At 72.3% G+C, this 57375-nt stretch carries 45 protein-coding genes (1 of these 45 only partly in view); 32 read left to right on the top strand and 13 right to left on the bottom strand.

Going from position 1 to position 57375, the window contains the following annotated elements; genetic code table 11:
• A protein-coding gene (gene hflX / locus ABZ883_RS33060) for a GTPase HflX (protein WP_360912792.1) crosses the window boundary here: on the top strand, positions 1–1483 show its 3' portion. It extends 23 nt beyond the left edge of the window; the window shows 1483 of its 1506 coding nt (coding positions 24–1506); its start codon lies beyond the left edge, outside the window; its stop codon occupies positions 1481–1483.
• A 77-nt stretch (positions 1484–1560) separates the two neighbouring features.
• Here hflX and ABZ883_RS33055 read toward each other — a convergent pair whose 3' ends face one another.
• Complete coding sequence (locus ABZ883_RS33055; RefSeq protein WP_360912790.1) at positions 1561–2748, bottom strand: hypothetical protein; 1188 nt, start codon at positions 2746–2748, stop codon at positions 1561–1563.
• Between the two features lie 224 nt (positions 2749–2972).
• Between ABZ883_RS33055 and ABZ883_RS33050 the strand changes: the two genes are divergently transcribed.
• The 4 genes from ABZ883_RS33050 (at position 2973) to ABZ883_RS33035 (ending at position 9095) form a co-directional block, all read left to right on the top strand.
• Positions 2973–4370, top strand: coding sequence for a diaminobutyrate--2-oxoglutarate transaminase family protein (locus tag ABZ883_RS33050; protein ID WP_360912892.1), 1398 nt, complete (start codon positions 2973–2975; stop codon positions 4368–4370).
• A 55-nt stretch (positions 4371–4425) separates the two neighbouring features.
• Positions 4426–6207, top strand: coding sequence for an IucA/IucC family protein (locus ABZ883_RS33045; protein ID WP_360912788.1), 1782 nt, complete (start codon positions 4426–4428; stop codon positions 6205–6207).
• 37 nt (positions 6208–6244) lie between these two features.
• Positions 6245–7003 (top strand): GNAT family N-acetyltransferase, encoded by a 759-nt coding sequence (locus tag ABZ883_RS33040; RefSeq protein WP_360912786.1) that lies wholly within the window; start codon positions 6245–6247, stop codon positions 7001–7003.
• A gap of 82 nt (positions 7004–7085) precedes the next feature.
• Positions 7086–9095, top strand: coding sequence for an ATP-dependent DNA helicase (locus ABZ883_RS33035; protein WP_360912784.1), 2010 nt, complete (start codon positions 7086–7088; stop codon positions 9093–9095).
• Positions 9096–9208: 113 nt separating this feature from the next.
• Here ABZ883_RS33035 and lexA read toward each other — a convergent pair whose 3' ends face one another.
• On the bottom strand, positions 9209–9979 hold the full coding sequence (gene lexA / locus ABZ883_RS33030; RefSeq protein ID WP_319659169.1) for a transcriptional repressor LexA: 771 nt from the start codon (positions 9977–9979) through the stop codon (positions 9209–9211).
• 590 nt (positions 9980–10569) lie between these two features.
• Between lexA and nrdR the strand changes: the two genes are divergently transcribed.
• Positions 10570–11082, top strand: a complete 513-nt coding sequence (gene nrdR, locus ABZ883_RS33025) for a transcriptional regulator NrdR (protein ID WP_360912781.1) — start codon at positions 10570–10572, stop codon at positions 11080–11082.
• 127 nt (positions 11083–11209) lie between these two features.
• Positions 11210–14140 (top strand): vitamin B12-dependent ribonucleotide reductase, encoded by a 2931-nt coding sequence (locus ABZ883_RS33020; RefSeq protein WP_360912779.1) that lies wholly within the window; start codon positions 11210–11212, stop codon positions 14138–14140.
• An 88-nt stretch (positions 14141–14228) separates the two neighbouring features.
• Here the strand turns inward: ABZ883_RS33020 and ABZ883_RS33015 are convergent, their stop codons facing one another.
• Both ABZ883_RS33015 and ABZ883_RS33010 read right to left on the bottom strand, forming a co-directional pair.
• Positions 14229–15260 carry a hypothetical protein gene (locus ABZ883_RS33015; RefSeq protein WP_360912777.1) on the bottom strand — a complete coding sequence of 344 codons (1032 nt, stop codon included), beginning with the start codon at positions 15258–15260 and terminating at the stop codon, positions 14229–14231.
• 41 nt (positions 15261–15301) lie between these two features.
• A complete protein-coding gene (locus ABZ883_RS33010) occupies positions 15302–15706 on the bottom strand; it encodes a VOC family protein (RefSeq protein WP_360912775.1) in 405 nt (134 codons plus the stop codon).
• A gap of 84 nt (positions 15707–15790) precedes the next feature.
• Here ABZ883_RS33010 and ABZ883_RS33005 point away from each other — a divergent pair, with 84 nt between their 5' ends.
• Positions 15791–16399, top strand: coding sequence for a YdbC family protein (locus ABZ883_RS33005; protein ID WP_360912773.1), 609 nt, complete (start codon positions 15791–15793; stop codon positions 16397–16399).
• A gap of 39 nt (positions 16400–16438) precedes the next feature.
• Here the strand turns inward: ABZ883_RS33005 and ABZ883_RS33000 are convergent, their stop codons facing one another.
• A complete protein-coding gene (locus ABZ883_RS33000) occupies positions 16439–17224 on the bottom strand; it encodes a VOC family protein (protein WP_360912771.1) in 786 nt (261 codons plus the stop codon).
• 191 nt (positions 17225–17415) lie between these two features.
• On the opposite strand from ABZ883_RS33000, the gene ABZ883_RS32995 reads away from it, so the two are divergent.
• The 3 genes from ABZ883_RS32995 to ABZ883_RS32985 all read left to right on the top strand — a co-directional run bounded on the left by ABZ883_RS32995 (position 17416) and on the right by ABZ883_RS32985 (position 20877).
• Positions 17416–18081 (top strand): histidine phosphatase family protein, encoded by a 666-nt coding sequence (locus ABZ883_RS32995; RefSeq protein ID WP_360912769.1) that lies wholly within the window; start codon positions 17416–17418, stop codon positions 18079–18081.
• A gap of 56 nt (positions 18082–18137) precedes the next feature.
• Entirely contained in the window at positions 18138–19049 is a 912-nt protein-coding gene (locus ABZ883_RS32990; protein ID WP_360912767.1) for an ADP-ribosylglycohydrolase family protein, read from the top strand.
• A gap of 370 nt (positions 19050–19419) precedes the next feature.
• Complete coding sequence (locus ABZ883_RS32985) at positions 19420–20877, top strand: DUF4173 domain-containing protein (protein WP_360912765.1); 1458 nt, start codon at positions 19420–19422, stop codon at positions 20875–20877.
• A 56-nt stretch (positions 20878–20933) separates the two neighbouring features.
• On the opposite strand, the gene ABZ883_RS32980 is transcribed toward ABZ883_RS32985, so the two are convergent.
• Positions 20934–22481, bottom strand: a complete 1548-nt coding sequence (locus ABZ883_RS32980) for an MFS transporter (RefSeq protein ID WP_360912763.1) — start codon at positions 22479–22481, stop codon at positions 20934–20936.
• A 113-nt stretch (positions 22482–22594) separates the two neighbouring features.
• Between ABZ883_RS32980 and ABZ883_RS32975 the strand changes: the two genes are divergently transcribed.
• From ABZ883_RS32975 to ABZ883_RS32965, 3 genes are all read left to right on the top strand, one after another.
• The gene (locus tag ABZ883_RS32975) at positions 22595–23212 is read left to right on the top strand and encodes a TetR/AcrR family transcriptional regulator (RefSeq protein WP_360912761.1); all 618 of its coding nucleotides are present in this window, start codon (positions 22595–22597) and stop codon (positions 23210–23212) included.
• A gap of 70 nt (positions 23213–23282) precedes the next feature.
• Positions 23283–23978 carry a ribonuclease HII gene (locus ABZ883_RS32970; RefSeq protein WP_360912759.1) on the top strand — a complete coding sequence of 232 codons (696 nt, stop codon included), beginning with the start codon at positions 23283–23285 and terminating at the stop codon, positions 23976–23978.
• A 59-nt stretch (positions 23979–24037) separates the two neighbouring features.
• On the top strand, positions 24038–24691 hold the full coding sequence (locus tag ABZ883_RS32965; RefSeq protein ID WP_360912757.1) for a hypothetical protein: 654 nt from the start codon (positions 24038–24040) through the stop codon (positions 24689–24691).
• Here ABZ883_RS32965 and ABZ883_RS32960 read toward each other — a convergent pair whose 3' ends face one another.
• Both ABZ883_RS32960 and ABZ883_RS32955 read right to left on the bottom strand, forming a co-directional pair.
• Entirely contained in the window at positions 24692–25288 is a 597-nt protein-coding gene (locus tag ABZ883_RS32960) for a hypothetical protein (RefSeq protein WP_360912755.1), read from the bottom strand. It abuts the gene before it with no gap.
• A gap of 196 nt (positions 25289–25484) precedes the next feature.
• Positions 25485–27644 (bottom strand): RecQ family ATP-dependent DNA helicase, encoded by a 2160-nt coding sequence (locus tag ABZ883_RS32955; protein WP_360912753.1) that lies wholly within the window; start codon positions 27642–27644, stop codon positions 25485–25487.
• Between the two features lie 154 nt (positions 27645–27798).
• On the opposite strand from ABZ883_RS32955, the gene ABZ883_RS32950 reads away from it, so the two are divergent.
• A complete protein-coding gene (locus ABZ883_RS32950) occupies positions 27799–29040 on the top strand; it encodes a DUF4192 domain-containing protein (RefSeq protein ID WP_360912751.1) in 1242 nt (413 codons plus the stop codon).
• Here ABZ883_RS32950 and ABZ883_RS32945 read toward each other — a convergent pair.
• Entirely contained in the window at positions 28952–30262 is a 1311-nt protein-coding gene (locus tag ABZ883_RS32945) for an alpha/beta fold hydrolase (RefSeq protein ID WP_360912749.1), read from the bottom strand. The two genes, ABZ883_RS32950 and ABZ883_RS32945, sit on opposite strands and share 89 nt — an antisense overlap.
• Before the next feature lie 127 nt (positions 30263–30389).
• Between ABZ883_RS32945 and ABZ883_RS32940 the strand changes: the two genes are divergently transcribed.
• The 6 genes from ABZ883_RS32940 to ABZ883_RS32915 all read left to right on the top strand — a co-directional run bounded on the left by ABZ883_RS32940 (position 30390) and on the right by ABZ883_RS32915 (position 39013).
• Positions 30390–32372, top strand: coding sequence for a glycogen debranching N-terminal domain-containing protein (locus tag ABZ883_RS32940; RefSeq protein ID WP_360912748.1), 1983 nt, complete (start codon positions 30390–30392; stop codon positions 32370–32372).
• Positions 32373–32524: 152 nt separating this feature from the next.
• Entirely contained in the window at positions 32525–33241 is a 717-nt protein-coding gene (locus ABZ883_RS32935) for an NUDIX domain-containing protein (RefSeq protein WP_360912746.1), read from the top strand.
• 32 nt (positions 33242–33273) lie between these two features.
• Positions 33274–34902, top strand: coding sequence for an ABC transporter ATP-binding protein (locus tag ABZ883_RS32930; RefSeq protein ID WP_360912744.1), 1629 nt, complete (start codon positions 33274–33276; stop codon positions 34900–34902).
• 92 nt (positions 34903–34994) lie between these two features.
• Positions 34995–35912 carry a FadR/GntR family transcriptional regulator gene (locus ABZ883_RS32925; protein WP_360912742.1) on the top strand — a complete coding sequence of 306 codons (918 nt, stop codon included), beginning with the start codon at positions 34995–34997 and terminating at the stop codon, positions 35910–35912.
• Between the two features lie 313 nt (positions 35913–36225).
• Positions 36226–37797, top strand: coding sequence for an RNA polymerase sigma factor (locus ABZ883_RS32920; RefSeq protein ID WP_360912740.1), 1572 nt, complete (start codon positions 36226–36228; stop codon positions 37795–37797).
• Between the two features lie 445 nt (positions 37798–38242).
• The gene (locus ABZ883_RS32915) at positions 38243–39013 is read left to right on the top strand and encodes a serine protease (protein ID WP_360912890.1); all 771 of its coding nucleotides are present in this window, start codon (positions 38243–38245) and stop codon (positions 39011–39013) included.
• A gap of 120 nt (positions 39014–39133) precedes the next feature.
• Here ABZ883_RS32915 and ABZ883_RS32910 read toward each other — a convergent pair whose 3' ends face one another.
• Positions 39134–39364, bottom strand: a complete 231-nt coding sequence (locus ABZ883_RS32910) for a hypothetical protein (protein ID WP_360912738.1) — start codon at positions 39362–39364, stop codon at positions 39134–39136.
• Positions 39365–39790: 426 nt separating this feature from the next.
• Here ABZ883_RS32910 and ABZ883_RS32905 point away from each other — a divergent pair, with 426 nt between their 5' ends.
• From ABZ883_RS32905 to ABZ883_RS32895, 3 genes are all read left to right on the top strand, one after another.
• Positions 39791–41920, top strand: a complete 2130-nt coding sequence (locus ABZ883_RS32905; RefSeq protein WP_360912736.1) for a DNA topoisomerase IV subunit B — start codon at positions 39791–39793, stop codon at positions 41918–41920.
• A gap of 183 nt (positions 41921–42103) precedes the next feature.
• Positions 42104–42550, top strand: a complete 447-nt coding sequence (locus ABZ883_RS32900; RefSeq protein WP_360912734.1) for a DUF485 domain-containing protein — start codon at positions 42104–42106, stop codon at positions 42548–42550.
• Positions 42547–44148 (top strand): cation acetate symporter, encoded by a 1602-nt coding sequence (locus ABZ883_RS32895; RefSeq protein WP_360912732.1) that lies wholly within the window; start codon positions 42547–42549, stop codon positions 44146–44148. Before ABZ883_RS32900 ends, ABZ883_RS32895 begins: the two co-directional genes overlap by 4 nt.
• Positions 44149–44336: 188 nt before the next feature.
• Here the strand turns inward: ABZ883_RS32895 and ABZ883_RS32890 are convergent, their stop codons facing one another.
• A complete protein-coding gene (locus ABZ883_RS32890; protein ID WP_360912730.1) occupies positions 44337–45032 on the bottom strand; it encodes a response regulator in 696 nt (231 codons plus the stop codon).
• The gene (locus ABZ883_RS32885; RefSeq protein WP_360912728.1) at positions 45029–46645 is read right to left on the bottom strand and encodes a sensor histidine kinase; all 1617 of its coding nucleotides are present in this window, start codon (positions 46643–46645) and stop codon (positions 45029–45031) included. The genes ABZ883_RS32890 and ABZ883_RS32885 overlap by 4 nt, the downstream gene beginning before the upstream one ends.
• A 229-nt stretch (positions 46646–46874) precedes the next feature.
• Here ABZ883_RS32885 and ABZ883_RS32880 point away from each other — a divergent pair, with 229 nt between their 5' ends.
• From ABZ883_RS32880 to ABZ883_RS32870, 3 genes are read left to right on the top strand one after another with little or no spacing between them, the layout of a single operon-like run.
• Complete coding sequence (locus ABZ883_RS32880) at positions 46875–47690, top strand: ABC transporter ATP-binding protein (RefSeq protein ID WP_360912726.1); 816 nt, start codon at positions 46875–46877, stop codon at positions 47688–47690.
• Positions 47680–48561, top strand: a complete 882-nt coding sequence (locus ABZ883_RS32875; protein WP_360912724.1) for an ABC transporter permease — start codon at positions 47680–47682, stop codon at positions 48559–48561. Before ABZ883_RS32880 ends, ABZ883_RS32875 begins: the two co-directional genes overlap by 11 nt.
• Before the next feature lie 53 nt (positions 48562–48614).
• Entirely contained in the window at positions 48615–49652 is a 1038-nt protein-coding gene (locus ABZ883_RS32870; RefSeq protein ID WP_360912722.1) for an ABC transporter substrate-binding protein, read from the top strand.
• Here the strand turns inward: ABZ883_RS32870 and ABZ883_RS32865 are convergent.
• Positions 49619–50518 (bottom strand): sucrase ferredoxin, encoded by a 900-nt coding sequence (locus tag ABZ883_RS32865; protein ID WP_360912720.1) that lies wholly within the window; start codon positions 50516–50518, stop codon positions 49619–49621. The genes ABZ883_RS32870 and ABZ883_RS32865 overlap by 34 nt on opposite strands.
• Positions 50519–50732: 214 nt before the next feature.
• On the opposite strand from ABZ883_RS32865, the gene ABZ883_RS32860 reads away from it, so the two are divergent.
• The 5 genes from ABZ883_RS32860 to ABZ883_RS32840 all read left to right on the top strand — a co-directional run bounded on the left by ABZ883_RS32860 (position 50733) and on the right by ABZ883_RS32840 (position 57107).
• The gene (locus ABZ883_RS32860; protein WP_360912718.1) at positions 50733–51740 is read left to right on the top strand and encodes a LacI family DNA-binding transcriptional regulator; all 1008 of its coding nucleotides are present in this window, start codon (positions 50733–50735) and stop codon (positions 51738–51740) included.
• A gap of 323 nt (positions 51741–52063) precedes the next feature.
• Positions 52064–53479, top strand: coding sequence for an extracellular solute-binding protein (locus ABZ883_RS32855; protein ID WP_360912716.1), 1416 nt, complete (start codon positions 52064–52066; stop codon positions 53477–53479).
• Positions 53480–53521: 42 nt separating this feature from the next.
• Positions 53522–54496 carry a sugar ABC transporter permease gene (locus ABZ883_RS32850; protein WP_360912714.1) on the top strand — a complete coding sequence of 325 codons (975 nt, stop codon included), beginning with the start codon at positions 53522–53524 and terminating at the stop codon, positions 54494–54496.
• A gap of 15 nt (positions 54497–54511) precedes the next feature.
• Positions 54512–55393 carry a carbohydrate ABC transporter permease gene (locus ABZ883_RS32845; protein ID WP_360912712.1) on the top strand — a complete coding sequence of 294 codons (882 nt, stop codon included), beginning with the start codon at positions 54512–54514 and terminating at the stop codon, positions 55391–55393.
• Positions 55394–55493: 100 nt separating this feature from the next.
• Positions 55494–57107, top strand: coding sequence for a glycoside hydrolase family 13 protein (locus ABZ883_RS32840; RefSeq protein ID WP_360912710.1), 1614 nt, complete (start codon positions 55494–55496; stop codon positions 57105–57107).
• The last annotated feature ends 268 nt before the right edge of the window (positions 57108–57375 follow it).

Raw genomic sequence — 57375 nt, 5'->3', positions numbered from 1 at the left:
TTCGAGCTCTGCAAGCAGCCGCCAGCGCCTCCCCGAGAGCCTTCGGGCCGACGCCCTGATGGAAGAGGACGTCGCCTGGAGTCACGAGATCGACGGGGAGCGTGACGGCGAGCAGTTCGACCGTTCCGAACGTGCCTCCCTGCGCCGTGTGGCGGGTCTGTCCACGGAGCTGGAGGACATCACCGAGGTCGAGTACCGGCAGCTCCGCCTGGAGCGGGTGGTACTCGTCGGTGTCTGGACGGACGGCACCGTCCGCGACGCGGAGAACTCCCTCGCGGAGCTCGCCGCCCTCGCCGAGACCGCGGGCGCACTCGTCCTCGACGGCGTCGTCCAGCGCCGCGACAAGCCGGACCCGGCCACCTACATCGGCTCGGGCAAGGCGCAGGAACTGCGGGACATCGTGATGGAGAGCGGCGCCGACACCGTGGTCTGCGACGGTGAGCTCAGTCCCGGCCAGCTCATCCACCTGGAAGACGTCGTCAAGGTCAAGGTGGTCGACCGGACCGCCCTGATCCTCGACATCTTCGCCCAGCACGCCAAGAGCCGTGAGGGCAAGGCCCAGGTCTCGCTCGCGCAGATGCAGTACATGCTGCCGCGCCTGCGCGGCTGGGGTCAGTCGCTGTCCCGGCAGATGGGTGGCGGTGGCTCCGGCTCCTCGGGCGGCGGCATGGCCACCCGTGGTCCCGGTGAGACCAAGATCGAGACCGACCGGCGCCGTATCCGCGAGAAGATGGCGAAGATGCGCCGGGAGATCGCGGAGATGAAGACCAGCCGTGACCTCAAGCGCCAGGAGCGCAAGCGTCACAAGGTGCCTTCGGTGGCGATCGCCGGCTACACCAACGCCGGCAAGTCCTCGCTCCTCAACCGGCTCACCGGCGCGGGCGTCCTGGTGGAGAACGCGCTGTTCGCCACCCTCGACCCGACCGTGCGCCGGGCGGAGACCCCGAGCGGCCGGCTCTACACCCTGGCCGACACCGTCGGGTTCGTCCGGCACCTGCCGCACCACCTGGTCGAGGCGTTCCGCTCCACCATGGAGGAGGTCGCCGACGCCGACCTCATCGTGCACGTGGTGGACGGCTCGCACCCGAACCCGGACGAGCAGCTCGCCGCGGTCCGCGAGGTCTTCCGCGACGTCGGCGCGCTGGACGTGCCCGAGATCGTGGTGATCAACAAGGCCGACGCGGCCGACCCCGTGGTGCTGCAGTCGCTGCTGCGCCGCGAGAAGCACTCCATCGCGGTGTCCGCCCGCACCGGGCGCGGCATCCAGGAACTGCTGGCGATGATCGACGACGAGCTCCCGCGGCCCGCCGTCGAGATCGAGGCCCTGGTGCCGTACACCCGCGGCGCGCTCGTCGCCCGGGTGCACTCCGACGGCGAGGTGCTCTCCGAGGAGCACACCGGCGACGGCACGCTGCTCAAGGCCCGCGTCCACGACGAGCTGGCGGCGGAACTCGAGCCGTTCGCGCTCGCCGCGCGCCACTAGCGGTACGTACGTACGCCGCAGGGCCCGCCCCATGGAGGGGCGGGCCCTGCGGCGTACTCCGTTCTTGCCGCTTGCCGCTACTCGCGCACCGTGTCGAAGATCGACTCTGCCTCGGACCCCAGGTGCGGTCCGGCCAGCCACCGGGGGCTGTCCTGCGGACCGATCGAGGTGTTGCTGACCAGGGCGACCGTGCCGTCGGGCTCCTTGGCGAACCAGCCGCCGCCCGAGGCACCCGCCGTCATGGTGCAGCCGAGCCAGTGCATGGTCGGCGCGCCCTTGGTGAGCGCCAGCCGGACCGGGTCGCCCGCACAGTGGTACTGCTGGTAGCCGAAGCCGTCGAAGGGCGCCGCCGCGGGGTAGCCGCGGATGTCCATGGAGTCGATGGCCGCCGAGGTGGGCGCGTCGAACCAGACGGGTACGGAGGCGCCGACCGTCTCCTCCAGGGACGTGCTGGAGTCCGGGTTGGTCACCTTCAGCACCGCGAAGTCGTACGGGTAGGCCGAGCTGGTCTCCGAGGACTCCCCGCCCCCGTCGATCCACTGCTGCGAGGTGCCGGCCTTCGTCGCCCACCAGGTGCCGTACGGGGCGAGCTGCTCCTTGGTGGCGCTCTGCAGTGCCGCGCCGCTCAGGCCCCCGTTGTTGAAGGAGGGCACGAAGACGATGTTGCGGTACCAGCCGCCCGCGGCGCCCGCGTGCACGCAGTGGCCGGCCGTCCACACCAGATTGCTCTTCCCCGGGTTCGCCGGGTCGCTCACCACGGTCGCCGAGCAGACCGCCTGCCCGTCCGGCATGTCGAAGAGCAGCTTGCCCGTCGCCGGCGAGGCGTCGTGGAACGGCGTCGCCAGCCGCTGCGCCTTGATCGCGGCCGGCTCGGGGTCGGTGGTGCCGTCGTCCGCCTGCGTGACGTCGGCCCGCTGCTCGTCGTCCGGGGTCCCGTCGGCCTCGCGGAGCCGGTCGGCGTCCCACAGGTCCTTGATGATGGGATTGATGAAGTCGGCGGCGTCCCGCAGCCACTTGTCCTTGTCCCAGTCCTTCCAGCCGCCGTTCTGGAGCGCGTCCGCCCACTTGCTCAGGTCGTCGAGGCTGGTGGGAAGGGTGGTGGGCAGGTCGGTGGGCAACTGGAGCCCGCTGTCCCCGGACGACGCGGACGTCGAAGGGCTGGGCTTGGCATCGGCCTTGTCGTCGGAACCGCCGCAGGCGGTCGCCGTGACGGCGAGCAACGCGGCCGTGGTCGCCGCCACGGCCAACCGGCTTATCGATGACATCGGTTGCGATCCCCCTGTAGTGAACATGGTGGTTGCTCGCTGAAGGGCAATGCCCAACTCTGCCCGCTCATGGGCGACGTATGCCCCGTGGAAGGGGACGGCAAGGCCCGGGCGGGCGGTTCCGCCGTGAGATCTGCGGCACAGGCAGTTGCCGTGCGCGCGTGCGGTCGTTGGTAGCTCCGGGGGCGCTGCACCCGACACCGAGGAGTGAGCACGTGGCCGCCATGCCGAGCGCACCGGACCGACTGGCGGTGCGCCAGGACGACTTCGGGGACACCGAGGGCATCCTGCGACGACAGTCGCTGCGCGAGTCGGCGGCCCGGACCTATGCCCGTACGCTCCCCGTCGTACCCGTGCGCGCCCACGGGATGACCATCGAGGCCGCCGACGGCCGTCGTTACCTCGACTGCCTCTCCGGTGCGGGCACCCTCGCGCTCGGCCACAACCACCCGGTCGTCGTGGAGGCCATCCGGGGCGTCCTGGACTCCGGCGCGCCGCTGCACGTGCTGGACCTGGCCACCCCCGTCAAGGACGCCTTCACCACCGCCCTGTTCGAGACACTGCCCCGCGAACTCGCCGAGCACGGAAAGGTGCAGTTCTGCGGCCCGGCCGGCACCGACGCCGTCGAGGCCGCCCTCAAACTCGTGCGCACCGCCACCGGCCGCGACGGCCTGCTCGCCTTCTCCGGCGGCTACCACGGCATGACGGCCGCCGCGCTGGCCGTCACCGGCGACACCTCCGTGCGGGGCGCCGCGGGCGCCGCCGCGGACGCCGGTGTCACCCGGCTCCCCTACCCGTACGACTACCGCTGCCCGTTCGGCGTGGGCGGGGAGCGGGGCGCGGAACTCTCGGCCCGGCTGACGGAGAGTCTGCTCGACGACCCCAAGGGCGGGGTCCGGCCGCCCGCCGGGATGCTCCTGGAACCGGTCCAGGGCGAGGGCGGCGTCATCCCCGCCCCCGACACCTGGCTGCGCCGCATGCGCGCCGTCACCAGCGAACGCGGCATCCCGCTCATCGCCGACGAGGTGCAGACCGGCGTCGGCAGGACCGGCGCCTTCTGGGCCGTCGAGCACAGTGGTGTCGTGCCGGACGTGATGGTGCTGGCCAAGGCCATCGGCGGCAGCCTGCCGCTGGCCGTCGTCGTCTACCGCGAGGAGCTCGACGTCTGGCGGCCCGGCGCCCACGCGGGCACCTTCCGCGGCAACCAGCTCGCCATGGCCGCCGGTGCCGCCACCCTCACCCACGTCCTGCGCGAAGGCCTCGCCTCCCGCGCCGACGTCCTGGGCGCCCGCATGCTCGCCCGGCTGCGCGACCTCGCCGCCGCCCACCCCCACGTCGGGGACGCCCGCGGACGCGGCCTCATGCTCGGCCTCGAACTGATCGACCCCGAGGGCGCGCCCACCACACACGGCGTCCCGCCGACCGCACCCCGGCTGGCCGCCGCCGTCCGCCGCGCCGCCCTGGACCGCGGCCTCGTCGTCGAACTCGGCGGACGCGACGCGAGCGTCGTCCGCCTGCTGCCTCCGCTCACCATGACCGACGAGCAGTGCGAGGCCGTCCTCGACCGCCTCGCCGACGCCTTGGCGGCGGCCTGCGCGGACCGGACGTGCAGCCCCTCGTGACCCCGGACCCCGCCGGCACCGCGCGCCGCCACGCCGACCCCCCAGGAGCCACCGCATGACCGCACGCCCCGCCCCCGGGACCACGGCCACCGTCCCCCCGCAGGCCCGGCACGAGGAGGCCGACGACCCGTACGCCGTCGCCGACGCGGCCGGCAGCGAGGCCCTGCTGCGGTGCTGGGCACGCGAGACGGGCCTGCCGGCGCCGCAGGGCGACACCTTGTGCGTGCCGCTGCCCGCGACCGGCACCGAACTGCGCGTACCGGTCCGCCACTGGTCGCCCACCGGCCACCACCGCTTCGGGACCCCGCGCCCGGCCGCCGGGGGCCGGGCGGTGGACGCCGTCGCCCTGGCCGCACTGCTCGCCCGGGAGGCCGCCGTCCCCGGAGCGGACGGCGCCGACCTGGTGGCGCGGGTCGCGGACTCCGTCCGCAGGACCGCGGCGATCGTGGCCGAACGCCGGGCACGCCCGGCCGCGCCGCCCGGCACGATCCCGTTCCTCGACGCCGAGCAGGCCCTCGTGCTCGGCCACCCCCTGCACCCCGCGCCCAAGAGCCGCGAAGGACTGACGGAGGCCGAATCGGCCGCCTACGCGCCCGAACACCGCGGGTCCTTCGCCCTGCACTGGGCGGCGGTGGACCGCGCGATCCTGGCCCACGACTCGGCGTGGACCGAGCGCGGACGCACCGTGCCGGCCGCCCGCCTGATCGCCGCCCTCGCGGGCCCCGACGTCGTCCGGCGGCTCCCACCCGGCACCGTCCCGCTGCCGCTGCACCCCTGGCAGGCCCGCGACCTTGCGCACCGCCCCGAGGTGCGCGCCCTGGTGGAGGCCGGCCTGCTGCACGACCTCGGCACGGCCGGCGAGCCCTGGCACCCGACGTCCTCCGTGCGGACGGTCCTGCGGCCCGGCGCGGCCGCGATGCTCAAGCTCTCCCTCGCCGTGCGCATCACCAACTCCCGCCGCGAGAACCTCCGCAAGGAGCTCCACCGGGGCGTCGAGGTGCACCGCCTGCTCCGGGCCGGCCTCGCCGAGCGCTGGCACCTGGCGCACCCGGGGTTCGACATCGTCCGCGATCCCGCGTGGCTCGCCGTCGACTCCCCGGACGGCAGCGCCCCCGTCCGCGGTCTCGACGTCGTCGTACGGCACAACCCCTTCGGGCCCGGCGACGACGTGGCCTGCCTCGCCGGCCTCACCGCTCCCCGGCCCGCGCCCGACGGGGGACCGGGCATGGCCTCGCGCCTCGCCGAACTCGTCGGGGGGCTGGCGGCCCGCAGCGGACGGCCCGCCGCGGCCGTGTCGGCCGAGTGGTTCCTGCGCTACCTGGACGCGGTCGTGCGCCCGGTGCTGTGGCTCGACGGCGAGGCGGGCATCGCCCTGGAGGCCCACCAGCAGAACACCCTCGTCGTGCTGGACGCCCACGGCTGGCCGGCCGGTGGCCGCTACCGCGACAACCAGGGCTACTACTTCCGCGAGAGCGCCCGCATCGCCCTGGAGGCGCGCCTGCCCGGTGCCGGCGCGGCGAGCGACACCTTTGTGCCGGACGCCGTCGCCGACGAGCGCCTCGCCTACTACCTCGGCATCAACAACGTCCTCGGCCTCATCGGCGCCTTCGGCTCCCAGCGCCTGGCCGACGAGCGGGTCCTGCTGGCCGCGTTCCGCCGCTTCCTCGGCAAGGCCGCCGCGGGCGGCCGGTCCCCGCTGCCGGGACAGCTGCTGGAGGCACCGGAGCTGCGCTGCAAGGCCAACCTGCTCACCCGGCTGCACGGCCTGGACGAACTCGTCGGCCCCGTCGACACCCAGTCCGTGTACGTCACCGTCCCCAACCCCCTCCGCGCCTGACCGCGGGAGGCCACGAAGGAAGGAGGCCGCAGCCGCCATGACGGCCGCCGACTCCCACACCCACGCCGGACGCACCGGCGGCACCGGCCGCCCCGCGGCCCCGGAAGCGCCGGGTGCTCCCGCCCAGGACGACACCCTGGACCTGGAGCTGCCCCCCGAGGTGCGCGCCCTGTTCACGGAGGACGTCACCGCCGACGACCGCGCGGGCCGCCCCGCCGCCCTGGACGACCTCCTCGACGGGGTCGCCGACTGGGGCCCGGTGGACACTCCGGCCGGCACCTTCCACCTCGTCCCCGCCCGGCCCGAGCGCGACCTGCCGGTGGTCAGCCGCTGGATGAACGATCCCGCCGTCGCCGCCTTCTGGCAGCTCTCGGGCGCCCCGGCGGTCGCCGAACGGCACCTGCGCGGCCAGCTCGACGGCGACGGACGCAGCGTGCCGTGCATCGGTGTGCTCGACGGCGTCCCCATGAGCTACTGGGAGGTCTACCGGGCCGACCTGGACCCCCTCGCCCGCCACTACCCGGCCCGCCCCCACGACACCGGGCTCCACCTGCTCATCGGCCGCGTCGGCGACCGCGCGCGCGGTCTCGGCGGCATCCTGCTGCGCGCGGTCGCCGACCACGTCCTGGAGCACCGCCCGAGCTGCGCCCGGGTGGTCGCCGAGCCCGACCTTCGCAACACGCCCTCGGTGTCGGCCTTCCTCGCGGCGGGGTTCCGGTTCTCCGCGGAGGTGCAGCTGCCCGGCAAGCGGGCCGCCCTGCTGATCCGCGACCGGGCCCTGCGGCACGTCCTCTGAGGCGGCCGGCGCGGGGTGCCGTGCACCGGAGAATTCCGTGGCCGCCTGCGTTGTCGGTGCCGCCCCGTAGGGTGGTCCTGCTATGACACAGCCCGCGAAGCCCGCCCTCACCGACCTCCTCCACGCCGCCGTCACCGCGGTCGGCGGCGTGGAGCGACCCGGCCAGGTCAGCATGGCCGAAGCCGTTGCCGAAGCCGTCGACGACGGCTCCCACCTGCTGGTCCAGGCCGGCACCGGCACCGGCAAGTCCCTCGGCTACCTGGTGCCCGCCCTCGCGCACGGGGAGCGCGTGGTCGTCGCCACGGCGACCCTGGCGCTGCAGCGCCAGCTCGTCGAACGCGACCTGCCGCGCACCGTCACCGCGCTCCGCCCGCTCCTGCGGCGCGAGCCGCAGTTCGCGATGCTCAAGGGCCGGTCGAACTACCTGTGCCTGCACCGGCTCCACGAGGGCGTGCCGCGGGAGGAGGAGTCGGACGAGCCCGGCCTCTTCGACCAGTTCGAGGCCGCGGCGCCGACCAGCAAGCTGGGCCAGGACCTGCTGCGGCTGCGGGACTGGTCGGACGAGACCGAGACCGGTGACCGCGACGACCTGACCCCGGGAGTGTCCGATCGCGCCTGGCAGCAGGTGGCCGTCACCTCCCGGGAGTGCCTGGGCGCCACCCGCTGCGCGTACGGCGCCGAGTGCTTCGCCGAGGCGGCCCGCGAGCGCGCGAAACTCGCCGACGTCGTCGTCACCAACCACGCGCTGCTGGCGATCGACGCGCTCGAAGGCGCCCCGGTCCTGCCCTCCCACGAGGTGCTGATCGTCGACGAGGCCCATGAACTCGTCTCCCGGGTCACCGGTGTCGCCACCGGCGAGCTCGCTCCCGGCCGGGTCAACCGCACCGTCAGACTCGCCGCCAAACTGGTCAACGAGAAGGCCGCGGACGCGCTGATGAGCGCCTCCGAGGGCTTCGAGCGGCTGATGGAACTGGCCCTGCCCGGGCGGCTGGAGGAGTTGCCGGAGGACCTGCGCTACGCCCTGATGGCGCTGCGCGACGCCTGCCGGCTGGTCATCACCTCGCTCGGCGAGACCCGCGACCGCTCCGTGCAGGACGAGGACGCCGTCCGCAAGATGGCGCTCGCCTCGGCCGAGAACGTCCACGAGGTCGCGGAGCGCATCGTCGAGGGCTCCGAGTGGGACGTGGTCTGGTACGAGCGCCACGACCGCTTCGGCGCCTCGCTGCGGGTGGCACCGCTGAGCGTGTCGGGGCTGCTGCGCGAGAAGTTGTTCACCGAGCGCTCCGTTGTGCTGACCTCGGCCACCCTCCGCCTGGGCGGTGACTTCAACGGCGTCGCGGCCTCGCTCGGGCTCCCGCCGGAGGGCACCGTGGCCGCGGAGGGCGAGGACGAACTCCCGGTCTGGAAGGGCCTCGACGTCGGCTCGCCCTTCGACTACCCCAAGCAGGGCATCCTCTATGTCGCCCGCCATCTGTCCCAGCCCGGACGGGACAGCGGCCGTGAGGACATGCTGGACGAACTGACCGAGCTGATCGAGGCCGCCGGGGGCCGCACCCTCGGGCTGTTCTCCTCGATGCGGGCGGCCCAGGCCGCCGCCGAGGCGCTGCGCGGCCGGATCGACCACCCGGTGCTGCTCCAGGGCGAGGAGACGCTGGGTGAGCTGATCCGCCGTTTCTCCGCCGACCCCGGCACCTGCCTGTTCGGCACGCTCTCGCTCTGGCAGGGCGTGGACGTGCCGGGCGACAGCTGCCAACTGGTGGTGATGGACCGGATTCCGTTCCCCCGTCCGGACGACCCGCTGATGAGCGCGCGTCAGAAGGCGGTGGAGGAGAAGGGCGGCAACGGCTTCATGGCGGTCGCCGCCACCCATGCGGCGCTGCTGATGGCCCAGGGGGCCGGCCGCCTGGTCCGTGCGGCCGGGGACCGGGGCGTGGTCGCCGTCCTCGACCCGCGGCTCGCCACGGCCCGCTACGGCAGCTTCATCAAGGCGTCGATGCCGGACTTCTGGCAGACCACGGACCGCAATCAGGTCCGCAGGTCGCTGGCCGCCATCGACGCGGCCGCGAAGGCCGACGAGGCGCAGGTGGTCTGACCGGGGCGCGGGCCCTCGGTCTCAGGGCCCGCTGACACCCCGCCCGCCCGTGCACAGACGAGCCCCGGAACCGGCGCAGAGGTCCCGGGGCCCGGTCACGGGCGGGTCGTGGGTCAGACCCGGCGCAGCACCGCCACCACCTTGCCGAGGATGGTCGCCTCGTCGCCCGGGATGGGCTGGTACGCGGAGTTGTGCGGAAGCAGCCAGACATGGCCGTCCTCGCGCTTGAAGCGCTTGACCGTGGCCTCGCCCTCGATCATCGCGGCGACGATGTCGCCGTTCTCGGCGACGGGCTGACGGCGCACCGTCACCCAGTCCCCGTCGCAGATGGCGGCCTCGATCATCGAGTCGCCGACGACCTTGAGCACGAACAGTTCGCCGTCACCCACCAGCTGGCGGGGGAGCGGGAAGACGTCCTCGACCGACTCCTCGGCCAGGATCGGGCCACCGGCGGCGATCCGGCCGACCAGCGGCACGTACGACGCGGAGGGCTTGCCCGCGGTGTCGGTCGGCTGCGCCTGCGCGGCGTCGGAGCCGCGCACCTCGTAGGCGCGGGGGCGGTGCGGGTCCCGGCGAAGGAACCCCTTGCGTTCCAGGGCCATCAGCTGATGGGCGACCGACGAGGTGCTCGACAGGCCCACGGCCTGGCCGATCTCCCGCATGGACGGCGGGTACCCGCGGCGCTGCACCGAGTCCCTGATGACCTCGATGACCCGGCGCTGCCGGTCGGTCAGTCCGGAACTGTCCGCGCGGATTCCAGGAGGTCGTCCGGGGAGCGCACGTGCGGGCTTGGTGGTCTCGTCGTTCATCGCATCCATCGGGCGTAGCCGGTCCTGGGGGCGGTCATGGGCGGTCAGTGTGGCGCTGTCGGCGGTGGTGGTCACGGCGGCCCCTCTCGAGATGTTCTCCCTAGTAAGACAACGGTAGTTGCTTTCGAAAGGTTGCGCCAAACACACGTTCGAGTGAATTTCCACAGTTCCACTGACAAGATCAAGCGGTCGATGATATAGATCGAATATGAATTCGATTCTTCCCGGGATTCCGCCGCCCAATCCCCGTCGCGCGGACGGGATCGCGGCCGTGTGACGCCCGCACCCGCCCCCCGCCGTCGCCCCGCCGCTCTCCCGGAGTTCCCCGCCGTTCACCCCCGCGCCCCGGGTTCCATGATGCGCGACCCGTGACGATCCGTACACCCAGTGTGTCACTTCCGCCCCGCCGCTCCCGTGAGGCGTGGTGTCGCGTAGGCTCCCGTCCCGTCGGCGAGCGGCGACACGCGCTCCGCCGGATTGGCGCACATGACCCCCGAGCCACCAGATCTAGTGGTTGGATAGGGGGCAGGCCCCACAAGTAGTGGTCCCCGGGTCTTCGGGCCCTCCCGGATCGCCTATGCTTGTGGCTGCTTCGCGAGGCCCCCGGGGGTTCCCCGCGTCATAACGTCGTGCGCTCACCGTGGGTGAGGGAGGAGAGGGAACCGATGCACTGCCCCTTCTGCCGACACCCCGACAGCCGCGTCGTCGACAGCCGGACCACCGACGACGGCACGTCGATCCGCCGCCGCCGGCAATGTCCCGACTGCGGCCGCCGCTTCACCACCGTGGAAACGGCCTCGCTGATGGTCATCAAACGCAGCGGGGTCACCGAACCCTTCAGCCGGAACAAGGTCATCGCCGGAGTCCGCAAGGCCTGCCAGGGCCGCCCCGTCACCGAGGACGCACTCGCCCAGCTCGGGCAGCGCGTCGAGGAGGCGGTGCGCGCCACGGGCAGCGCCGAGCTGTCGACCCACGACGTCGGCCTGGCCATACTCGGCCCGCTGAAGGACCTGGACCTCGTCGCCTATCTGCGCTTCGCCTCGGTCTACCAGGCCTTCGACACGCTCGAGGACTTCGAGGCCGCGATCGCCGAACTGCGCGACCGGAGGTCACCGACCGACACCGGCGGACGGGACCGGGACGGCGCTGTCCCCTCGCCCGTCGCCGCCGCCGAGTAGCGCCGGCGGACAACTCAGATTTGCCGGGCACCCGCAGGGGTGTTCCGGCCGTGGAACAGCATCGCCGCGGGAAGATCGCGGCGCTTCAAGGCGTTTTAGATGTAATGCCTGTAATGGGAGGCGGCACATGACAGAGACGACGAGCGGCCCGGCACGGGGTTCCCGCGCCAAGTCCGGCAAGGCCGCGGGCGGCGCGGGCACGGCGCCCGCCAAGGGTCTGCGTATCGAGCGCATCCACACCACTCCGGGGACGCACCCCTACGACGAGGTGGTCTGGGAGCGTCGTGACGTCGTCATGACCAACTGGCGCGACGGCTCGATCAACTTCGAGCAGCGCGGCGTGGAGTTCCCCGACTCCTGGTCGGTGAACGCGGTCAACATCGTCACCAGCAAGTACTTCCGCGGCGCGGTCGGCACGCCGCAGCGCGAGAGCAGCCTGCGGCAGCTCATCGACCGTGTCGTGCGGACCTACCGCAAGGCCGGGGAGGACCACGGCTACTTCGCGTCGCCCGCCGACGCCGAGATCTTCGACCACGAGCTGACCTGGGCACTGCTGCACCAGGTGTTCAGCTTCAACTCCCCGGTCTGGTTCAACGTCGGCACCGCCCAGCCGCAGCAGGTCTCCGCCTGCTTCATCCTCTCCGTCGACGACTCCATGGAGTCGATCCTCGACTGGTACAAGGAAGAGGGGATGATCTTCAAGGGCGGCTCGGGCGCCGGCCTGAACCTCTCCCGCATCCGCTCCTCCAAGGAGCTGCTCTCCTCCGGCGGCAACGCCTCCGGCCCGGTCTCCTTCATGCGCGGCGCCGACGCCTCCGCCGGCACCATCAAGTCCGGCGGCGCCACCCGGCGCGCCGCCAAGATGGTCGTGCTCGACGTCGACCACCCCGACGTCGAGGCCTTCATCGAGACCAAGGTGAAGGAGGAGGAGAAGATCCGCGCCCTGCGCGACGCGGGCTTCGACATGGACCTGGGCGGCGACGACATCGCGTCCGTCCAGTACCAGAACGCCAACAACTCCGTCCGTGTGAACGCGGACTTCATGAAGGCGTACGAGAACGGCGAGAACTTCGGCCTGCGCGCCCGCATGACCGGCGAGGTCATCGAGGAGGTCGACGCCAGGGCGCTGTTCCGCAAGCTGGCCGAGGCCGCCTGGGCCTGCGCCGACCCCGGCATCCAGTACGACGACGTCATCAACCACTGGCACACCACGCCGGAGACCGGCCGCATCACCGCGTCCAACCCCTGCAGCGAGTACATGCACCTGGACAACTCGTCCTGCAACCTCGCCTCGCTCAACCTGATGAAGTTCCTCGAGGACGACGGCAAGGGCACCCAGCGCTTCGACGCCGTGCGCTTCGCCAAGGTCGTCGAGCTCGTCATCACCGCGATGGACATCTCCATCTCCTTCGCCGACTTCCCGACCCAAAAGATCGGCGAGACCACCCGAGCCTTCCGCCAGCTGGGCATCGGCTACGCCAACCTCGGCGCCCTGCTGATGGCCACCGGCCACGCCTACGACTCCGAGGGCGGCCGCGCCCTCGCCGGCGCCATCACCTCGCTGATGACCGGCACGTCGTACCGGCGCTCCGCCGAGCTGGCCGCGGTCGTCGGCCCGTACGACGGCTACGCCCGCAACGCCACCGCCCACAACCGCGTCATGAAGCAGCACTCCGACGCGAACGCCGTCGCCATCCGCATGGACGACCTGGACACCCCGGTCTGGGCCGCGGCCACCGAGGCCTGGCAGGATGTCCTGCGCCTCGGTGAGCAGAACGGATTCCGCAACGCCCAGGCCTCCCTGCTGGCCCCCACCGGCACCATCGGCCTGATGATGGACTGCGACACCACCGGCATCGAGCCCGACCTCGCCCTGGTCAAGTTCAAGAAGCTGGTCGGCGGCGGCTCCATGCAGATCGTGAACAACACGGTCCCGCAGGCCCTGCACCGCCTGGGCTACCAGCAGGAGCAGATCGAGGCGATCGTCGCCCACATCTCCGAGCACGGCAGTGTCCTCGACGCCCCCGGCCTGAAGACCGAGCACTACGAGGTCTTCGACTGCGCCATGGGCGAGCGCTCCATCGCGCCGATGGGCCACGTCCGGATGATGGCCGCGACCCAGCCGTTCCTGTCCGGCGCGATCTCCAAGACGGTCAACATGCCCGAGTCGGCGACCGTCGAGGAGATCGAGGAGATCTACTACCAGGGCTGGAAGCTCGACCTGAAGGCGCTCGCGATCTACCGCGACAACTGCAAGGTCGGCCAGCCGCTCTCCGCCAAGAAGAAGGCGGAGGAGAAGAAGGTCGACGCCGTCGAGGCAGCCGCTCCCGCCGCGGTCGAGAAGGTCGTCGAGTACCGCCCGGTCCGCCGCCGGCTCCCCAAGGGCCGTCCGGGGATCACCACTTCCTTCACGGTGGGTGGCGCCGAGGGCTACATGACCGCCAACTCCTACCCGGACGACGGTCTCGGCGAGGTCTTCCTCAAGATGTCCAAGCAGGGCTCGACCCTCGCGGGCATGATGGACGCCTTCTCCATCGCCGTCTCGGTCGGCCTGCAGTACGGCGTGCCGCTGGAGACCTACGTCTCGAAGTTCACCAACATGCGCTTCGAGCCGGCCGGTCTGACCGACGACCCGGACGTGCGGATGGCCCAGTCGATCGTCGACTACATCTTCCGCCGCCTGGCGCTGGACTTCCTGCCCTTCGAGACCCGCTCCGCGCTCGGCATCCACTCCGCCGGGGAGCGCCGCCGCCACCTCGACACCGGCTCCTACGAGCCGGCCGCCGACGAGGAGGTCGACGTCGAGGGCCTGGCCCAGTCCGCGCCGCGCCAGAGCGAGGCCCCGCCGGCCAAGCCGACGACGGCCCCCGAGGTTGTTGTGGCGGAAGTCGCGGCGACCCCGGCGCCGAAGACCGCGCACAACTCGACCGAACTGCTGGAGATCCAGCTCGGCCTCAACGCCGACGCCCCGCTCTGCTTCTCCTGCGGCACGAAGATGCGCCGCGCGGGCAGCTGCTACCTCTGCGAGGGCTGCGGCTCGACCAGCGGCTGCAGCTGAGCCCGACCGCCCCTGACGTGTCCCCCCGAAGCCCCGAGGGCTTCGGGGGGACACGTGCTTTCCGGCAGGCGGCAGGGCGCCCCCGGGGTCACTGCATGTTCGCGAGGTGGGGGTGGTCGAAGGACGTGGGGCAGCGGTAGATCTGGAGGTTGTACCCGCGGCCTATCTGGACCATCGGCGGATCGGACGGCTGCCGGAGCCCCACGGGGCCGGTGCGGTCGCGGTCCTCGAGCGGGATCCAGCTGCCGCTTCCGCCGTGCCACTCGCCGGAGGAGACGGTCAGGAGCGGCCGGTATTCTGCACCGCACGTGTCGCAGTTCAGGGGCGACGGGTCGCTGAAGCTCCACGGACCCCAGCCGCCGGTCTTCCAGCCGGGGGCGACGCCGTGCTCGTACTGGTAGTACGCGCTGCCCCGGTGGCCGGCGTCCTCCGGGTGCAGCGCGGCCCATTCGGCGCGTCCCCAGTCGAAGAGGCGCCGTGCGAGTTCGTCGGGCAGTTCGTGCGGTGCCGGGTACTCGGTGACGACCTCGGGGTGCAGCACGCAGGGCTCCGCCACGTAATTGCCGTAGTGGTCGACGTCCAGCGGGACGGGCGGCTCGGTGAGCACCTCGTGGACCTCGGAGGAGTTCCGCCAGAACAGGCGGGCCGCGGGCAGGGCGTCCTCGTGGTCGAGCGGGCACCACAGGACTTGGAGCACGTCGGCCCCGTGGGGCCCGGGCAGCCCCGGCACGTCGCGCAGATACAGCTGGGCGACCGGCAGCAGCGGATTGGGTTCGCTGTGCGGAGGGTGCCCTTCTTCCAGCGTGTCGAGGTACGCGCGCTGCTCCGCGGTGAGGAGGTCCTCCTGCGGGGAGCGGGGCCGGAGCCACGCGGCCTCCAGCAGATCGCGCCGCCGGCGGACGTCGTCCAGCGAAACGGGCGGGTCCCAGTGCTCGTGTGCGTCGTCGCACGCGGGCCAGTCCTCGCCGGCGGGCCAGAGCAGGGGACCGCCGACCGAGCTCTCGTGGACCGTCGGCCGGCCCGGCCGAGGATGCAGGCGAACGGCCTGCCGTGCCAGCGGCGCCAGTTCGGGGAACACGGCCGCGACGTCGATCGGCCGGGGCGGCGTGGTCCTCACCATCGGAACTCCTTCGGGGGCTGTCAGGCCGGCGGCTGCCGGGATCAGTACGACTGGAGTTCGACGAGGCCGCCGTCCGGCGTGCGGAGGTGGGCGGTGCGCAGGTTCGGTCCCCAGTCGGGGCGGCCCTGCGGCCCGGCGAGGACCTCGGCGCCGTGGGCCGCGAGCGTGCCCGTCGCGGAGTCGACGTCGTCGACCCGCAGCACGAGCATCGCCGTGTCCTGGACGGGACCGCGCGCGGGCAGCGACTCCGTGCCGATCGTCCGGGCGATCGCGGTGCGGGAGAAGAGGGTGAGGGCGGCCTGTCCGCCGAGGTCCCAGTTGGCGTAGCCGGCTTCCGGGAGCACCTTGACGGGCTCCGTCGCGAGCAGGTCGCGCAGGGCGGCGGTCCAGAAGCGAACGGCGGTGTCGAAGTCCTCGACGAGCAGTCGCGGGTGCAGGGCATCCATGCCGTGATCGTATTGGCTTGTCCTATGGGGTAGTTGATTTCCCTGAGGGGCGGAATGGCCGCTGGTGGGCCATAGGATGGCGCGGTGCTGGTGAAGTGGATTCGCTGTGGTGTCCTCGATCGGGCTGCTTTCGAGCGCGGACAGCGGAAATGGGCCAACGGACTCCCCGGCGAGCCGGGCTTCCGGGGGCAGGGCGGGGGCTGGAGCCGCAGCCAGCCGGGTGTCGCGCACCTTTTCGCCTTCTGGGAGGACCGCGAGTACTACGACGCCTTCATGGCCGGCCCGCACCACCGCTTCGCGACGCCGCAGGCGGACACGTACGAGAGCCTCGGAGTGAAGCTCTTCGAGCACCGCCTGGACGTCAAGATCGGCTTCCGCCCCCGTTTCGCGGACAGCGACCTGCTCAGGCTGGCCCACTGCAAGGTGCGGCCGGACCGGGCGGACCACTTCGTCCTCATGCAGCAGAAGGTGTGGAACCCGGCGATGGCCGGCTCGCCGGGCATGCTGCGCGGTGTGTTCGCCCAGGGTCCCGAGTCCGATTTCCTGACCCTGTCGATGTGGGACTCGGCCGCGGAACGCGGCAAGTACCGCGACGGCTCGGTCGCCCGGCTCTCACAGCGCGCGGAGCTGGAGGCGGACGTGCTCGCGGTCGCCGGGGACGTCGTCGACCTGGAGCAGTCCTGGTCGGTGTGAGGCCGGACGGCTCGCGCGCCGCGGCTCGCAGCCGCCGGGTCAGTCCTCCTTCGCGGGCCGGGTGATCACGGAGAAGTAGGCGCCGTGCGGGTCGCCGAGGACCGCGATACGTCCCACGTGCGGCAGGTCGAAGGGCGCCACCGAGACGCTGCCGCCGAGCTCTGCGGCCCGCGCGGCGGCCGTATCGGTGTCCTCCACGGCGAAGTAGTGCATCCAGTGCTGGGGTATCTCCGCGGGCCAGGCGTCGTTCATGAGCAGGATGCCGCCGAACGGACCGCCGCCGCCCTCCACTTCCACTTCTGTGTACGAGCTGTCGCCCGCGAAGGGATGCGTCTCGCCCGTCCATCCGAAGACGTCCCGGTAGAACGTGCGGGAGCCTTCCACGTCGCGGGTGTTGAGCTCGATCCAGCTGAACGCCCCCGGCTCGTTCAGCAGCCCCGCGCCCTTGAACCTCCCCGGCTGCCAGACGGCGAATTCCGCACCGTGCGGGTCGGTGAACTGCGCGAAGCCGCCCTGGTCGAAGACGGCCATCGGGGCCACGGATACAGCGCCTCCCGCGGCCTGCACCGCCTTGGCCGTGGCCTCGGCGTCCGGGGTCGCCATGTAGGTGATCCAGCGGGGCCCGTCGCCCTCCGCCATCACCGGCCCGACGGCGGCCACGGGCTCCCCGCGCAGGGTGAAGAAGGTGTAGCCCCCCGCCTCCGGGGGCCCCGGCTGGGACTCCCAGCCGAACAGGCCGCCGTAGAAGGCGCGCGAGGCCTCGATGTCGGGACTGCTCAGATCGGTCCAGCAGGGTGCGCCGGGTACGAACGCGGTGGTCTTCATTGCGGCCTCCAACCGGGGTGCCGGCAAGGGCTCCCTCTTCAATCCTCAGTCTGGGGCCGACCACTGACAATCGGGGCCGCCGCCTTCGGCGGGACGCGGGTTCCGCCCTGGTCAGGGGGGTCGGCCCGGCCGCGGTGCCCGGTGGGCGGACCACCGTGCCCGCGCGGGGGTGCACGAATTACAGTGAGGCCATGGCTCGACCGCGTCGCATTGTGCTCATCCGTCATGGGGAGTCCCAGGGGAACGCCGACGACACGATCTACGAGCGGGTCCCCGACCACGCGCTCAACCTCACCCTCAAGGGCGAGGAGCAGGCCCGTGCCGCGGGCGAGGAACTGCGGGGGCTCTTCGGCGACGAACGGGTCCAGGCCTTCGTCTCCCCGTACCGCCGCACGCACGAGACCTTCCACCTGCTGGGACTCGACCCGCGCCGCACCCGGGCCAGGGAGGAGCCCCGGCTGCGCGAGCAGGACTGGGGCAACTACCAGGACGCAGAGGACGTGCAGCGGCAGCGCAAGGCCCGGGACGCGTACGGCCACTTCTTCTACAGGTTCGCCCAGGGCGAGTCGGGCGCGGACGTGTACGACCGGGTCGGGGCGTTCCTGGAGACGCTCTACCGGGCCTTCGACAAGCCGGAGTTCCCGCCGAACGTGCTCCTGGTGACGCACGGGCTGACCATGCGGTTGTTCTGCATGCGGTGGTTCCACTGGACGGTCGACGAGTTCGAGTGCCTGTCCAATCCGGACAACGGCGAGTTCCGCGTGCTGCTCGCCGAGCCGGACGGCCGCTACCGGCTCGACCGGCCCTTCGCACGCTGGCGCACCACCGTCTCCGACCTGGCGAGATACCACGAGTGATATTGCGCACAGGACGATTGACCGCGATGACACGGGATGTCAGAGTTCTGGGCGCCATGACCGCTGATCCTGCTGATCCTTTTGATTCCTCGCGCTCCCGCGCGCTCGCCAGCCTGCGCGGACTCGCCGTCGGCGACGCCCTGGGCTCCCAGTTCTTCGTCCCCGCGCACTACCCCGCGCTGCAGAGCGGCACGCTGCCGGCCGGGGTGTGGCAGTGGACCGACGACACCGAGATGGCCTGCTCGGTCCTCGCTGTCCTCTTGGCGCACGGCGCCGTGGACCAGGACGCGCTGGCCGCGTCCTTCGCCGCCCACCACGACTTCGACCGCGGCTACGGCCCCGCGGTCAACCGCATGCTGCGGCTGATCCGGCAGGAGAACTGCGACTGGCGCGCCCTGGCCGCCGAGATGTTCAACGGTCAGGGCTCCTGGGGCAACGGCGCCGCCATGCGCGTCGCGCCGCTCGGGGCGTGGTTCGCGGGCGAGCCGGAGAAGGCCGCCGAGCAGGCGGAGCTGTCCGCGTACACCACCCACCAGCACCGCGAGGCGGTCGCCGGCGCCATGGCGGTCGCCGCTGCCGCCGCCCTGGTTGCCGCGCCCGGCGCCCCGGCCGATCCGGCCGCCCTGCTCACGTCCGTCGTCGGGCTCCTGCCGCGCAGCGCCGTCCACGCGGGGCTGCGGCGCGCCGTGGACATGCTCGACTACGACGACGTCGCCACCGTCGCCGCCGTTCTCGGCTGCGGCCGGCGCACCAGCGCGCACGACACGGTCCCCTTCGCCCTGTGGGCCGCGGTCCGGGGGCTCGGCGACTACGAGCGCGCGTTCTGGACCACCGCCCGGGCCGGCGGTGACGTCGACACGACCTGTGCCATCGTCGGCGGCATCGTCGCGGCCCGCGCGGACGGCGAGCCGCCCCGGGCGTGGCAGGAGCGCTGCGAACCGCTGCCGGAGTGGCTGTCCGCCGCCTGAGCGCGGCGGAAACCCTTCCACTGTCACGGCCCTGTCACAGACGGGCCCGGAAGCTCCTTGGCGCCTGTCCGCCCCCGACCACGGCGCATAACCTGTCGGCCACGCCGCCCCGGTGATCTTCCCGGGCGCTGACCAGCTCCGGTCCCGCGCCGCGTCATCGGCATGCGGCCGGTGGGGAGGGGTCCTCTTGTCCGACGTACCGAAAGGCGCCGCGCCGCAGCGGCCGCCGCACAGCACAGCGCACTCCGCCCGGCCGGCGGCCCATCCGGCGCACCCACCGGCCCGCCCGGGTGGCCACGTCCCGGTGCAGCCGCATCCGTGGACGCCGCCGCCCCCTCCGCCCCCGCCGCAGTGGATCATCGACAGCCGTGTGAAGGCGCCGTCGGCCGTGCCCGCCGCGGTGCTGTGGACCGCCCTCTGCAACGGTCTGGTGGCCGCCCTGCTCCTGCGTGACGGCATCGGCGTCAACCTTCTGCTGACCGCACTGCCGGCCGCGCTCGCCGCCGGTGTCGCGGCGGTCGTGCGGGGCCGCCGCCCGCGCGCGTGGACCCTGGTGTGGGCGGTCACCGCCCTCGGCCTACTGCTCGTCCCCGCGCTGCGCGACGCCGGCTGGCCGGCCTTTCTCGCGGTCCTCGCCTTCTTCGCCGTGGGTTCGCTCGCCCTGCACGGCGGCCGCCGCTGGCCGGGAGTGCTGCTGGGCGGCCTCGGCGTGTGGGCGTCCGTGGTGCCCGGTATCGGCTGGGCGCTGCGCGGCCTGCGCGAGCGCACCGCGGGCAACCGCCGGCGCTGGCTGCCGATGGCCAAGGCGGTCGCGGTCGCCGTCGTCCTGGTCGTCGTCTTCGGCGCGCTCTTCGCCGGAGCGGACGCCGCCTTCGCCGACCTGCTCAGCGGCATCGTCCCCGACATGACGCTCGGCGACTTCCCCCTGCGCGTCGTGATGTTCGTCCTCGGCGTGCTGGGCGCGCTCGCGGCCGCGTACACGGCCGCGGCGCCGCGCCGCTTCGACCGCGTCAAGGTCAGGCCGGGCCGCGCCCGCGGCCGGGCCGAGTGGGCGCTGCCGCTGGTCGTGCTCGCCGTGCTGTTCGCCGTCTTCAACGCCGTGCAGCTCACCGTGCTGTTCGGCGGCTACCAGAAGGTGCTCGCGGAGACCGGGCTGACGTACGCGCAGTACGCCCGGCAGGGCTTCTGGCAACTGCTGATCGTCACCCTGCTGACCGTCGCGGTGATCGGCCTGGCCCTGCGCTGGTCGCCGCGGGGCACGGACGGCGACCGCCTGCTGGTGCGCTCGGTCCTCGGCGCGATCTGCGTGCTGACGCTGGTCGTGGTCGCCTCCGCACTGCGCCGCATGGAGCTGTACGTGGGCGCCTACGGGCTGACGAGGATGCGGATCTCGGTGGCCGGCATCGAACTGTGGCTCGGGCTGCTGATCGTGCTGATCATGGCGGCCGGGGTGTTCGGCGCCCGCTGGCTGCCGCGGGCGGTGGTGGCGAGCGCGGCCGTCGGCTTCCTGGTCTTCGGCCTCTCGGGCCCGGACGCCCTCATCGCCGAGCAGCAGGTCACCCGCTACGAGAACACCGGACGCATCGACCTGGTCTACCTCCAGGACCTGTCCGCCGACGCGGTCCCGGCGCTGGACCGACTGCCGGAGCCGCAGCGCTCCTGCGCGCTGCAGATGCTGGCCTACGACCTGCGCGGCGGCGGCGATCCCTGGTACGCCAGGAGCCTCGGCGAGAGCCGGGCCCGTTCGGTGCTGGCCGCGCGCCCGGTGGACCCCTCCGACGTCTGCTCGCGGGCGGGAGTCGAGGGGTACCTCATCGAAGTGCCCTGATAGGGCCCGGCCCACCGCCGCCCCGGCCTCCCCTCGGGCCGGGCGGCGGGGTGCCGTCAGGCGGCGGGTGGCCCCGCCGTGCCGCTCAGCGCCTCCAGGTCGCTCCTGCGCACCCGGATGACGAACAGCGCGGTGGTCAGGGCCAGTACGACCAGTGCCACGGCGGCGTACAGGGCGGTGGAGATGCCGTGCGCCAGCACCTCGTGCGACCAGGGAGCCGGCAGTTCGCGCGTTCGCAGGAACTCCGCCTTCTGCGCCGGGGTCGCCCCGGCGAGGAAGTGCGGCACCGTCTCGGTCGCCTGGTCGCGGCTCGCGGTGCCGAAGACCGTCACCAGGATCGACAGGCCCAGCGAACCACCCACCTGCTGCATGGCGTTGAGCAGCCCGGAGGCCGCGCCCGCCTCGTGCTGGGCGACCCCGGAGACGGCGGTCAGTGTCAGTGTCACGAAGTTCAGGCCCATGCCGAAGCCGAAGATCACCATCGGGCCCAGCACACCCCCCACGTAACTGCTGCCCGGGTCGATGAAGGTCAGCCAGGCCATGCCGATGCCGGCCAGCGTCGAGCCCGCGACCAGGAAGGGCTTGGGCCCGAGCACCGGCAGGAAGCGGGTGGAGAGTCCCGCCCCCGTCACGATCGCCACGGTGACCGGGAGGAAGGCGAAACCGGCCGCGATGGCGCTGTAGCCGAGCACGTTCTGCACGAAGAGGACGATGAAGAAGAACATCCCGAACATCCCCGCGGCGAGGCTCAGCATCATCACGTAGGTGCCGGAGCGGTTGCGGTCGGCGAACATCCGCAGCGGGGTGATGGGTTCCTTCGCGCGGCGCTCGATCAGGACGAACGAGATCAGCAGCACCACCGCCGCGCAGAACGCGCCGATCGTGAGCCCGTTCCGCCAGCCCTGGCTCGCGGCCCGGATGAAGCCGTAGACCAGCGAGGCCATGCCGAGGGTCGACGTCACCGCGCCGGCGATGTCGAAGCGGCCGGGATGCCGCTGCGACTCGTTGATCCAGCGCGGCGCCAGGAAGGCGATCAGCAGGCCGATGGGCACGTTGACGAAGAACACCCAGCGCCAGTCGAGCCAGTCGGTCAGCATGCCGCCCGCCAGCAGGCCCACCGCGCCGCCGCCCGCGGAGACCGCGGCGAAGACGCCGAACGCGCGGTTGCGCTCTGGTCCTTCGGGAAAGTTCGTGGTGATGAGAGCGAGCGAGGTGGGCGAGGCGATCGCGCCGCCGACACCCTGCAGGGAGCGCGCCGCGAGCAGCTGCCAGGGCTCCTGGGCGAAGCCCCCGAGGAGGGACGCGAGCGAGAACAGCAGGATGCCGAAGACGAACACCCGGCGGCGGCCCAGGATGTCGCCGGCCCGGCCGCCGAGCAGCAGCAGGCCGCCGAAGGTGAGGGTGTAGGCGTTGAGCACCCAGGACAGGTCGGTCGTGGAGAAGGAGAGCGCGCCCTGAATGTGCGGGAGCGCGATATTCACAATCGTGGCGTCCAGCACGACCATGAGCTGGCAGGCCGCGATCACGGCGAGGGCGACACCCGGCCTGCCGCCGCGTCGCGCGGCACCGGGCGGGCGTGGTGAGGTGAGTTGCTCAGTCGTCACAAGATCCCCCAGACGATGACTAGTGAACGGCCGCGTTCACTATGGACGACAGTAGAGTGGGTCTGTTAGTGAACGCAAGCGTTCACTAGAAGCGAGAAAGCCGAGAAGGTGCCATGGTCATGTCGCGCAAGGCGGCAACGGAGCCGTCCAAGCAGGTCGCGCCGCGCCGCCGCGGTCCGGTGCTCGAACGGGCCATCCTCACAGCGGCCTTGGAGCAGCTGAGCACCGTCGGCTGGCGGGGGCTGACCATGGAGGGCGTGGCGTCCGCCGCCCAGACCGGCAAGGCGGCCGTCTACCGCCGCTGGCCGTCCAAGCAGGCCCTGGCCACCGACGCGCTCCAGGCCGCGCTCCCCGCCGTCCCCGATGTGCCCGACCTCGGCAGCCTGCGCGAGGACCTGCTCTTCCTGGTGCTGAGAATGCGCGAGGCGATGTACTCGCAGAGCGGACTCGCCCTGCGCGCCGTCATCGACGAGTCCGACCACGAGACCGCGCACTGCTTCGTGCGGATGGTCGTCGAGGGCGTCGTCGAACCCACCAAGCACCGCATCCTGGAGGTCGTACGGCGCGGAGTGGGGCGCGGTGAAGTGCGCCCGGACGCCACCGGGGACATCGTCGCCGACGTCGTGCCCGCCCTGATGATGTACCGCTCGAAGATGGGCGGACGCGAGATCTCCGAACACGACCTCGTGGAGGTCGTCGACCAGGTGATGCTGCCCCTGCTCCGGCCCTGACGAGGCGCGTGCGGGCACGCGGGACCCGGCCTCGGACCGTGCCGCGCGGAAGCGTAGGGTGGGCCCTGTCATGGTTCGTGAACCTCCCACCCACAGCGTCGAGCGCTCGTTGCGCGCGACACTCGGCGCCAAGGTCGTCGCGGGCGTCGACGAGGTCGGCCGGGGGGCCTGGGCCGGACCGGTCACCGTCTGCGCGGCCGTCACCGGACTGCGCCGGGCGCCGGACGGGCTCACCGACTCCAAACTCCTCACCGTCAAGCGCCGGGGCGAACTCGCCGCCGTGCTCGACGGTTGGGTGAGCAGCTATGCCCTCGGCCACGCCTCGCCCGAGGAGATCGACGAGCTCGGGATGACGGCCGCACTGCGGCTCGCGGCGACGCGTGCCCTGGAGGCCCTGCCCGTACGGCCCGACGCGGTCATCCTCGACGGCAAGCACGACTACCTCGGCGGCCCGTGGCGGGTGCGGACGGTCATCAAGGGCGACCAGTCCTGCGTCGCCGTGGCCGCCGCGTCGGTGATCGCCAAGGTGCGCCGGGACGCGATGATGGCCGAACTGGGCGTCGACTATGCTCCGTTCGGTTTCGGCGACAATGCCGGGTACCCTTCGCCGGTGCACCGTGCCGCGTTGGCGGAACTGGGGCCCACCCCCCACCACCGGCTGTCCTGGGCATATCTCGATACGCTGCCGCGTTGGCAACACCTGAAGAAAGTCCGGGAGACCGTGGAGGCGGGGGAGACAGGTGAGCAGCTCGGCTTCGATTTCTGAGCCGAGTTGTGACCTACCCGCCGATGCGCTGTTCCGGTGCATTTGATAGACATCAGCACATGCCTCTCATCCCCGAGGAGCCTCAGATTCACGAGAGTGTCCCGGGTTCTCGCGTAGCCCCGGCCGCCGGCCGGTCCGCGTCGACCCCCCGCCCCGTACCGGCCCCCGGCCCCCGTCCCGCGTCCCCGCGTCCCGCGCCACCGCGCGGCGGCACCGCGGGCAGTGCCCGGCCCGGCCGCCCCGGCCCCGCCCGCGGTCCGGCCGTTCCGCCGCAGCCGCGGCCGCCACGGGAAGCCGAGGTCGCACCGGCCGACTCCGCCGACGCGGCAGCGCAGATCCAGCTCATCCCGGCTCCGGTCGAGGGCGCGCTCGACGCCGCCGACGAGGCCGTCGACCTGCTGCTCGACAGCGGTCGGGCACCCGGCGAGGTCCTGGTGCTCACCACCGGCGAGCAGCACCCCTGGGCCGCCCACGAGCTGAGCTTCGGCGAGGCGTCCTACTGGGCGCAGCACGACGCCGGTGACGACGTCTTCTACGCGGCTCACGACGCGGAGCGCGCCCAGGGCCGTCCGGTCGTGGTCGTCGCCGTCAACGGCGGCTCGGACGAGGTCGTGGCCGCGCTGCTGCCCTTGGCGATGCGGCGGGCCGGTGCACTGCTGATCGTGTGCGGCGACCCCCAGCGGATCAACGGGCTGCTCGGCGCGAGCGCCTGATCAGCGGGCCGCCGCGCGGCGCAGGGCCGGTGTCCCCCCGGGACGCAGGGCCGCTGCGCCGTGCTGTTCGCCTGACCAGGACGAGGCGTTGGGAGTGCGCCCGACCCGGGCCTCGCCGTACACGCGCCAGCCGTCCTCGGTCAGGGTGATGTAGGAGCCGGGGCGCAGTCCGTGCAACGAGCACGCGTCCCGCAGGCCCCATGCCCACGCACCGTCCGCCTCGGTCCACTCGGCGCCGCCCTCCCGGCACACCAGAAGCACGGTGGTGCGCACCGGCGTACGCCGCCGCAGGTCGTCCGGGGTGACCCGGCGCAGGTGGGACAGGATCGCGTTGCGGCGCTCCCACCCGTCGACGACGCCCTCGCGCTGGGCGAACGAGGCACTGGCCGTCAGCCGTCCGTCGGGCGAGAGGACCGCGATCACCGCCGTGCCCGGGGCGGGGAGGTGGCGCTCGTGCAGGTCCTTGACCACGTCGCGAGGGCTGATCAGCAGCGGGAATCCCGAGGCGATCCACTCGGCCGGTTCCAGGGTGCGAACCCGGCGGGCGGCGCGGGAGGACGTGCCGGAAGTGGTCTCCGGAGCGAAGCCCATGGCCACGATCCTCCCTTCGGGTATGCGTCCGAGACCGGGTGCGCGGGCGCATGCCGGTCGGGGGGCTCGAGGAGCCGAACGGGGAACGCCCCCAATTCTCGCTGGCGCACTCGCGAGCGGCAACGGTCAATTGGTCGATGTGCCGGTTATCGCGCCGTCCGCCGCATAGATCCCCGCGAGCTGTCCAGCATATGACGACGGATCAGCCTTGCAGCGCCAGGACCAGCGGAAACACTGCCGTAACACCTGACCTGCGGAGCAGGCGCGCGGCGACCGCCAGGGTCCAGCCCGTTTCGGTGAGATCGTCGACGAGCAGGACCGGCCCGGGCACGGCCGCGATCGCTTCGGCCAGAGCGGGCGGAACGGCGAACGCCCCGTGCAGGGCGCGCAGTCGCTGCGCGCTGTTGCTGCGCGGCACGCGCGAGGGCTCGACGTCTCCGGTGTGGGCCAGCTGCCCCAGCAGCGGCATGCGCCCGGCCTCGGCGATGCGCTGCCCGAGCGAGGCGATCAACTGCGGCCTGGTGTGCGAGGCGACGGTCACCACCCCGACCGGGCGGGGCGGTGCGTCGGGCCCGCCACTGGCCCAGCCGCCCGGTCCGCGGGCCCAGTCCGCCAGCACTGTGACCACGGCGCCGACCACGTCGTCCGCCACGGGGCCGTCCGCGGCGTTCATGGCGAAGAGCGGTCGCAGCCGGTTGCCCCAGCCGATGTCGGAGAGCCGTCCGAGGGCGCGGCCGGGCTCCGCCTGTTCGCCGGCGGGAATCCGGCCCTTGAGGTCGATGCCCACGGACGGGAGCCCGGTGGGCCACATCCGGCGCGGTTCGACCTCGACCCCGGGACGGCCGAGGGCCGCCCGGGCGGACTCCAACGCCTCGCGGGACACCTCCGCGGAGTGGCGCGGCGCCGCGCAGTTGTCGCAGCGGCCGCAGGGAGCGGCCTCCTCGTCGTCGAGCTGGCGCCGCAGGTACTCCATGCGGCAGGAGGCGGTCGTGGCGTACTCGCGCATGGCCTGCTGCTCCGCCTTGCGCTGGCGGTCGACCCACGCGTAGCGCTCGGTGTCGTACGCCCACGGCTCCCCGGTGGACGTCCAGCCGCCGCGCACCCGGCGGACGGCGCCGTCCACGTCGAGCACCTTGAGCATGGTCTCCAGCCGGGTGCGGCGCAGGTCGACCCGGGCCTCCAGGGCGGGTACGGACATCGGCGCCGCCGCCTCCGCCAGCAGCGCGAGGGTCTGGCGGACCTGCTCCTCGCGCGGGAAGGCGAGCGAGGCGAAGTAGCGCCAGATCGCCTCGTCCTCGGGGCCGGGGAGCAGCAGGACCTCCGCGTGGTCCACACCGCGGCCGGCGCGGCCGACCTGCTGGTAGTAGGCGATGGGGGAGGAGGGCGAGCCCAGGTGGAGCACGAAGCCCAGGTCGGGCTTGTCGAATCCCATGCCGAGGGCGGACGTCGCGACCAGGGCCTTGACCTCGTTGCGCAGCAGCGCCGCCTCGGCGGCCCGCCGGTCGGCGTCCTCGGTGCGGCCGGTGTAGGCCGCCACCTCGTGACCGCGGCTCCGGAGGAACGCCGCGACCTCCTCGGCGGCCGCCACGGTGAGCGTGTAGATGATGCCGGAGCCCGGCAGGTCGCCGAGGTGGTCGGCGAGCCAGGCGAGCCGGTGCGCGGCGTCCGGCAGCGCCAGGACGCCGAGCGAGAGGCTCTCGCGGTCCAGCGGCCCGCGCAGGACGAGCGCGCCCTCGTGGTCACCGGTGCCCAGCTGCTCGGCGACGTCGGCCGTCACGCGTGCGTTGGCCGTGGCGGTGGTGGCCAGGACGGGGACGCCCGGCGGCAGGTCGGCGAGCATCGTGCGCAACCGGCGGTAGTCGGGCCGGAAGTCGTGGCCCCAGTCGGAGATGCAGTGCGCCTCGTCGACCACGAGCAGGCCGGTGGTGGCGGCGAGCTTGGGCAGGACCTGATCGCGGAAGTCGGGATTGTTGAGCCGCTCCGGGCTGACCAGCAGGACGTCGACCTCTCCGGCGGCGACCTCGGCCTGGACGGTGTCCCACTCCTCGGGGTTGGCCGAGTTGATCGTCCGGGCCCGGATGCCGGCGCGTTCGGCGGCGTCGATCTGGTTGCGCATGAGGGCGAGCAGCGGGGAGACGATCACGGTCGGACCGCTGCCGCGCTCGCGGAGCAGCGCCGTGGCCACGAAGTAGACGGCGGACTTGCCCCAGCCCGTGCGCTGGACGACCAGGGCCCGGCGGCCCTGGGCCACCAGCGCCTCGACCGCGCGCCACTGGTCCTCGCGCAGGCGGGCGGTGCCCGTCGGGTCCCCGACGAGCCGGCTGAGGATCGTGTCGGCGGTGGTGCGCAGTGCGGTGGTCATGCCCCCATGCAACCCGATGACACCGACACCGTGCCAACCGCCCTCACCGGGCCTGTGGATAACTCACTCTGAGTTATTGCGATGATATGCCTGGTTTATCCACAGGTTCGGGAGGGGTCTGGCGGAGATCCACGCCGTGCGCCACCTTCGGATCATGACTCAGCACACCGCATCCTCCCGTCCCTCGGACGACCCGAAGGTCACCCTGCGCAGCCCGGCCGAACTCGCTGCCGCGCTCCCGTACTTCGTCGGCTTCCATCCGGACGACAGCATTTTGATGATCGCCCTCCACGGCGAACGGGGCCGCTTCGGCGGCCGCGCCAGGCTGGGCATCCCCGGTAACCCCGGCGAGTGGCCCGACGCGGCGGCGCAGCTGGCCGAGTGCCTCGTCACCGGCAGTGCCCAGCGCGGCGCCCACCCCGACGCCATCGTGCTCTTCCTCGTCCAGGACCCCGCCGAGGGGGAGACCCCCGGGCAGGTCATGGAACGGCTCCGGCCGCTGGCCCAGGGACTGCGTCTGGCCTGCGGCCGGCTCGACGTGCCCGTGGTGGAGGCGCTGTGCGTGTCCGCGGGGCGCTGGTGGTCCTACTCCTGCCCGGACAGCGAGTGCGGACCTCCCGAAGGCGCGGCGGTGCCGCCCTCCGGTGATTCGGTCATGGCGGCCGCGGCCGCCTACGCGGGCATCCGGGTGCGCGGCTCGCGCAAGGAGTTCGAGGACCGCCTCACCCCGCCCCCGGCGGGATCGACGGCGGCCCTCGCGCGGGAGGAGGCGCTGGACGCGGCTGCCGCCGGGCTGGTGCCGCGCATGCTGGAGCGCGACGACTCCGACGAGGTGCGGCGTACGACGCTGCGACTGCTCAAGGCAGCCCTGGATCGGTTCAGGGCCGCTGCCCCCGAGGACGACGGACCGATCGGCGACCGGCGGGACGACGCCCTGCTGGGCGACGACGAGGCCGCCGCGATGATCCTCGGCCTGCAGGACCGCGACACCCGCGACCGCGCCGCGGAGTGGATGGACCCGCCGCACACCGACCCCGCCCTGCGACTGTGGCGGGCACTCGCCCGCCGCTGCGTCGAGCCCTACCAGGAGCACGCCGCGGCACCGCTGACACTGGCCGGCTGGGTTGCCTGGTCCGCCGGGGACGAGGCCACCGCGCGCGTCGCCTTCGGCCGCGCGCTGGACCTCGCCCCCGACTACACCTTCGCCCGGCTGCTCAACGCAGCGGTCAACAACGGGATCTCACCCGAGCCCCTGCGCCGCTACCTGCGCCGGCGGCGCGCCGGGCAGGCCCGCCGCGCCGCCCTTCTCACAGCTCGCCGCGGGCCAGCCGGATCAGCCGGTCGAGGACCCGGCCGCCGCTCACCCGGAGCCCGTCGTGCTCGTACTCGTCGGTGACCCACGTCCGCAGGCCGCGCACCGACCGCGCGGTCGCCAGCGAGTCGGCCGTGTCGACGTACATGTCGTCGTGGTACACCGCCGCGGCCACCGGCACCTCGTTCACCGCCAGTTGGCGCGGGTCGTACAGGTCGGGCCAGTCCTCGCGCCGGGCCAGCAGTTCGGCGGTATCGGCCAGCGGGGCGAGCGCCGGGTCGGTGGAGAACATCCAGGGGTAGATCATCTCCCCGGTCAGCAGCACCGGCGCGTCGTCCGCCAGCGGCTTGTCCACGTCGAACTGCGGGAACTCGCCGCGCACCGACTCGGCCGCCCAGCCGGTGCCCCGCGGCGACACCGAGCGCTGGCCGTAGATCGACTCGTGCAGCACCGCGTAGAGGGGGTTGCCCGCGAAGGACAGATGGCCCTGCACCTCGGCCAGGAAGGAGTCGGACAGCTGCGGACGGCCGGTCCCCGGAAGGAAGGCGTCCTCCAGCAGATAGTGCAGCGTGTGCGAGCCGGTGCCCGTGCCCAGCATCAGGCCGAGGGACTGGAGCGCCTCGGCGGTCAGCAGCCCGCCGCCCGGCAGCGTCACCTCGTGCTCCCGAAGGTGCCGCGCCAGGGCGCGAACCGTCTCCGCGTCCTCCGGGTAACGCGCGTAGTGGCCCTCCACCTTGCGCTCCACCCGGGGGTAGGCCGCCCGGTAGACGTCGTCGGCGCTGCTGCGCAGACCCGCGAGACCGCCCGTCACGAACGCCTCGCGAATCCCCTCGGGGGCGAGGGAGAGATACGTCAGTGTGCAGAAGCCGCCGAAGCTCTGCCCCAGCAGGCTCCACTGCACGCTCTGGCCGAGCAGTTCACGGCGGATCAGTTCGCAGTCCCGCACGATCGAGTCCGCGCGGAAGTGCTCCAGATACCGGGCCTGCGCGGCGGCGTCGCCGCGCAGCGGCAGGGTCTGCCGGTTGGCGGGGGTCGAACGGCCCGTGCCGCGCTGGTCGAGGAGCAGCACCCGGTAGTCGTCCAGCGCCCGGGTGAGCCAGCCGTCGCGGCCCAGTGGCCGCGGCGACCTGCCCCCGGGGCCGCCTTGGAGGAACAACAACCAGGGCAATGGCTCCCGTTCCTTGCCGACCGCCACGACCTCGCGGGCGTACACCTCGATCTGCTCGCCACGTGGCTCCGCGTGGTCGAGCGGTACCTGGAAGGTGCGGTCGGTGATGACGGTCCCTGGCTGGCGGTAGACGGCCATGGCTCTCTTTCCGCTGATACGAACGATTTCCCGATCAGGAACGGTAGACGGCGCGTGACCCGAGTGCCCACACGGGCGTTCACCGGGTAGCGGCGGCACGGCCCGCCCGAGCCGACGAGGAGATGGCATGGCCCCGCATCCGGCCCATCGGTCGTCCTCCCGCGCCGACCGGGCGCCGCAGGCGGTGCACGACGCGGTGATCTCCGTCGCGGCCCCCTCGCTCGCGGTCTCGGGCCGGGACGGGCAGCTGCGCGGCGAGGGCCTGGACGGCTTCTACCAGGCCGGGCGGCGTGTGCTGGCCCGCTGCGAGCTCCGGCTCGCGGGGGCGGTGCCGGTGCCGGTGCAGGGTCTGCCGGTGGCGGCCGGGCAGGCGCGGTTCACCGCGCTCGCGCGGGTGCCGGGTGACACGGCGCCCGATCCGGCCCTGACGGTGGAGCGCCTGCGCTTCGCGGGCGGCACCGAGCGCATCACGGTCCACAACACCGGGCCGCGCGAGGTGCGCATCCCCTGCGAGGTGTCCCTCGCATGCGATCTCGCGGAGCTGCCGGCGATCGCTTCGGGAGCGTCCGGCCCCGAACTGCCGGCCAGCGTCTGCGACGCGGGACTGCTGTGGGCGGGCGAGGGCGGACGGGTCCGGGTGGTCGCCGAGCCGGGGCCCGACAACGCCATGGCCTCGGCCGGCCTGCTGGGCTGGGACCTGGCGCTGCCGCCCGGGGCGTCCCGCACGATCGAGCTGCGGGTGGTCCTGGAGCCCGCCGGGGCGCAGCCGTCAGGACCGGCGTCCGGACCGCCCGCCGTGCCGTGGTCCGCGGCGCACATCGAGAGCGAGGACAGTGGTGCGGCCGCCCTGCTCGGCACCGCCCTCGACGACCTGCGGGCGCTGCTGCTGCGGGAGCCCGGACATCCGCTCGACGCCCATGTGGCGGCCGGGGCGCCGTGGCGGCTCGGTCTGGCCCCGGCCGACGCGGTGTGGGCGGCGCGCATGCTGCTGCCGCTCGGCACGCGGCTGGCCGCCGGGACCCTGCGCACCCTGGCCCGCCGGCAGGACCCGGAGACCGGCCAGGTGCCCGGGCCGCTGCGGCACGCCGGGCCGCACCTGCCCCCCACGTCCTCGGGCGTGGAGGCCGGGCTGCTCCTCGTCACCGTGCTCGCCGAGGCGCGCCGCTGGGGGATGTACGAACGGGAGGCCGAGCAGTTGCTGCCCGCGGCGGAGCGCTCCCTGCGGTGGCTGCGGTCGTCCCTGACCTCCGGCGGGTACATGCCCGACCCCGCGCCGGGCGGTCCCCTGCGCTGCGACGTGCAGGCGCACGCGCACCGCGCCATGCTGTACGGCGCGGACCTGCTGGAGGCCTACGGGCGCCCGGGCGCCGAGGAGTGGCGCGAGCGGGCGGAGGCGTTGCGCCGCCGCTTCCGCGAGGACTTCTGGCTGGACGACGGGGCCGGGGGCCGGCCCGCCACCGCCCTGACCCCGGAGGGCAGACCGGTGCCGCATCTCGGCTCGGCGGCGGCACACCTGCTGGACACCGGGCTGACCGGCGGCGGCGAGATCGCCCCCGGACTGCTGGACAAGGCGCAGACCGAGCAGCTCGCACGCCTGCTCGCGGCGCCGGAGCTCGACTCGGGGTGGGGGCTGCGCACTCTGTCGGCCGCCGCGCCCGGCCACAACCCCTTCGGGCACCGGGGAGGAGCCGTGCGCGTCCACGAGACCGCCGTCGCGGTCGCCGGCCTGGCCGCGCACGGCTACGAGCGGGAGGCCGCCGCTCTGCTGCGCGGTGTGCTCGACGCGGCCGCCGTCTTCGGCCACCGGCTCCCCGAGATGTACGCGGGCGAGCAGCGTGCCCCCGGGCGCGTCCCCGCCCCGCACCCGACCGCGTCCCGTCCCGCCGCGGTGGCGGCCGCGGGGGCGGTGCAGCTGCTGACCGCCCTCGCCGGTATCCGCCCGGACGTCCCCGAGCGGGTCGTCGCCGTCCGTCCCGTGGGCTGCGCGCCCCTCGGCGAACTGCGGCTCACCGGGCTGACGGTCGCCGGCGAGCCGTTCGCGGTACGGGTCGGCCGGCTCGGGACGGCCGTCGTCGAGGACGCCGCGGCCGGACTGCAGCTCGGTTCCTGAGCCGTGCCGGGCACCCGGTTCCACCGTTCGGCCCGCCGGCGCCCCGGCCGCGCGGCCGGCTTCACCACCACGTCGAACAACCGGCCGAGAGCGGGTCCCGTCATCCTTCCAACCTGCTGCTTATCGTCAAGAAGACGACTATGATCGCGGACATGCCGCCCTACGACCCGTCAGCTTTCCCGCCGTTCGCCGTCACCGTCGACCTCGTCGTGCTCACAGTGCGCAGCAACGCCCTGTGCGCGCTCGCGGTCCGTCGCGGCGAGCCGCCGTACCAGGGCCGGTGGGCGCTGCCCGGCGGCTTCGTGCGCGGCGACGAGGACCTGGCCGAGGCCGCCGCCCGTGAACTGGAGGAGGAGACCGGGCTCCGCGCCGGCAAGGGGGTGCATCTGGAGCAGCTGGCCACGTACGGCGATCCCCAGCGCGACCCGCGCATGCGGGTGGTGAGCGTCGCGCATCTCGTGCTCGCCCCCGACCTGCCCGCCCCCCGCGCCGGCGGCGACGCGCGCAGCGCCCGCTGGGCCCCGGTGGAGGAGTTGCTGCGCAATGGCGAGGACGGCGCCCTCGCCTTCGACCACGCGCGGATCCTGGGGGACGGTGTCGAACGCGCCCGCTCCAAGCTCGAGTACTCCGCGTTGGCCACTGCCTTCTGCCCGCCCGAGTTCACCGTCGGTGAACTGCGCCGGGTCTACGAGGTCGTGTGGGGCGTCGCCCTCGATCCGCGCAACTTCCACCGCAAGGTGACGGGCACGGTCGGATTCCTCGTCCCCACCGGCGGTACGACGACCCGTCAGGGCGGTCGGCCCGCACAGTTGTTCCGCGCGGGTGGGGCCACCATCCTCAATCCGCCCATGTTGCGGCCAGAGGTGTAAATTTCGGACCTTTCGCACGTTATCGTGCAGGGGTGATCCAGGCCATCGGACTGACCAGCGCGTCCCGCGGCGACGAAGCACCCGCCGTGGACGACCTCACCTTTGACGCCCGCCCCGGGGAGATCACCGCCCTGCTCGGCGACAGCGGCGCGGGCAAGTCGACCGCCCTGCGGCTGATGCTCGAACTCGAACCCGGCCGCGGCATCACCCTTTTCGGCGGACGGCCCCTGCACCGTCACGCCCATCCTGCGAATGTCGTCGGAGTGCTCCTCGGCGACGTCCCCGGACATCCCTCCCGCACCGCCCGCGGCCACCTGCGCATGCTGGCCGCGGCGGCAGGCGCCCCGGCCGAACGCGCCGACCAGGTCCTGGAGATCGTGGGCCTGCACGACGCGGCGGACCGGCGCCTCGGCGAGTTCTCGCTCGGCATGGACCGCCGCCTCGGCGTCGCCGCCGCCCTGCTCGGCGACCCGCCCGCCCTCCTGCTCGACGACCCCGCCCAGGACTTGTCGCCCCGCGACACCGCCTGGCTGTACGGGCTGCTCAAGACCTATGCCGCGCGCGGCGGAACGGTCGTCGTCACGGTGAGCGACCCCCGGACCGCCGGACGTCTCGCGGACCGCATCGTCACGCTCGACGCGGGGCGGCTCGTCGCCGACCAGTCCGCCGTGGAGTTCGGCCGCGGACGGCTGCGGCCGTACGTCGCCGTGCAGTCGCCGCAGGCCGAACGCCTGGCGCTGCTCCTCACCGACGACGAGACCGAGATCACCCACGAGAGCGGCAGCCGTATCTGCGTCTACGGCACGACCACCGCCCGGATCGGGGAGACCGCCTTCCGGCACGGCATCCTGCTGCACCGCCTCGCGGACGAGGTGGGCGACACCGGTGTCCCGGAGTCGCCGCACGGCGACCGCACCCCCGGCACCATCAGCCTGGCGCCCGTGCGCGAGGCGCGCCCGCCCGCCGGGCCCGCGCGTCCGGTCCGCTACGAACTGCGGCGCCTCGCGGGCATCCGCGGCCCGTGGCTGATCGCCCTCGCCGGCGTGCTCGGCTCCGCCCTCTCGACCCTCGTGCTGCTGCGCACGGGGCACCACGCGGTCTCCCTGCGGCTGCTGACCGGCTGGGCGCGTTCACTGCCGCTTCCCCCGGCGGCCCTTGGAGGCGGGCTGCTCGGCGCGCTCTCGTACGGCCAGGAGTTCCGGTACCCGGCCCTGGCGCCCGCCAACGCGCCTGTGCCGCGCCAACTGAGGCTGCTGCTGGCCAAGCTCGTTGTGAACGGTGGTGCGGCGCTCGTGATCGCCGGCGGCGCGGCCCTGGCGGGAGCGGTGGAGGCGTACGTCCTGGGCGGACACGGGCTGCCCGGTCTGCCGGCGCTGGCGCGGATCTGCGTGACGTGGGGAGTGCTGGCGCTGGTGTGCTGCTGGGCCGGTGTGCTGGCGGCCGGGGTGTTCCGCACCACCGCGCTGGGGCTGGCCGGGGTGCTGGCGGTGCCCTTGCTGGTGGCTCCGGTGGTGCGCCGTGCGGCGACCTCTCCGGCGATCGACGCGGTGCGGCTGGCGACCCAACCCGTCCGCTATTCCTTCGTCTTGTCGCTCTTCGCTCTGTTGTGTGCCTATGTGGCAACGGTCTTGCGCCGGAGAAACCCCATTTCCTTCCGATAAAGCGTCAATTATCAGGTGATGAGTGCTCACCCTTTCGTGTGCTTTTCAGCAAAGCCCTCAAGGTGCCGCGTCCCATCGCCGACAAATGATGCGTGAGTACCCTTGCGCACACCATGATGACCGCCGCCCGCTCCGTCGACCCCAGCCTTGTCGGCGGTGGCGAGCTCGACCGCTATCCGTACGCCGACGTCTCGGCCGGTTCCTCGCCGGACCGGACGGGCGGCGCGCCCTCCTGGGAGGGCGGCGACGCCGACATGGGCCGGGTGGGCCGCCGGGCGGGCGGCAGCCGTGGCCGCGGGCTCCACGGCCAACTCGTCCAGCAGCTCGGCCAGATGATCGTCTCCGGCGATCTGGGTGCCGACCGCCCGCTCGTCCCGGAGGAGATCGGCCAGCGCTTCGAGGTCTCCCGTACCGTCGTCCGTGAATCGCTGCGTGTACTGGAGGCCAAGGGCCTGGTCAGTGCCCGGCCCAACGTCGGCACCCGGGTCCGTCCCGTCAGCGACTGGAATCTGCTCGACCCCGACATCATCGAGTGGCGGGCCTTCGGTCCGCAGCGGGACGACCAGCGCCGTGAGCTGTTCGAGCTGCGCTGGACGATCGAGCCGCTCGCCGCCCGCCTCGCCGCCGGCCACGGCCGTGAGGACATCCAGCAGCGCCTGGCGGACATGACCGAGATCATGGCGCACGCCGTCGGCCAGGGCGACGGGCTGACCTTCTCCCGCGCCGACGCGGAGTTCCACGCCCTGCTGCTGCAGGTCGCGGGCAACCGCATGCTGGAGCACCTGGCGGGCATCGTCTCCGCCGCGCTCCAGGTCTCCGGCGGCCCCGTCACCGGCTGCGAGCGCCCCGGCGATCACTCCGTCGCCCTCCACGCGCGGGTGGTCGAGGCGCTGGCCGCCTCCGACGGTGCCGAGGCGGAGGCCGTCATGCGCCAGCTGCTGGCCGTGCACACCGAGCCGGGCCCGGCGGGGCCCCCCGACCATGTCGTTCCCGCCCCGCGCGAGCACTGATCGCACGGAGCGAACCGGAGACGGCACCGATTTCCGCCGCCGGCCCACACCCTCCGGGCCCGGCGGCGGAGCCGTCCGCCCCGGCCGGGCGGACGGATGTGGCCTGCGGGTTCACGGCGAGTGTCCGGCTATCGACTGATTGATGCCGTTCCGGGGTGTGACTCGGACCACGTGGAGTCGGGCGTAACGCTCTCGCGAGCAGCGCGATGAGGTAAGAGGTGGCGGCCGCGCGAGGAATATCCGCGACGAACATGACGCTGAGTTGCTGAGCGGTTCCACCGTAGTCGTTTTCCATCGTTCCGAGAGGTTGTTCGTGTCGGCCAGCACATCCCGTACGCTCCCGCCGGAGATCGCCGAGTCCGAGTCTCTGATGGCGCTCATCGAGCGGGGTAAGGCTCAGGGTCAGATCGCCGGCGACGACGTGCGCCGAGCCTTCGAAGCGGACCAGATCCCGGCAACCCAGTGGAAGAACGTTCTGCGCAGCCTCAACCAGGTCCTCGACGAGGAGGGTGTGACGCTGATGGTGAGTGCCGCTGAGGCGCCCAAGCGCACCCGTAAGAGCGTCGCAGCCAAGAGCCCGGCGAAGCGTACTGCCACCAAGACCGTCGAGACCAAGGCCGCGCCGGTCAAGAAGACCGTGGCGGCCAAGGCCGCCGCGGCGCCCGGGTCCGCCGTCGAGGCGGATGCGGTGGCGGACGTGGCCGGCGAGGGCGTGGCGCCCGCCAAGAAGGCCGTGGCGAAGAAGACCGCGGCCAAGAAGACCACCGCCGCCAAGAAGACGACGGCCAAGAAGACGGCCGCCGCCGAGACCAAGTCCAAGAAGGACGACGAGCTCGTCGAGGGCGAGGAGCTCCTCGAGGAGGTCACGCCCGGCAAGGACGAGGACGTCCCGGCCGCCGAGGCCGAGGCGGAGAGCTTTGTGCTCTCCGACGACGACGAGGACGACGCGCCCGCGCAGCAGGTCGCCGCGGCCGGCGCCACCGCCGACCCGGTCAAGGACTACCTGAAGCAGATCGGCAAGGTCCCCCTCCTCAACGCCGAGCAGGAGGTGGAGCTCGCCAAGCGCATCGAGGCCGGTCTGTTCGCCGAGGACAAGCTGGCCCAGGCGGACAAACTCGCCCCCAAGCTCAAGCGCGAGCTGGAGATCATCGCCGAGGACGGCCGCTGGGCCAAGAACCACCTGCTGGAGGCCAACCTCCGTCTGGTGGTCTCGCTGGCCAAGCGCTACACCGGTCGCGGCATGCTCTTCCTGGACCTGATCCAGGAGGGCAACCTGGGCCTGATCCGTGCGGTCGAGAAGTTCGACTACACCAAGGGCTTCAAGTTCTCCACGTACGCGACGTGGTGGATCCGCCAGGCGATCACCCGCGCGATGGCCGACCAGGCCCGCACCATCCGTATCCCGGTGCACATGGTCGAGGTCATCAACAAGCTGGCCCGCGTCCAGCGCCAGATGCTCCAGGACCTGGGCCGCGAGCCCACCCCGGAGGAGCTGGCCAAGGAACTCGACATGACCCCCGAGAAGGTCATCGAGGTCCAGAAGTACGGCCGCGAGCCGATCTCCCTGCACACCCCCCTGGGCGAGGACGGCGACAGCGAGTTCGGCGACCTGATCGAGGACTCCGAGGCGGTCGTCCCGGCCGACGCGGTCAGCTTCACGCTCCTCCAGGAGCAGCTGCACTCCGTCCTCGACACGCTCAGTGAGCGCGAGGCCGGCGTGGTCTCGATGCGCTTCGGTCTGACCGACGGCCAGCCGAAGACGCTCGACGAGATCGGCAAGGTGTACGGGGTCACCCGTGAGCGCATCCGCCAGATCGAGTCGAAGACCATGTCCAAGCTGCGTCATCCGTCCCGCTCCCAGGTGCTCCGCGACTACCTGGACTGATCCGGACCGGTTCCCGACGGGCCCGCGAACGCCACTGGCGGTCGCGGGCCCGTCGGCGTTTCCGGAGATCTCTCCGGATGCGGGGGTGGGTCCTCCGGGTCACGCTGAGTGCACTTATTGATCCGGAGGGTGAGGAGAGTGCATGCGTTCCTCGATCCGCGCGATGATCGGCGGACTGACGCTGGCATCCGCGCTCGCGATGCCGCTGGTGGCCCCCGCGTACACCGCGTATGCCGCCGCCTTTGAGCCCGCCGTGCCGGGCGTGGAACCCGTGGCCCCGGAGGCGGTCGGCGCCGCCGTCCCCGAGGCCGTGTCGCGGCAGGGCGAGGGGGCTCTTGCCGCCGAGCCGGGGCGGCAGTCCATAGCCCGGGGCGCGGAGTCCTCCGCGCGACTCGGCCGGGTGGCGGCGCCGGGGGCACCCGAAGTGCCCCGCGACGCCTCGGACGTGGCGAGCCCGCAGGCGCCGTCGCAGGGTGCCACCGGCTCCGTCATAGGCGGGGCGCCGGTGTCGACTCAGCAGTACCCCTGGGCCGTGGCCATTTCCAGCCGCTCGCGGTACGGGACGACGCGCTCCGGGCAGTTCTGCGCCGGTGCCCTGGTGGGGCCGGCCACCGTGGTGAGCGCCGCGCACTGCTTCACCCCGGCCGCGCTCGGCGGGGACTGGAGGGAGGTGCCCGATCTGCGCGTCATCGGCGGGCGCACGGATCTGAGCGGCGCCGGGGGCAGGGAGGTGCCGGTCCGGAGGATCTGGGTGAACCCGGCCTACGATCCGGCGACCAACAACGGCGATGTGGCCGTCGTCACGCTCGCCGGGCGGCTTCCGGCGTCGGCGGCGATCCCGATGGCGAAGCCCGGCGACAACGCGGTCTACCGTTCCGGTACCCCGGCCAAGGTCCTGGGCTGGGGCGACACGACGGGGCTCGGTACCTACTCGAACACCCTGCGGGCGGCCCCGGTCAAGGTGCTCCCCGACTCGGTGTGCCAGAAGGCCTACCCGGGGAGTGTCGACGGCAAGTACATGTCCGGTTCCATGGTGTGCGCGGGTGAGCTCACCGGGGGGCGGGACTCCTGCCAGGGGGACAGTGGCGGCCCGCTCGTGGCGGGGCAGCGCCTCATCGGTCTGGTGTCCTGGGGATCCGGCTGCGCCGAAGCGGGCCAACCGGGGGTCTACACCAGGGTCTCGTCGGTCTCCGGGCTGGTCGGGCGGCACTCGTGACCGGTTGATGGATGATCGTGCACCGCGGTGCCCCTCCGCCGCGGTGAGCGGCAGCGGACACGCCAACGGGCGGCCTCCTTCGCGGAGGCCGCCCGTTGAAAGCTCTCGCAGTCCTATGCGTCAGCGTTCGTCATCCGCCGCAACGGTCGGCGTGGCCGTGAGGCGGCCGGTCTCGTCCTGTATTTCCACAGCGATCTTCTTCAGTTCGGGCTCGAACTTACGCCCATGGTGCGCGCAGAAGAGCAGCTCACCGCCGCTGATCAGTACGACGCGCAGGTAGGCCTGGGCGCCGCAACGGTCGCAGCGGTCCGCCGCCGTCAGCGGGCTCGCGGGGGTCAGAACTGTAGTCACGTCGCCTCTTCTCTAGCTCGACGAGCTGTCGTACCAGGGTCAACATCCAACCAGGCCGAAACTGTTCCCGCTCGTGCCTTTTTCCTGGAAACCGTTGTTGTAGCGGCTGGATGCTACCGATTGGCGGCGAATGATCCTCTGGTGTGGTTATTTGTCGTCTTCGGGGCAATCAGGCGGAACTGGTCAGATTCTTCAGTTATGTCCCGCCGGCTGGCTTGCCGGTTGTTGATGAGGACGTGCCCGCAGCCTAAATGGTTCATGCCTCCAGTGGAACGTGACATGTGTATCACTCAAACGAGGGATCGAACATCTCTTCGAGAGAGGGCTAGCATGGACCGCATACCGGGTCGCGGCGAAACGGCCGCGCGCGGCCTCGGTACCCTCTGACCGATACGGCTGTAGAACTTCATCGAGGAGACGTCCCGCGTGACCGCCGAAACATCCGTGCCGTCCACCGCGTTGCTGACCGGTGCAGATCGTGACGGCTCCAACTACACCGCGCGGCATCTGCTGGTACTCGAGGGCCTGGAGGCGGTGCGCAAACGCCCGGGCATGTACATCGGCTCCACCGACAGCCGCGGCCTGATGCACTGCCTCTGGGAGATCATCGACAACTCCGTCGACGAGGCCCTCGGCGGTCACTGCGACCACATCGACGTCGTCCTCCACGAGGACAACTCGGTCGAGGTGCGCGACAACGGCCGCGGCATCCCCGTCGACATCGAGCCCAAGACGGGCCTGTCCGGGGTCGAGGTCGTCATGACCAAGCTGCACGCGGGCGGCAAGTTCGGCGGCGGGTCCTACGCGGCCTCCGGCGGTCTGCACGGCGTGGGAGCCTCGGTCGTCAACGCCCTGTCCGCCCGGCTCGACGTCGAGGTGGACCGGAGCGGCCACACCCACGCGATCAGTTTCCGGCGCGGCGTCCCCGGCCGCTTCGCCAAGCCCGGCCCGGAGGCGCACTTCGAGCCGGAGAGCGGGCTCGACAAGTCCAAGAAGGTGCCGCGGACCCGGACCGGCACCCGGGTGCGCTACTGGGCGGACCGCCAGATCTTCCTCAAGGACGCCAAGCTCTCCCTGGAGACGCTGCACCAGCGCGCCCGCCAGACCGCGTTCCTGGTGCCCGGACTGACGATCGTCGTCCGCGACGAGCGCGCCGACAACGGCTCCGAGGACGGCAAGCCGGTCGAGGACACCTTCCACTTCGACGGCGGCATCAGCGAGTTCGCCGACTACCTCACCCCGGACAAGCCGATCTGCGACGTGCTGCGGCTGTCCGGCAGCGGCACCTTCAAGGAGACCGTGCCGGTCCTGGACGACCGCGGCCACATGAGCCCCACCGAGGTCACCCGCGAGCTCGGCGTCGATGTGGCGCTGCGCTGGGGCACGGGGTACGACACCACGCTGCGCTCCTTCGTGAACATCATCGCGACGCCCAAGGGCGGCACCCACGTCCGCGGCTTCGAGGGGGCCATCACGCGGACGGTCAACGAGGTGCTGCGCGCCAACAAGCTGCTGCGGGTCGCCGAGGACGACATCGTCAAGGACGACGCCCTGGAGGGCATGACCGCGGTCGTGACCGTCCGCCTCGCCGAGCCGCAGTTCGAGGGCCAGACCAAGGAGGTGCTCGGCACCTCGGCGGCCAACCGCATCGTCTCCACCGTCGTCTCCCGCGAGCTGAAGGCCTTCCTCACCTCCACCAAGCGGGACGACAAGCAGCAGGCCCGCGCCGTGCTGGAGAAGGCCGTCGCCGCGGCCCGCACCCGGATCGCCGCCCGGCAGCACAAGGACGCGCAGCGCCGCAAGACCGCGCTGGAGTCCTCGTCGCTGCCGGCCAAGCTCGCCGACTGCCGCAGCGACGACGTGGACCGCAGCGAACTCTTCATCGTCGAGGGTGACTCGGCGCTGGGCACCGCGAAGCTCGCCCGAAACTCCGAGTTCCAGGCGCTGCTGCCGATCCGCGGCAAGATCCTCAACGTTCAGAAGTCCTCGGTCTCGGACATGCTCAAGAACACCGAGTGCGGGGCGATCATCCAGGTCATAGGAGCCGGCTCCGGCCGCACCTTCGACATCGACCAGGCGCGCTACGGCAAGATCATCATGATGACCGACGCCGATGTCGACGGCAGCCACATCCGGTGCCTGCTGCTGACGCTCTTCCAGCGCTACATGCGGCCCATGGTCGAGGCCGGCCGGGTCTTCGCCGCCGTCCCGCCGCTGCACCGCGTGGAGCTCACCAACCCGCGCAAGGGCCAGGAGAAGTACGTGTACACGTACTCCGACCGCGAGCTGCGCGAGACGCTGCTGGAGTTCGAGCGCAAGGGCATCCGCTTCAAGGACAACATCCAGCGGTACAAGGGCCTGGGCGAGATGGACGCCGACCAGCTGGCCGAGACGACGATGGACCCGCGCCACCGGACCCTGCGCCGGATCAACATCAGCGACCTGGAGGGCGCCGAGCTGGCGTTCGACCTGCTGATGGGCAACGAGGTGGCGCCGCGCCGCGAGTTCATCACCAACTCCGCCGCCACCCTGGACCGCTCGCGCATCGACGCCTGAGGTCCGCCCGGTCCGGCGGGGCCGCCCCGCCAGGCCCTTTAGGCGAAGGTGCCGTCCCCCACCCCCCGGGGTGGGGGATCGTCACCTGATGGGGTGAAGGTTTCTGCTTGGGGCCTCCCGGCTCTTCCCGCAATGTCCATGCTTGGGCGCACGGCCGAACGGTCCGTGAAGCGAGGAGAGTCCGTGAAAGAGCACGACGGGGCGGAGCCCAGCGGGCTGCGGGTGGACGACCCCTGGTACGACGCCCTGGCCGCAGGGGACTGGGAGGGAACGCAACCGCCGCCGGCGCCCTCACCCCCACAGGCCCCGCCGTCCGGCCGCGCCGCCGTGTACCGGGAGGTGCAGCGCAGCGGCCCGTTCCAGGAAGTCCGCGGCCGCTACCGGCGGTTCGTCTTCCCGGCGACCCTCGCCTTCCTCGCCTGGTACCTGCTCTACGTCGTCCTCGCGACCGCGGCGCCCCGCCTGATGGCCCGGCCGGTCGCCGGCGAGCTCAATGTCGCTATGGCCCTGGGACTCGCCCAGTTCGCCTCGACCTTCCTGCTGACCTGGGCCTACGCCCGGCACGCCCGGCTGCGCCGGGACCGGGCCGCCCTGGAGCTGCGCTGGGACACCCAGGAGCGGATGCGGTGACCGGCAACCACCAGGGACTCGCGCTGGTCCTCTTCACCGTCTTCGTCTCCGTCACCCTCGCCATCACCGCATGGGCGGGGCGGCGGCGCAGTTCCTCGGTCGAGTTCTTCGCGGGCGGCAGGCTCTTCTCCCCCCTGGAGAACGGATTCGCCATCGCGGGCGACTATCTGTCCGCCGCGACCTTCCTCGGCATCTCCGGCCTCATCGCGCTCTTCGGCTACGACGGCATGCTCTACTCGGTCGGGTTCCTGGTCGCCTGGCTGGTGGTGCTGTTCCTCGTCGCGGAACTGGTCCGCAACTGCGGCCGCTACACCCTCGCCGACGTGCTCAGCGCGCGGATGAAGCAGCGGCCCGTGCGGATCGCCGCGGGCAGCGCGTCGGTCGTCGTCTCCGTGCTCTACCTGGTCGCGCAGATGGTGGGTGCCGGAAGCCTGGTGGCGCTGCTGCTCGGCGGCCAGGGTTCGGCCGCGCGCACCTGGACCGTGGTCGGGGTGGGCGCGCTCATGGTCTTCTACGTGACCTTCGGCGGCATGCGGGCCACCACGTGGATCCAGATCGTCAAGGCGGTGCTGCTGATGGGCGGCACGCTCGCCCTCACGGTGCTGGTCCTGATCCGTTTCCACGGCGACCTCGGCGGCCTGCTGCGCGCGGCGGCCGACGGCAGCGGCCACGGGCGCGCCTATCTCGCACCGGGCCTGAAGTACGGCGGGGACTGGACCTCCCGGCTGGACTTCATGAGTCTCGGCCTCGCCCTCGTGCTCGGGACGGCCGGGCTGCCGCACATCCTGTCCCGCTTCTACACCGTGCCGACCGCGCGCTCGGCCCGGCGTTCGGTGGTCTGGGCGATCGGCCTCATCGGCAGCTGCTATCTGATGATCATCGTGCTGGGTGTGGCCGCCGCCGCCGTCGTCGGCTCGGACGCCGTCCGGACCTCCAACGCGGCCGGGAACACCGCCGTGCCGCTGCTCGCCCTCGACCTCGGCGGGGGCGCGGGATCGACGGGCGGGACCGTGCTCTTCGCCGTCGTCGGCGCCATCGCCTTCGCCACGATCCTTGCCGTCGTCGCGGGCATCACCCTGGCGTCCTCCGCCTCCGTGGCGCACGACCTGTACGCCACGCTGCGCCGGCCGCGCCCCGGCACCGCGCGCCGCGAGCACGAGGACGTACGCGTCGCCCGGCTGGCGGCCGTCGGGATCGGCGGCGTGGCGATCGGGCTGAGCCTGTTCGCGCAGGGGCAGAACGTGGCGTTCCTGGTGGGGCTGGCGTTCGCGGTGGCGGCGTCGGCCAATCTGCCGGTGCTGCTGTTCACCCTGTTCTGGCGCAGGTTCACCACCCGGGGCGCGGTGTGGTCGGTGTACGGCGGGCTGGTCCCGGCGGTGGCGCTGGTGGTGCTGTCGCCGGTGGTCTCCGGCAGCGCGGACTCGCTCTTCCCGGGGGTGGACTTCGCCTTCTTCCCGCTCCAGAACCCGGGGCTGGTCTCGATCCCCCTGGGCTTCCTGGCCGGTTGGGCCGGCACGATGCTCTCCCGCGAGCCCGCCGACGCCGACGCGTACGCCGAGGTGGAGGTCCGCGCCCTCACGGGCGCCGGAGCGGCGTAGGAGGCCCTGCGGCGGCCCTGTGGCCCCCCGCCGGCCGGGGGCTGGCGGGACATCCTCCATGGGCCCTCAACGGCCCTCACAGGGCGGTCTGTTCGGCCTCGCCGTGATCTCCGTCATCGCCCCGGCGTGGGCGCCGCGGCGCATGTGCCCGAGGGGCTGATGCGTCACGGGGCACACGGATGGCGGGGTCAGCCGGCCTTGGTCCAGGCGTACCGGTGCTCGGGGCGGCCGGTGTCGCCGTACTTGAGGGTGAGGCTGATCCGCCCCTCGCGCTCCAGGAACTTCAGGTACCGCTGGGCGGTGGAGCGGCTGATCCCCGCGCGTGCCGCGACTTCGTGCGCCGACAGCGGCTGCTCCGCCTCGGTGAGAACCCGGCGCACGAGGTCGGCGGTGGGTGCCGAGTGCCCCTTGGGGAGTTCCGCCGGGGCCGCGACGGCGGTGCGCAGTGCGCCGAAGATCCGGTCGACCTGCTCCTGGCCGGCCTCGCCGCCCCCGCCGCCGACACCGTCGAGGGTCCGGCGCAGGGCCGCGTACCCCTCCAGCTTCACCCGCAGTCCGGCGAAGCTGAACGGCTTGACCAGGTACTGCAGCGCGCCGAAGCGCATCGCGGCCTGCACGGTCGCCACGTCCCGCGCGGCCGTGACCATGATGACGTCCGCGTGGTGGCCGAGCTGGCGCATGCGCCGCACCAGGGTGAGGCCGGTCTCGTCGGGCAGGTAGTGGTCCAGCAGGACCAGGTCGACGTGCGCGCGCTCCAGCGTCGCCAGCGCCTGCGCGGCGGTGTGGGCGCGCGCGGTGACCCGGAAGCCGGGAACCTTGCCGACGTACGCGGAATTGATCTCGGCGACACGGAAGTCGTCGTCCACGACCAGGACGTCGATCATCGTGCTCCTCCAGCGGACACGGTTTCCGCCGGGATGGGCCCGGATACGGCCAGCGCCTCGGGCAGGACGACGGTGAAGACCGCGCCGCCCCCGGCACGGGCGGTGACGCGGGCCGTGCCGCCGTACCTCCCGGCGAGCCGGCGCACCAGCGCGAGCCCGAGCCCGCGGCCCCGGTGCGCGGGGGAGGCCTTGGTCGTCCAGCCCTCGGCGAAGATGCGCTCGCGGGCCTCGGGCGGCACGCCCGGCCCGTCGTCGGACACCCGCAGCAGGGCGGTCGTGCCCTCGGCACGCAGTTCGACCTCGACCGTGGAGCCCGCCGCGTCGAGCGCGTTGTCGATGAGGTTGCCCAGCACGGTGACCAGGTCGCGCGGGTCGACGACGCGATCGGGCAGCAGCGTCGCGGGGGAGACCGTCATGGTCACGCCCCGTTCGGCGGCGATCGCCGACTTGCCGACCAGCAGCGCCGACAGCAGCGGGTCGTGGACGCGTTCGGCCACCTGCTCGGCGGAGGCCCGCCGGCCGTCGGCCACTTCGGCGACGAAGTCCACCGCCGCGTCGTACAGGCCGAGTTCGAGCAGGCCCAGCAGGGTGTGCAGGCGGTTGGCGTGCTCGTGGTCCTGGGCGCGCAGGGCGTCCAGCAGACCGTGGGTGCTGTCGAGTTCGCGGCCCAGGCGCTCCAGTTCCGTACGGTCGCGCAGGGTGGCGACGGCGCCGCCGTCCCCGGTCGGCATCCGGTTGGCGACCAGCACCCGGGCGCCACTGACGGTCAGCAGGTCGGTGCCCCCGACCCGGCCGGTCAGTACGTCGGTCGTGCGGCCCGCGGGCAGCACGTCGTCCAGGGCGCGTCCGGCGGCGTCCGGGCCGAGTCCGAGCAGCCGCTGCGCCTCGTCGTTGAGCAGCCGGATCCTGCCCCGGCCGTCGAGCGCGATGACGCCCTCACGGATGCCGTGCAGCATGGCCTCGCGCTCGTCGAGCAGGGCGGAGATGTCGGCGAACGCCAGCCCGTGCGTCTGCCGTTGCAGCCGCCGGGACACCAGCAGCGCCGCCAGCACACCGACGCCCAGCGCGGCGCCCGCGTACAGCAGCAGTACCGGGACGGTCGCAAGGAGCCGTTCGCGCACGCTGTCGTACGCGATGCCGACCGACACCGCGCCCACGATGCGCCCGCCGTCGTCGCGCAGCGGCACCTTGGCGCGCGCGGAGCGGCCGAGGGTGCCCCGGTCGATCTGCATGATCTCCTGGCCGCCGAGCGCCACGCTGGGGTCGGTGGACACGTGCCGCCCGATCTGCGCCACGTCGGTGTGCGACCAGCGCACGCCGTGGGTGTCCATGACGACGATGTAGAGCGCCCCGGTGGCGCGCCGGATGCGTTCGGCCTCCTGCTGCACCGGGCCCGTGACGCCGGGGCGGCTGCCGAGCAGGTCGCGGGCGAGGCCGGGGGTGGCGGCGGTGGTCTGGGCGATCGACAGGGCCTGGCGCATCGCCTGCTGGTCCAGCTGCGAGCTGAGCGGGGCGAGGAACAGGCCGGTGGCCAGGGTGATCACGCCGGTGGTGAGGACCAGCTGGACCAGCAGGACCTGGGCGAAGACACGGCGTGGCCACCGGATGCGCATGACGTCCCCCTGTCCTGCCCGGCGGTCCGCGTCCATGCGGAAGTCGCTCGTCCGTTTGCCTGGCTGTGAACGCAACGTAAACGGCGCCGGGGTGCGCTGCCCAGCCCCTGTGGCCCTTTCGTTGTCGTAGCGCGAGCAGAACGAGCAGAACAGGGGGTTGTGGGCACAAGGTGGAGTTGTGACCGCAAGGCTGCCGCGGTGGCCCGGGCCGCGTCTAGCGTCCCGGCGCATGAGCACACACCCCAGCCCCGCCATCGAACTGCGGGGTGCGAGCAAGGCCTTCAGGACCCCGTCCGGGGCCCTTCACACCGCCGTGCGCGATCTGGACCTGACCGTCGGGCGCGGGGAGTTCGTGGCCGTCGTCGGACCGACCGGCTGCGGCAAGTCCACGACGCTGACCCTCGTCAGCGGGCTGGAGGAGCCCACCGAGGGCGAGGTGCTGGTGGCCGGCGAGCCGGTGCGCGGCATCGGCGGCAAGGTCGGCTTCGTCTTCCAGCAGGACGCGGTCTTCCCCTGGCGCACCGTGCTGTCCAACGTGATGGCCGGTCCGCGCTTTCGCGGCGTGCCCAAGGCCGAGGCCAAGGAGCGGGCCCGCGAATGGCTCGCCCGGGTCGGTCTCACCGCCTTCGAGGACCGCTACCCGCACCAGTTGTCGGGCGGTCAGCGCAAGCGCGTCGCCCTCGCGGCCACCTTCGTCAACGATCCCGAGATCCTGCTCATGGACGAGCCGTTCTCGGCCCTGGACGTGCAGACGCGCGCCCTGATGTCGGACGAGCTGCTGGAGCTGTGGTCCGGCACGGGCGCCTCGGTCGTCTTCGTCACCCACGACCTGGAGGAGTCCATCGCGCTCGCGGACAAGGTCGTTGTCATGACCGCCGGGCCGGCCACGGTCAAGGAGGTCTTCGAGATCGACCTGCCGCGCCCGCGCAAGGTCGAGACGGTGCGGCTGGAGCCGCGGTTCATCGAGATCTACCGGGAGATCTGGGCCTCGCTCGGCGAAGAGGTCCGCATCACCCGCGAGAGGGGTGCGGCGGATGCCGCCTGAGACCGCTGCGGCCCCGGTGGCCGCCGTCACCACGGACGCCGGCGGGGCCACCGACCGGGCGCGGTCCCGCGCCCGCGCCGCCCGGAACCGCGTCTACCTCGTCCAGGGCAGCCGGGTCCTGCTGCTGATCGCCGTGCTCGGCCTGTGGGAGTGGCTGGCCCGTGCCGGGGCCGTCGATCCCTTCCACTTCTCGATGCCGTCGCGGATCTGGGAGCAGATGCGCACCTGGGCGGTGGACGGCACCGCGCAGGGCTCACTGTGGGAGCAGATCTGGTACACGCTCTACGAGGCCCTGCTCGGCTGGACGATCGGCGTCGTCGCCGGTGTGGTGCTGGGGATCGTGCTGGGGCGCATCCGCTTCCTGGCCGATGTGCTCGGGCCGTACATCAAGGTGCTCAACGCGCTGCCGCGCATCGTGCTCGCGCCGATCTTCCTCATCTGGTTCGGCCTCGGCCCGGCGTCGAAGGTGGCCTCGGCGGTGGTGCTGGTCTTCTTCCCGGTCTTCTTCAACGCCTTCCAGGGCGCGCGCGAGGTCGACCGCAACTTGGTCGCCAACGCCCGCATCCTGGGCGCCGGCAACCGCCAGGTCACCTTGCAGGTGGTCGTGCCCTCCGCGACCTCCTGGATCTTCACCAGCCTCCACGTGAGCTTCGGCTTCGCCCTCATCGGCGCCATCGTCGGCGAGTACATCGGCGCCACCAAGGGCCTGGGCCTGCTCGTCGCTGCCTCGCAGGGGACCTTCAACTCCGCCGGTGTGTACGCAGCCATGGCCGTCCTCGCGGTCGTCGCGCTGCTCGCGGAGGGCCTGCTGACCTTCCTGGAGAAGCGGCTCTTCCGCTGGAAGCCGGCCGAGGCCGGCTCCGACCGCTGACCCCCGCTGCCCCCGCACCCCCCTCGACCGCTTCCCACAAGGACGTGAACCAGATGCGCGCACCCTTCAGAGCCACCGCCGCCGTCGCCGCCTCGGCCGTCGCCCTCTCCCTGCTCACCGCCTGCGGCGGCGACTCCTCGGCCTCCGGCTCCGGCTCCGCCGGCAAGGTCAAGATCATGGTCGGCGGCCTGGACAAGGTCATCTACCTCCCCGCGATGCTCACCGAGCGGCTCGGCTACTTCAAGGCCGAGGGCGTGGACGTCGAACTGCTCACCGAACCGGCCGGTGTGCAGGCCGAGACCGCGCTGGTCTCCGGCGACGTCCAGGGCACCGTGGGCTTCTACGACCACACGCTCGACCTCCAGGTCAAGGGCAAGGAGGTGGAGTCGGTGGTCCAGTTCTCGCAGGCCCCGGGCGAGGTGGAGATCGTCTCCAACAAGGCGGCGGACGACATCGCGGGCGCCGCGGACTTCAAGGGCAAGCAGCTGGGCGTGACCGGCATCGGCTCGTCCACCGACTTCCTGACGAAGTACCTCGCCGTCAGCAATGGCGTGAAGACCAGCGAGTTCACTCCGGTCGCGGTGGGCGCGGGCCAGACCTTCATCTCCGCGCTGGAGCAGGGCTCGATCCAGGGCGGCATGACCACCGACCCGACCGTGGCCACGATCCTGGACAAGAAGCTCGGCAAGGTGCTGATCGACATGCGCACCCCCGAGGGCTCCCGGCAGGCGCTCGGCGGGCTCTACCCCTCCTCCAGCCTGTACATGCAGACGGAGTGGGTGAACGGGCACAAGGAGACCGTGCAGAAGCTCGCCAACGCCTTCGTGAAGACGCTCGCCTGGATGTCGACGCACAGCGCCGCCGAGATCGCCGCGAAGATGCCGGCCGACTACGCGCAGGGCGGCGGCCAGGAGCTCTACACGCGGTCCATCGAGAACACGCTGCCGATGTTCACCAAGGACGGGGTCATGCCCGAGGGCGGCCCCGAGACGGTGGAGCGGGTCCTCAAGGCGTTCAACCCGAACCTGCAGAACGCGAAGGTGGACCTGAGCAGGACCTACACCACGGAGTTCGTCAAGAGCGCCGGCTGAATGCCGCTGATCTCCATGCGCAGCGGCGCCCCCAGGGCCGCCCCGCAGCTCTCGGGCCGGGGCGGCTCGGCCGCGACCGCGGTCACCCCGACGTCCCAGACCCTGCCGTCGACGTGCCGTACGCGGGTGCCGTCCACGCTCAGCGCCCCCGCCCGGTCCTCGCCGGTCAGCCGGCGGACTGCGAGCTCGGCCGCCTGGCCCGGGCGCTCCCAGGCGGAGCGCCCGCGGCAGCCCTCCAGCACGACGCGCCCCTCACGGGTGGCCTCCAGCACCTGCCGTGCGAGCGCGAGGTCCACTCGCCCGTAGGCGTAGCCGTGCGGCAGCACGAGCATCGTGGGCGAGAAGCGGTGGCCGCCGAGATGGGTCACCTCCCACACGTGACCGAGCCGTGCGGCGGCGAGTTCGGCGGCCAGCGGGCGGCCGTTGAGCGCGCAGCAGCGGTCGCGCCGGCCGTTGGTGCACACCAGGGCGAGCGGGTCGCCCTCGTACGGCACTCCGAAGCCGCGGTGGTCCCCGTGCCCGAGCGCCGTGAAGTCCAGCCCGAGCAGGGTCTCCGGGTCCTCCAGCACTGCCTCCCGCACCCAGGAGCGCCCAGGCACCGTGTGCGCCACGTAGGCGGTGCGCCGGGGGATGTCGCGGCGCCGGTCCGCGTGCGGCCCGGGCCGCCGGATCAGCCCCACGCGCACCCCGGTCCCCGCGGCAGCCCGTTCCAGCGCCCGGCCCACCCGAGGGTCCAGATGGCTGCCGGTCAGCGCCTTGGGCCCCCACGGCCCCGGTTGCTCGAGCAGCAGCCAGGTGCGCGCGGTGGCCGCGGTCGCAGCGACGGGCTCCGCCAAGGAGCTCGACACGGTCGTGCAGGTGCTCATGAAGGTAAGCCTAACCTTCTGACTCTCGTGCGGCTCTCCAACCCCTCCCGTACGGCGCGGGTCGCGGCCCGGACTTCCGTAATGTCCGCCTCTGCCCCGAGAGGGACGGCGCTCCCGTCCCGGCTGTACCGGTGGCCTACCCGGATATCGCGGGTCCCAACGGCCTTGCGCAAGAGCGCAAACCACTTGCATGGCGTGTCGTATGCTTGCACACATGACGCGACGGCTTGCCGAAGTAGCGAAGAAGGTCGGGGTCAGCGAGGCCACCGTCAGCCGGGTGCTGAACGGAAAGCCGGGGGTGTCCGAGGGAACCCGGCAGGCGGTGCTGACGGCACTGGACGTGCTGGGGTACGAGCGGCCCACACAGCTGCGGGGGAACCGGGCGCGGCTCGTCGGGCTGGTGCTGCCCGAGCTGCAGAACCCGATCTTCCCCGCGTTCGCCGACATCGTCGGCGCGGCGCTGGCCCAGCAGGGGCTCACACCGGTGCTGTGCACGCAGACCGCGGGCGGGGTGTCGGAGGCGGACTACGTCTCGCTGCTGCTGCAGCAGCACGTCTCGGGCGTGGTGTTCGCCGGCGGTCTCTACGCGCAGGCGGACGCGCCGCACGACCACTACCGGCTGCTCGCGGAACGCAATCTGCCGGTCGTGCTGATCAACGCGGCGATAGAGCACCTGGGTTTCCCGAGGGTCTCGTGCGACGACTCGGTGGCGGTGGAGCAGGCGTGGCGGCATCTGTCCTCGCTCGGCCACGAGCGGATCGGCCTGCTGCTGGGGCCCTCCGACCACGTGCCGTCGCGGCGCAAGCTGACGGCGGCCCGCGGCGTGGCCGCGGCGACCGGCTCGTCGCTGCCCGACGAGCACGTCGGGCGCGCGATGTTCACCCTCGAGGGCGGCCAGGCGGCGGCCGCGAAGCTGTGGGAGCGCGGGGTCACCGGGATCATCTGCGCCAACGACCCGATGGCGCTGGGAGCGGTGCGCGCGGCGCGCCGGATGGGGCTCTCGGTGCCGCAGGACGTCTCGGTGGTCGGGTACGACGACTCGGCGTTCATGACCTGCACGGACCCGCCGCTGACGACCGTGCGCCAGCCGATCGAGGCGATGGGGCGCACCGCGGTGGAACTGCTCGCGCTGAAGATCGCGGGCAAGCAGGTCGCCTCCGACGAGCTCCTGTACGAGCCCGAGTTGGTCGTCCGCGGGACGACGGGACCGGTGCGCGCCTGAGTCCGCGCGCCGCGCCACGGCGTACCCCCGTAGAGCCCGCGGTGCCCGGCACCGCGGGCTCTCGCGCGTCCCGGGTGCCCGGAGCCCGGCAGGACCGCGGTGGAGCCGTGCCGCGGCGCGGGGCCGCCCGTGGGCGGCCGGTCCCGCCGGTCAGCCCCGTTCCCCGCCGTGGAAACGGTTGGCAGCCCACCTGCGCAAGCTCGTCAGTCTTTTGCGAAAACTGCGCGAGATATTGCGGACATCTGTGAGGAGTGCTTGAGTGTGGGCGCCCCCGCTGTGCGTAGCCGGGGGCCTTCCACGCTCATGCCCGAAGGGGACCACCGATGAGAAGCTCCTGGTTCCGCCCCGCCCGCCGTGCCTCCGCGGCCACGCTCGTCTCCGCGCTGGCCCTGGTCGCCCTCACCGCCTGCGGCACCAGCAGCAGCGCGGACAACGACGAGAAGGCCGGCGGCGGTTCATCGTCCGACCCGGCCGCCCCGCTGGACCCGAAGGCCAAGGTCACGCTCACCATCGACTGCATGCCGCCGGCCGCCAAGAAGGCGGAGCTCAAGGAGTGGAAGGAGGACGTCGCCACCTTCAACAAGCAGTACCCGAACGTGACCATCGACGGTAAGTCGACGCCCGGTCAGTGCGAGGAGCCGGCCCGCTTCACCGCGGCGCTGAAGGCGAAGTCCCAGCCGGACGTGTTCTACACGTACTTCACCGACCTGCAGCAGGTGCTGGACAACGACGGCGCCGAGGACATCTCCGCGTACGTGACGGACAAGACCGTCCCCGCGCTCCAGGACATCGACCCCAACGTGCTGGGCGTCCTGAAGAAGGACGGCAAGCTCTACGGCGTGCCCACCAGCAACTACACCATGGGCCTGCTCATCAACCGCAAGCTCTTCACGCAGGCCGGCCTCGACCCGAACAAGCCGCCGGCCACGTGGGAAGAGGTCCGCACCGCGGCCAAGGCCATCGCGGGCCTCGGCAAGGGCATCGCCGGCTACGGCGACTACAGCGCGCAGAACACCGGCGGCTGGCACTTCACCGCGACGATGTACGGCCTGGGCGGCGACGTCGTCTCCGAGGACGGCACCAAGGCGGCGTTCAACGACGACCTCGGCAAGCAGGTCGTGCAGAACCTGCACGACATGCGCTGGACCGACAACAGCATGGGCCAGACCCAGCTGCTCAAGTGGGGCGACCTGCAGAAGCAGATGGCGACGGACAAGCTCGGCATGTTCCTGGCCGCGCCCGACGACATCACGTACATGGTCCAGCAGCTCGGCGCCGACTACGCCAACTTCGGCATGGGCCCGATCCCCGGCGGCAAGGCGACCCTCTTCGGCGGCAACGACTACATGATCAAGAAGGGCAGCTCGCCCGACAAGATCAAGGCCGCCATCGCCTGGCTGAACTTCAAGACCCTCACCCCGGGCAAGGGCCAGTTCGAGTACGCCCGGTCCAAGGCGGACGGCCTGCCCGTCGGTCTGCCCCAGCCGGCCTTCTTCACCGGCGCCAGCAAGACCAACGACGACCAGCTGAAGGCGGCCAGCGCCACCATGCCGGTCGAGAACTTCCGCGCCTTCATGGACAACCCGATCCCCGGCAAGGCCGAGCCGGCCAAGGCCCAGGAGATCTACAAGGTCCTGGACAACGTGATGTCCGGCGTCCTGACCAACAAGAACGCGGACGCCGCCAAGCTGCTGTCCACCGCGGAGACCCAGGTCAACCAGGTCCTCGCCAACCAGTAGCTCCGGACCGGACCCCCGGCCCCCCGGCACTCAGGAGTAACGATGTCGGCCCCCAGCGCCCCCACCCTGCCCGCCAGCACTCCCGCGAAGAGCCGGTCGCGCCGCTCGGCACGCCGCCCCGCCCCGGATCCCCACCGTCCGGGGCGGGCCGGCCGCTCCCTGCGCCGCAACCTCACCGCGTACGGCTTCCTGATCGGCGCCGTGCTCTGCTTCGCGTTCTTCTCCTGGTACCCGATGGTCCGGGAGTTCGTACTGGCCTTCCAGAAGACCAAGGACGGGCACACCACCTGGGCCGGCTGGTCCAACCTGAACTACGTCTTCCACGACCCCGCGTTCTGGCAGGCCTGGCGCAACACCCTGCTCTTCACCGGCCTGGCGCTGCTGCTCGGCTTCGCGGTGCCGTTCTTCGTCGCGCTGCTGCTGAACGAACTGCGGCACGCGCAGGGCTATCTGCGGCTGCTGGTGTATCTGCCGGTGATGCTGCCGCCGGTCGCCTCGGTGCTGCTGTTCAAGAACCTCTACAACCCCGAGTACGGCCTGTTCAACCGCATCCTCGAGACGCTGCACCTGCCCGCCCAGCAATGGCTGCAGTCCACCGACACCGCCATGCTGTCGGTGGTCATCGCCTCCACCTGGATGAACATGGGCGGCGCCACTCTCATCTACCTGGCCGCACTCCAGGGCATCCCCGGCGAGCTGTACGAGGCGGCCGAGCTCGACGGGGCCGGACTCCTGCGCAAGATCTGGCACGTGACGATCCCGCAGACCCGGCTGATCCTGTCGCTGATGCTGCTCATGCAGATCATCGCCACGATGCAGGTCTTCACCGAGCCCTTCCTGCTGACCGGCGGCTCCGGCCCCGAGGGCTCCACGACCACCGTCGTCTACCTGATCTACCAGTACGCGTTCAACTTCAACAACTACGGCGGCGCCGCGGCGCTCGGCCTGGTCCTGCTCGTGCTGCTGGCGGTCTTCTCCGCGGGGTACGTGCGGCTCAGCCGGGCCGCGGACGAGTAGGGCGGGGACCCACCGATGAGCAGCAGCACGAGATCGCTGATATCGCCGACGCAACTCGCGAGCCGGCGCGGCAAGATCCTCTACCGGACGGTCCTCCTCCTGGTGGTCGCCGCCTTCACGCTGGTCTTCCTCGGACCCCTGTACTGGATGGCCGCGAACGGGCTGAAGTCCACGCAGGAGTTCGCGCAGATCCCGCCCACCGTCTTCCCGCGCTCCTTCCACCCCGAGAACTACAAGAGCGCCTGGTCCGTGATGGACCTGTACCACCTGCTGCTCAACACCCTCTGGTACGCGTTCGGGGCGCTCGCCTTCCAGCTGGTCCTCGACGTGGCGGCCGCCTACTCGCTGTCCAAACTCCGTCCGGTGCTCGGCAACGTGATCCTCGGCATGATGCTGGCGACGCTGATGATCCCGGCGACCGTGCTGGTGGTGCCGCAGTACCTGACCGTGCTGGATGTGCCGATCTTCCAGCGCAACCTGCTCGACTCGCCCTGGGTGATCTGGCTGCCGTCGGTCACCAACGCCTTCAACATCTTCCTGCTGAAGCGGTTCTTCGACTCGGTGCCGCAGGAACTGCTGGACGCCTCCGCGATCGACGGGGCCTCCCCGGTGCGCACCCTGTGGTCGGTGGTCCTGCCGATCTCCCGCCCGATCCTCGGAGTGGTCTCCATCTTCGCGATCGTCGGGGTCTGGAAGGACTTCCTCTGGCCGATGCTCACCCTGCCGGATCCGACGAAGCAGACGCTCAACGTCGGCATCTACTCGCTCGCCAGCGGCGTCCCGGAGAACTGGCTCCTGGCGGCCATCGCCATGGCCTCCGTCCCGACCCTGCTGATCTTCCTCGTGTTCCAGCGCAACATCATGAGCGGCCTGACCGCCGGCGGTCTGAAGGGCTGAGGCCCGCACCCGTCCACCGCGACGCCGCTTCCCACCAGCACCACGCCGCCCGCCGTGAGGGCCGGCGGCGTGGTCCCAGCTGCCCGAAAGGACCAGTCACGTGGCAGACACCCAGCCGACCGAGGCCACCGACGAGTGGTGGCGCGGCGCCGCCATCTACCAGGTGTACGTACGCAGCTTCGCCGACGGCGACGCGGACGGCACCGGCGACCTCGCCGGGGTCCGGTCCAGACTGCCGTACCTGGCGGCGCTGGGCGTCGACGCCCTCTGGTTCAGCCCCTGGTACCCCTCGCCGCTGGCCGACGGCGGCTACGACGTCGCCGACTACCGGGCCATCGACCCGGCCTTCGGGACCCTGGCCGAGGCCGAGAAGCTCATCGCGGAGGCCCGCGGCGCCGGCATCCGCACCATCATCGACATCGTCCCCAACCACGTCTCGGACCGGCACGTGTGGTTCCAGGCAGCGCTCGCCGCGGGGCCGGGCAGCGTGGAGCGCGAGCTGTTCCACTTCCGCCCCGGACGCGGCGAGAACGGCGAACTGCCGCCCAACGGCTGGCGGTCCCAGTTCGGCGGCCCCGCCTGGACCCGGCTGCCCGACGGCGACTGGTACCTGCACCTGTTCGCGCCCGAGCAGCCGGACCTCAACTGGGATCATCCCTCGGTCCGCAAGGAGCACGAGGACGTGCTGCGCTTCTGGTTCGACCGCGGCGTCGCCGGCGTGCGCATCGACTCGGCGGCGATGGTCGCCAAGGACCCGCTGCTGCCCGACTTCGAGGAGGGGCGCGACCCGCACCCCTACATCGACCGCGACGAACTCCACGAGATCTACCGGTCCTGGCGCACCATCGCGGACTCCTACGACGGTGTCCTGATCGGCGAGGTGTGGCTGCCGGACGCCGAGCGCTTCGTCCGCTACCTGCGCCCCGACGAGCTGCACACCGCCTTCAACTTCGACTTCCTGGCGTGCCCCTGGGACGCGGCACGGCTGCGCGCCTCGATCGACCTGACGCTGGCCGTGCACGCGCCCGTCGGCGCCCCGGCGACCTGGGTGCTGGCCAACCACGACGTGACCCGTACGGCCACCCGCTACGGCCGTGCCGACACCGGCTTCGACTTCAAGACCAAGGCCCACGGGATCCCCACCGACCTGGTGGTCGGCACGCGCCGCGCCCGCGCCGCCGCGCTGCTCACGCTCGCCCTGCCCGGCTCGGTCTACCTGTACCAGGGCGAGGAGCTGGGCCTGCCCGAGGTCGAGGACATCCCGGCCGACCGGCTGCAGGACCCCATGTACTTCCGCTCCGGCGGCACCGACCCGGGCCGCGACGGCTGCCGGGTGCCGCTGCCCTGGTCCGGGGACGCGCCGCCGTACGGCTTCGGCGGCGAGCGGCTGTGGCTGCCCCAGCCGGACGGCTGGGCGCGGTACACCGCCGAGGCCGAGCAGGCCGACCCGGAGTCCATGCTCACCCTGTACCGCACCGCGCTGGACCTCCGCCGCGCCGAACCCGGCCTCGGCGAGGGGCCGATGAGCTGGCTCGACAGCGCCGGCGAGGTGCTCGCCTTCCGCCGCGACGGCGACTTCGCCTGCGTGGTCAACCTGTCGGAGACCCCGGTGGACCTTCCCGGCCACCGGCAGGTCCTGCTCGCCAGCGGGCCGCTCGGCGAGGACGGCCGGCTGCCCCGGGACACGGCGGTCTGGCTGCGCCTGGGCGAGTAGCAGCCGCAGCGGGGCAGGGTGCCGCCTTCGGACAGCGTTGTCCAAGGCGGCACCGACGCCTTCGCGCGGCGGAGGCCGTCCGCCCCCCCGCAGGGCCACCCGCGTCATCGGACCTACGGATTCACGGCCCGCCCGCTCTTCCGCGGCGCGGACGCCGCGTCCCGGTCCGGCGGCACGGGTACCTTGCCCCGGGGCACACAGTCCGTGGCGACGGCCGACGGCGACGCTTCCCCGCCGTCCCTGCCCGTCGGCCGCCCTCCACACGCCC

The organism is Streptomyces sp. NPDC046977, assembly GCF_040644455.1.
Taxonomy (GTDB): Bacteria; Actinomycetota; Actinomycetes; order Streptomycetales; family Streptomycetaceae; genus Actinacidiphila.
Note: the sequence above shows the minus strand (reverse complement) of the source record. Positions and strands in the feature narration are given on the sequence as shown.

Excerpts from the sequence above, each read along its gene's own strand:
- ABZ883_RS33055 (WP_360912790.1), bottom strand. The coding sequence starts at position 2,748 with ATGTCATCGATAAGCCGGTTGGCCGTGGCGGCGACCACGGCCGCGTTG.
- ABZ883_RS32875 (WP_360912724.1), top strand. The coding sequence starts at position 47,680 with ATGCCGCCTGAGACCGCTGCGGCCCCGGTGGCCGCCGTCACCACGGAC.
- ABZ883_RS33045 (WP_360912788.1), top strand. The coding sequence starts at position 4,426 with ATGACCGCACGCCCCGCCCCCGGGACCACGGCCACCGTCCCCCCGCAG.
- ABZ883_RS32845 (WP_360912712.1), top strand. The coding sequence starts at position 54,512 with ATGAGCAGCAGCACGAGATCGCTGATATCGCCGACGCAACTCGCGAGC.
- ABZ883_RS32995 (WP_360912769.1), top strand. The coding sequence starts at position 17,416 with ATGGCTCGACCGCGTCGCATTGTGCTCATCCGTCATGGGGAGTCCCAG.
- ABZ883_RS32975 (WP_360912761.1), top strand. The coding sequence starts at position 22,595 with ATGGTCATGTCGCGCAAGGCGGCAACGGAGCCGTCCAAGCAGGTCGCG.
- ABZ883_RS33000 (WP_360912771.1), bottom strand. The coding sequence starts at position 17,224 with ATGAAGACCACCGCGTTCGTACCCGGCGCACCCTGCTGGACCGATCTG.
- ABZ883_RS32855 (WP_360912716.1), top strand. The coding sequence starts at position 52,064 with ATGAGAAGCTCCTGGTTCCGCCCCGCCCGCCGTGCCTCCGCGGCCACG.
- ABZ883_RS32945 (WP_360912749.1), bottom strand. The coding sequence starts at position 30,262 with ATGGCCGTCTACCGCCAGCCAGGGACCGTCATCACCGACCGCACCTTC.
- ABZ883_RS33035 (WP_360912784.1), top strand. The coding sequence starts at position 7,086 with ATGACACAGCCCGCGAAGCCCGCCCTCACCGACCTCCTCCACGCCGCC.
- ABZ883_RS32965 (WP_360912757.1), top strand. The coding sequence starts at position 24,038 with ATGCCTCTCATCCCCGAGGAGCCTCAGATTCACGAGAGTGTCCCGGGT.
- ABZ883_RS32870 (WP_360912722.1), top strand. The coding sequence starts at position 48,615 with ATGCGCGCACCCTTCAGAGCCACCGCCGCCGTCGCCGCCTCGGCCGTC.
- ABZ883_RS32880 (WP_360912726.1), top strand. The coding sequence starts at position 46,875 with ATGAGCACACACCCCAGCCCCGCCATCGAACTGCGGGGTGCGAGCAAG.
- ABZ883_RS32990 (WP_360912767.1), top strand. The coding sequence starts at position 18,138 with ATGACCGCTGATCCTGCTGATCCTTTTGATTCCTCGCGCTCCCGCGCG.
- ABZ883_RS33010 (WP_360912775.1), bottom strand. The coding sequence starts at position 15,706 with ATGGATGCCCTGCACCCGCGACTGCTCGTCGAGGACTTCGACACCGCC.
- ABZ883_RS33050 (WP_360912892.1), top strand. The coding sequence starts at position 2,973 with ATGCCGAGCGCACCGGACCGACTGGCGGTGCGCCAGGACGACTTCGGG.
- ABZ883_RS32940 (WP_360912748.1), top strand. The coding sequence starts at position 30,390 with ATGGCCCCGCATCCGGCCCATCGGTCGTCCTCCCGCGCCGACCGGGCG.
- ABZ883_RS32865 (WP_360912720.1), bottom strand. The coding sequence starts at position 50,518 with ATGAGCACCTGCACGACCGTGTCGAGCTCCTTGGCGGAGCCCGTCGCT.
- ABZ883_RS33040 (WP_360912786.1), top strand. The coding sequence starts at position 6,245 with ATGACGGCCGCCGACTCCCACACCCACGCCGGACGCACCGGCGGCACC.
- ABZ883_RS32890 (WP_360912730.1), bottom strand. The coding sequence starts at position 45,032 with ATGATCGACGTCCTGGTCGTGGACGACGACTTCCGTGTCGCCGAGATC.
- ABZ883_RS32860 (WP_360912718.1), top strand. The coding sequence starts at position 50,733 with ATGACGCGACGGCTTGCCGAAGTAGCGAAGAAGGTCGGGGTCAGCGAG.
- ABZ883_RS32885 (WP_360912728.1), bottom strand. The coding sequence starts at position 46,645 with ATGCGCATCCGGTGGCCACGCCGTGTCTTCGCCCAGGTCCTGCTGGTC.
- nrdR (WP_360912781.1), top strand. The coding sequence starts at position 10,570 with ATGCACTGCCCCTTCTGCCGACACCCCGACAGCCGCGTCGTCGACAGC.
- ABZ883_RS32950 (WP_360912751.1), top strand. The coding sequence starts at position 27,799 with ATGACTCAGCACACCGCATCCTCCCGTCCCTCGGACGACCCGAAGGTC.
- ABZ883_RS32970 (WP_360912759.1), top strand. The coding sequence starts at position 23,283 with ATGGTTCGTGAACCTCCCACCCACAGCGTCGAGCGCTCGTTGCGCGCG.
- ABZ883_RS32935 (WP_360912746.1), top strand. The coding sequence starts at position 32,525 with ATGCCGCCCTACGACCCGTCAGCTTTCCCGCCGTTCGCCGTCACCGTC.
- ABZ883_RS33015 (WP_360912777.1), bottom strand. The coding sequence starts at position 15,260 with ATGGTGAGGACCACGCCGCCCCGGCCGATCGACGTCGCGGCCGTGTTC.
- ABZ883_RS32955 (WP_360912753.1), bottom strand. The coding sequence starts at position 27,644 with ATGACCACCGCACTGCGCACCACCGCCGACACGATCCTCAGCCGGCTC.
- ABZ883_RS33020 (WP_360912779.1), top strand. The coding sequence starts at position 11,210 with ATGACAGAGACGACGAGCGGCCCGGCACGGGGTTCCCGCGCCAAGTCC.
- ABZ883_RS32850 (WP_360912714.1), top strand. The coding sequence starts at position 53,522 with ATGTCGGCCCCCAGCGCCCCCACCCTGCCCGCCAGCACTCCCGCGAAG.